This is a genomic window from Microbacterium sp. CnD16-F (assembly GCF_024124465.1).
GTDB classification, from domain to species: Bacteria; Actinomycetota; Actinomycetes; order Actinomycetales; family Microbacteriaceae; genus Microbacterium; species Microbacterium gawkjiense.
In genome coordinates, this window is the sequence record NZ_JAMXSA010000017.1 from 1 (window position 1) to 52,449 (window position 52,449).

At 70.7% G+C, this 52,449-nt stretch carries 48 protein-coding genes, 1 rRNA gene and 3 pseudogenes; 11 read left to right on the forward strand and 41 right to left on the reverse strand.

The window, feature by feature from the left end; translation table 11 throughout:
* From NH287_RS06645 to NH287_RS06700, 12 genes are all read right to left on the reverse strand, one after another.
* On the reverse strand, window positions 1-849 hold an 849-nt coding region (locus tag NH287_RS06645; RefSeq protein WP_253034948.1), incomplete at its 3' end, for an RDD family protein.
* Window positions 846-1,709, reverse strand: a complete 864-nt coding sequence (locus NH287_RS06650; protein ID WP_253034949.1) for a hypothetical protein — start codon at window positions 1,707-1,709, stop codon at window positions 846-848. The genes NH287_RS06645 and NH287_RS06650, both read right to left, overlap by 4 nt.
* A 48-nt stretch (window positions 1,710-1,757) precedes the next feature.
* The gene (locus tag NH287_RS06655; protein ID WP_253034950.1) at window positions 1,758-2,333 is read right to left on the reverse strand and encodes a hypothetical protein; all 576 of its coding nucleotides are present in this window, start codon (window positions 2,331-2,333) and stop codon (window positions 1,758-1,760) included.
* Window positions 2,330-3,028, reverse strand: coding sequence for a hypothetical protein (locus NH287_RS06660; RefSeq protein ID WP_253034951.1), 699 nt, complete (start codon window positions 3,026-3,028; stop codon window positions 2,330-2,332). The genes NH287_RS06655 and NH287_RS06660 overlap by 4 nt, the downstream gene beginning before the upstream one ends.
* A gap of 57 nt (window positions 3,029-3,085) precedes the next feature.
* Window positions 3,086-4,201, reverse strand: coding sequence for a hypothetical protein (locus NH287_RS06665; protein WP_253034952.1), 1,116 nt, complete (start codon window positions 4,199-4,201; stop codon window positions 3,086-3,088).
* On the reverse strand, window positions 4,198-4,848 hold the full coding sequence (locus NH287_RS06670) for a hypothetical protein (protein ID WP_253034953.1): 651 nt from the start codon (window positions 4,846-4,848) through the stop codon (window positions 4,198-4,200). The genes NH287_RS06665 and NH287_RS06670 overlap by 4 nt, the downstream gene beginning before the upstream one ends.
* A 69-nt stretch (window positions 4,849-4,917) precedes the next feature.
* Window positions 4,918-5,217 (reverse strand): hypothetical protein, encoded by a 300-nt coding sequence (locus NH287_RS06675; RefSeq protein ID WP_253034954.1) that lies wholly within the window; start codon window positions 5,215-5,217, stop codon window positions 4,918-4,920.
* A 2-nt stretch (window positions 5,218-5,219) separates the two neighbouring features.
* Entirely contained in the window at window positions 5,220-5,924 is a 705-nt protein-coding gene (locus tag NH287_RS06680; protein ID WP_253034955.1) for a hypothetical protein, read from the reverse strand.
* A 98-nt stretch (window positions 5,925-6,022) separates the two neighbouring features.
* Window positions 6,023-7,630, reverse strand: a complete 1,608-nt coding sequence (gene purH / locus NH287_RS06685; RefSeq protein ID WP_217531582.1) for a bifunctional phosphoribosylaminoimidazolecarboxamide formyltransferase/IMP cyclohydrolase — start codon at window positions 7,628-7,630, stop codon at window positions 6,023-6,025.
* 37 nt (window positions 7,631-7,667) lie between these two features.
* Complete coding sequence (gene purN, locus NH287_RS06690; RefSeq protein ID WP_064001268.1) at window positions 7,668-8,249, reverse strand: phosphoribosylglycinamide formyltransferase; 582 nt, start codon at window positions 8,247-8,249, stop codon at window positions 7,668-7,670.
* 4 nt (window positions 8,250-8,253) lie between these two features.
* Window positions 8,254-9,567 carry a DUF6350 family protein gene (locus NH287_RS06695; protein ID WP_253034956.1) on the reverse strand — a complete coding sequence of 438 codons (1,314 nt, stop codon included), beginning with the start codon at window positions 9,565-9,567 and terminating at the stop codon, window positions 8,254-8,256.
* A 65-nt stretch (window positions 9,568-9,632) separates the two neighbouring features.
* Window positions 9,633-9,974: a DUF2200 domain-containing protein gene (locus tag NH287_RS06700; protein ID WP_217531580.1), complete on the reverse strand. Its 342-nt coding sequence runs from the start codon at window positions 9,972-9,974 to the stop codon at window positions 9,633-9,635.
* A 55-nt stretch (window positions 9,975-10,029) separates the two neighbouring features.
* On the opposite strand from NH287_RS06700, the gene NH287_RS06705 reads away from it, so the two are divergent.
* A complete protein-coding gene (locus NH287_RS06705) occupies window positions 10,030-11,448 on the forward strand; it encodes an NCS2 family permease (protein ID WP_253034957.1) in 1,419 nt (472 codons plus the stop codon).
* Between the two features lie 86 nt (window positions 11,449-11,534).
* On the opposite strand, the gene sucD is transcribed toward NH287_RS06705, so the two are convergent.
* The 5 genes and pseudogenes from sucD to NH287_RS15350 form a co-directional block, all read right to left on the reverse strand.
* Complete coding sequence (gene sucD / locus NH287_RS06710) at window positions 11,535-12,437, reverse strand: succinate--CoA ligase subunit alpha (protein ID WP_064001264.1); 903 nt, start codon at window positions 12,435-12,437, stop codon at window positions 11,535-11,537.
* Between the two features lie 37 nt (window positions 12,438-12,474).
* Window positions 12,475-13,641 (reverse strand): ADP-forming succinate--CoA ligase subunit beta, encoded by a 1,167-nt coding sequence (gene sucC / locus NH287_RS06715; RefSeq protein WP_064001263.1) that lies wholly within the window; start codon window positions 13,639-13,641, stop codon window positions 12,475-12,477.
* A gap of 136 nt (window positions 13,642-13,777) precedes the next feature.
* Window positions 13,778-14,530: a phosphotransferase gene (locus NH287_RS06720; RefSeq protein ID WP_253034958.1), complete on the reverse strand. Its 753-nt coding sequence runs from the start codon at window positions 14,528-14,530 to the stop codon at window positions 13,778-13,780.
* Window positions 14,531-14,533: 3 nt separating this feature from the next.
* Window positions 14,534-14,884: pseudogene (locus NH287_RS06725) on the reverse strand (DNA-binding response regulator); the annotation flags it as partial.
* Window positions 14,885-15,263: 379 nt separating this feature from the next.
* Window positions 15,264-15,938, reverse strand: a pseudogene (locus NH287_RS15350) (histidine kinase); the annotation flags it as partial.
* A gap of 239 nt (window positions 15,939-16,177) precedes the next feature.
* Here NH287_RS15350 and NH287_RS06735 point away from each other — a divergent pair.
* Complete coding sequence (locus NH287_RS06735; RefSeq protein WP_064001259.1) at window positions 16,178-16,678, forward strand: hypothetical protein; 501 nt, start codon at window positions 16,178-16,180, stop codon at window positions 16,676-16,678.
* Window position 16,679: 1 nt separating this feature from the next.
* On the opposite strand, the gene NH287_RS06740 is transcribed toward NH287_RS06735, so the two are convergent.
* On the reverse strand, window positions 16,680-18,194 hold the full coding sequence (locus tag NH287_RS06740; protein WP_253034959.1) for an FAD-dependent oxidoreductase: 1,515 nt from the start codon (window positions 18,192-18,194) through the stop codon (window positions 16,680-16,682).
* A gap of 73 nt (window positions 18,195-18,267) precedes the next feature.
* On the opposite strand from NH287_RS06740, the gene NH287_RS06745 reads away from it, so the two are divergent.
* From NH287_RS06745 to NH287_RS06760, 4 genes are all read left to right on the forward strand, one after another.
* Window positions 18,268-18,930 (forward strand): TetR/AcrR family transcriptional regulator, encoded by a 663-nt coding sequence (locus tag NH287_RS06745; RefSeq protein ID WP_253034960.1) that lies wholly within the window; start codon window positions 18,268-18,270, stop codon window positions 18,928-18,930.
* A 68-nt stretch (window positions 18,931-18,998) separates the two neighbouring features.
* Window positions 18,999-20,225: an acyl-CoA dehydrogenase family protein gene (locus NH287_RS06750; protein ID WP_253034961.1), complete on the forward strand. Its 1,227-nt coding sequence runs from the start codon at window positions 18,999-19,001 to the stop codon at window positions 20,223-20,225.
* A 54-nt stretch (window positions 20,226-20,279) separates the two neighbouring features.
* Complete coding sequence (locus tag NH287_RS06755; RefSeq protein ID WP_253034962.1) at window positions 20,280-21,320, forward strand: ATP-dependent DNA ligase; 1,041 nt, start codon at window positions 20,280-20,282, stop codon at window positions 21,318-21,320.
* 44 nt (window positions 21,321-21,364) lie between these two features.
* Window positions 21,365-22,561, forward strand: coding sequence for an AI-2E family transporter (locus tag NH287_RS06760; protein ID WP_253034963.1), 1,197 nt, complete (start codon window positions 21,365-21,367; stop codon window positions 22,559-22,561).
* 3 nt (window positions 22,562-22,564) lie between these two features.
* On the opposite strand, the gene ligD is transcribed toward NH287_RS06760, so the two are convergent.
* Genes ligD through NH287_RS06800 form a run of 8 tightly spaced genes read right to left on the reverse strand, consistent with a single transcriptional unit; the run spans window position 22,565 to window position 32,272 of the window.
* Window positions 22,565-23,578, reverse strand: a complete 1,014-nt coding sequence (ligD, locus tag NH287_RS06765) for a non-homologous end-joining DNA ligase (protein ID WP_253034964.1) — start codon at window positions 23,576-23,578, stop codon at window positions 22,565-22,567.
* 45 nt (window positions 23,579-23,623) lie between these two features.
* Window positions 23,624-24,706, reverse strand: coding sequence for an SseB family protein (locus NH287_RS06770; protein WP_253034965.1), 1,083 nt, complete (start codon window positions 24,704-24,706; stop codon window positions 23,624-23,626).
* Window positions 24,707-24,745: 39 nt separating this feature from the next.
* Entirely contained in the window at window positions 24,746-27,190 is a 2,445-nt protein-coding gene (locus tag NH287_RS06775; RefSeq protein ID WP_253034966.1) for an ATP-dependent helicase, read from the reverse strand.
* Window positions 27,191-27,233: 43 nt separating this feature from the next.
* Complete coding sequence (locus tag NH287_RS06780; protein ID WP_253034967.1) at window positions 27,234-27,653, reverse strand: ATP-binding protein; 420 nt, start codon at window positions 27,651-27,653, stop codon at window positions 27,234-27,236.
* Window positions 27,643-27,975 carry an STAS domain-containing protein gene (locus tag NH287_RS06785; RefSeq protein WP_253034968.1) on the reverse strand — a complete coding sequence of 111 codons (333 nt, stop codon included), beginning with the start codon at window positions 27,973-27,975 and terminating at the stop codon, window positions 27,643-27,645. Before NH287_RS06785 ends, NH287_RS06780 begins: the two co-directional genes overlap by 11 nt.
* Complete coding sequence (locus tag NH287_RS06790) at window positions 27,960-29,954, reverse strand: glycosyltransferase (protein WP_253034969.1); 1,995 nt, start codon at window positions 29,952-29,954, stop codon at window positions 27,960-27,962. The genes NH287_RS06785 and NH287_RS06790 overlap by 16 nt, the downstream gene beginning before the upstream one ends.
* Window positions 29,951-31,126, reverse strand: coding sequence for a PP2C family protein-serine/threonine phosphatase (locus NH287_RS06795; RefSeq protein WP_253034970.1), 1,176 nt, complete (start codon window positions 31,124-31,126; stop codon window positions 29,951-29,953). Before NH287_RS06795 ends, NH287_RS06790 begins: the two co-directional genes overlap by 4 nt.
* 42 nt (window positions 31,127-31,168) lie before the next feature.
* Window positions 31,169-32,272, reverse strand: coding sequence for an FUSC family protein (locus NH287_RS06800; protein WP_253034971.1), 1,104 nt, complete (start codon window positions 32,270-32,272; stop codon window positions 31,169-31,171).
* 211 nt (window positions 32,273-32,483) lie between these two features.
* Between NH287_RS06800 and NH287_RS06805 the strand changes: the two genes are divergently transcribed.
* Window positions 32,484-33,938 carry a serine/threonine-protein kinase gene (locus NH287_RS06805; RefSeq protein WP_253034972.1) on the forward strand — a complete coding sequence of 485 codons (1,455 nt, stop codon included), beginning with the start codon at window positions 32,484-32,486 and terminating at the stop codon, window positions 33,936-33,938.
* Between the two features lie 216 nt (window positions 33,939-34,154).
* Here the strand turns inward: NH287_RS06805 and NH287_RS06810 are convergent, their stop codons facing one another.
* Window positions 34,155-34,322, reverse strand: coding sequence for a hypothetical protein (locus NH287_RS06810; RefSeq protein WP_253034987.1), 168 nt, complete (start codon window positions 34,320-34,322; stop codon window positions 34,155-34,157).
* Here NH287_RS06810 and NH287_RS06815 point away from each other — a divergent pair.
* Window positions 34,257-34,535: an aldo/keto reductase gene (locus NH287_RS06815; protein WP_253034973.1), complete on the forward strand. Its 279-nt coding sequence runs from the start codon at window positions 34,257-34,259 to the stop codon at window positions 34,533-34,535. The two genes, NH287_RS06810 and NH287_RS06815, sit on opposite strands and share 66 nt — an antisense overlap.
* On the opposite strand, the gene NH287_RS06820 is transcribed toward NH287_RS06815, so the two are convergent.
* Window positions 34,427-35,056: a DUF1684 domain-containing protein gene (locus NH287_RS06820; RefSeq protein ID WP_253034974.1), complete on the reverse strand. Its 630-nt coding sequence runs from the start codon at window positions 35,054-35,056 to the stop codon at window positions 34,427-34,429. The two genes, NH287_RS06815 and NH287_RS06820, sit on opposite strands and share 109 nt — an antisense overlap.
* Window positions 35,057-35,124: 68 nt before the next feature.
* On the opposite strand from NH287_RS06820, the gene NH287_RS06825 reads away from it, so the two are divergent.
* The gene (locus NH287_RS06825) at window positions 35,125-35,553 is read left to right on the forward strand and encodes a hypothetical protein (protein WP_253034975.1); all 429 of its coding nucleotides are present in this window, start codon (window positions 35,125-35,127) and stop codon (window positions 35,551-35,553) included.
* Window positions 35,554-35,614: 61 nt separating this feature from the next.
* Here the strand turns inward: NH287_RS06825 and NH287_RS06830 are convergent, their stop codons facing one another.
* From NH287_RS06830 to NH287_RS06850, 5 genes are all read right to left on the reverse strand, one after another.
* A complete protein-coding gene (locus NH287_RS06830) occupies window positions 35,615-38,728 on the reverse strand; it encodes a S8 family serine peptidase (RefSeq protein WP_253034976.1) in 3,114 nt (1,037 codons plus the stop codon).
* A 154-nt stretch (window positions 38,729-38,882) separates the two neighbouring features.
* Complete coding sequence (locus tag NH287_RS06835) at window positions 38,883-39,956, reverse strand: ABC transporter permease (RefSeq protein WP_253034977.1); 1,074 nt, start codon at window positions 39,954-39,956, stop codon at window positions 38,883-38,885.
* Window positions 39,953-40,885, reverse strand: a complete 933-nt coding sequence (locus NH287_RS06840) for an ABC transporter ATP-binding protein (protein ID WP_253034978.1) — start codon at window positions 40,883-40,885, stop codon at window positions 39,953-39,955. Before NH287_RS06840 ends, NH287_RS06835 begins: the two co-directional genes overlap by 4 nt.
* A gap of 10 nt (window positions 40,886-40,895) precedes the next feature.
* Window positions 40,896-42,167 (reverse strand): MFS transporter, encoded by a 1,272-nt coding sequence (locus NH287_RS06845; RefSeq protein ID WP_253034979.1) that lies wholly within the window; start codon window positions 42,165-42,167, stop codon window positions 40,896-40,898.
* Between the two features lie 93 nt (window positions 42,168-42,260).
* A complete protein-coding gene (locus tag NH287_RS06850) occupies window positions 42,261-43,256 on the reverse strand; it encodes a glycerophosphodiester phosphodiesterase family protein (RefSeq protein ID WP_253034980.1) in 996 nt (331 codons plus the stop codon).
* 163 nt (window positions 43,257-43,419) lie between these two features.
* On the opposite strand from NH287_RS06850, the gene NH287_RS06855 reads away from it, so the two are divergent.
* Window positions 43,420-44,328 carry a Bax inhibitor-1/YccA family protein gene (locus tag NH287_RS06855; RefSeq protein ID WP_064001235.1) on the forward strand — a complete coding sequence of 303 codons (909 nt, stop codon included), beginning with the start codon at window positions 43,420-43,422 and terminating at the stop codon, window positions 44,326-44,328.
* Between the two features lie 70 nt (window positions 44,329-44,398).
* Here NH287_RS06855 and NH287_RS06860 read toward each other — a convergent pair whose 3' ends face one another.
* The 6 genes from NH287_RS06860 to NH287_RS06885 all read right to left on the reverse strand — a co-directional run bounded on the left by NH287_RS06860 (window position 44,399) and on the right by NH287_RS06885 (window position 50,741).
* Window positions 44,399-45,991: a sensor histidine kinase gene (locus NH287_RS06860; RefSeq protein WP_253034981.1), complete on the reverse strand. Its 1,593-nt coding sequence runs from the start codon at window positions 45,989-45,991 to the stop codon at window positions 44,399-44,401.
* 124 nt (window positions 45,992-46,115) lie between these two features.
* On the reverse strand, window positions 46,116-47,696 hold the full coding sequence (gene guaA / locus NH287_RS06865; RefSeq protein WP_253034982.1) for a glutamine-hydrolyzing GMP synthase: 1,581 nt from the start codon (window positions 47,694-47,696) through the stop codon (window positions 46,116-46,118).
* Window positions 47,693-48,211 (reverse strand): DUF3817 domain-containing protein, encoded by a 519-nt coding sequence (locus NH287_RS06870; protein WP_253034983.1) that lies wholly within the window; start codon window positions 48,209-48,211, stop codon window positions 47,693-47,695. The genes guaA and NH287_RS06870 overlap by 4 nt, the downstream gene beginning before the upstream one ends.
* Window positions 48,212-48,221: 10 nt before the next feature.
* A complete protein-coding gene (locus tag NH287_RS06875) occupies window positions 48,222-49,079 on the reverse strand; it encodes an SURF1 family protein (RefSeq protein WP_253034984.1) in 858 nt (285 codons plus the stop codon).
* Complete coding sequence (locus NH287_RS06880) at window positions 49,079-50,200, reverse strand: GuaB3 family IMP dehydrogenase-related protein (RefSeq protein WP_064001230.1); 1,122 nt, start codon at window positions 50,198-50,200, stop codon at window positions 49,079-49,081. The genes NH287_RS06875 and NH287_RS06880 overlap by 1 nt, the downstream gene beginning before the upstream one ends.
* Before the next feature lie 229 nt (window positions 50,201-50,429).
* Window positions 50,430-50,741: a putative quinol monooxygenase gene (locus tag NH287_RS06885; RefSeq protein ID WP_253034985.1), complete on the reverse strand. Its 312-nt coding sequence runs from the start codon at window positions 50,739-50,741 to the stop codon at window positions 50,430-50,432.
* Between the two features lie 107 nt (window positions 50,742-50,848).
* On the opposite strand from NH287_RS06885, the gene NH287_RS06890 reads away from it, so the two are divergent.
* Window positions 50,849-51,790: a GlxA family transcriptional regulator gene (locus NH287_RS06890; protein ID WP_253034986.1), complete on the forward strand. Its 942-nt coding sequence runs from the start codon at window positions 50,849-50,851 to the stop codon at window positions 51,788-51,790.
* Between the two features lie 186 nt (window positions 51,791-51,976).
* On the opposite strand, the pseudogene NH287_RS06895 reads toward NH287_RS06890, so the two are convergent.
* Together NH287_RS06895 and rrf are read right to left on the reverse strand one after the other, a co-directional pair.
* Window positions 51,977-52,147 (reverse strand): annotated as a pseudogene (locus NH287_RS06895) (ABC transporter ATP-binding protein); the annotation flags it as partial.
* A gap of 183 nt (window positions 52,148-52,330) precedes the next feature.
* A 5S ribosomal RNA gene (gene rrf, locus NH287_RS06900) occupies window positions 52,331-52,447 on the reverse strand.
* Between the last annotated feature and the right edge of the window lie 2 nt (window positions 52,448-52,449).

A 52,449-nucleotide genomic window follows, 5' to 3' on the forward strand; every position in this document is an offset into this window, starting at 1 on the left:
CGGTGCGGGCCCGACGCGGGGGGTCGCGAGGCCGGGGGCGGCGTCGATGACCCCGGGAGCGGCCGACGCCGCGGCATCCTCCGTCGCCGCAGGGCGGCCGTCGGATCCGCGGTTCACGCCGAGGACCCCCGCGCTGATGCGGTTGCCGGGACGGTAGTCCGGACGCGCGCCGGGCCGGGTGGGAGTGGCGAGCGACGGGCGCTCCGGGCGTTCGGGGACAGGCTCCGCCTTGACGGTCTTCCGGGCGATCCGCATCCGCTTCTCGTCATACGGGTTCAGGCCGCGGCGGATGTCGACCAACCACATCCGCGCGGCACGGTCGTGCAGCCCGCGGCCCCGCTCCTGCGGGTCGAAGGTGGGTGAAGCGAGGATGACCGCGGTGCCGATGACCGGGATGACGCCGGCGAGGCCGACGATGAGCGCACGGAGCAGGACGGCTCCGGCGCCGGGCTTCTCGAGCGTGCGGACGCTGATGCTCCGGAGCCCCGTGAACCCCTTGCCGATCGTCAGTCCGCGCCGCGCCTGCAGGACCCACTGCACGATGAGGAAGGCGAGCGAGAGCGCCACGGTGATGCTCGCCATCACGGTGGCCAGCACGAAGCCGGGGTGGTTGACGAGTCCATAGGGCGAGATCGCCCCGGTCGCGAGCTTCAGGAGCAGCGGGACGGCCCCGAGCCACAGCGGCAGCTGCAGGAAGGCCCAGATGAGGATGTCGAGGAGGAAGGCGAGGGATCGACGACCGAACGGTGCACGGACGAGGCCCAGGGCGGCCGCGTACGCGGGGTCGGGCCGACCCATCGCGTCGACGCCGTCCGGCCGGTCCTCCGGCTGATCGATCTCCCAGATCATGCCGTCGGTGCTGCGGGCTGATCGCCGGGCACGAAGTAGCGCGCGGGTGAGAGCCCGGTGCGCACGACCGCGTCACCGGCGGCGTCGAGGAACTGGGTCAGCGTCGCGACGCTGAGGGTCCCCGACGGGTCGGCGATGATGACGTTGTCGACCACCGGCAGGAGCGTCGCGGTGCCCCGCGGCCACGTCGCGAACGTCGTCGTCACTCCCGACTCCAGCACCCGGATCTTCGCGGGCGCGATGTGCACGTCGGGGCGCAGGAGTGCGACGGTCTGCACGTCGTACGCGCGCACCGAGAACAACCGCAGCACGCGCTCGAACCGCATCGCCAGCTCCGGCACTCGCTCCCGCCACGGGAACGGCGCCCACCCCTCGTCGGCCCGCACCATCGGGTGCGCGCTCACCAGGGGCCGGTCCGCGTCGAACAGCTCCTCCGCGACGTCCAGCGTCCGCGCGATGGCGGCCTGATCCTCCGCACCCACGATGACCACTCGATCACGGGCGTACGGGAACACCACCGGGTCGCCGGAGAGCTCGAGCCCCGCCACCCGCGACGGGTCGAGCAGCACCGCAGCGCCGAGCGCCTCGTCCTCGATGACCACCGTCCCCTCCACCGCGGAGGGGGGCTCACCGACGAGCGATACCGCAGCGCGCAGGGCGTCCCGGAACCCGGCATCCGCCCCCTCCGTCTCCCCCTGCGTGACGGCGGAGCCCCGATCACGGTGATCGAGCCCGACGAAGACCTCACCGCCGACGTACTCGACCCGCGGGTGCGCGGGCCCCGGAGCCGTCTGCGCGAGCACTCCCAGCTCGCTCGCACCATAGATACGCACGGTCACATCCGTCGCGATCGCACTCATCGGTTCAGCCCTCTCATCAGCGTTCTCACAGACTAAGTCCTCGGTCCCTCACCGGTCCGTCGCCGGCGACCACGTCAGGTCCACGGGCGGGATCCTGCGCGTCGGCCGAGTCGTCGACAGCCATCCGAGGGGCACGATGTGGACGGCACTGGCCGACGCGGGCGCCGGGAGCGGCTCGCCGTGCACGACGAGGACGATCGCCCTGTCGCCGGAGCCCCACCAGTCGGCGCGGCGGACCCCGTGGCGCTCCAACGCCCGCACATACGCGTTGGAGGGCGCGTCGCCCTGCTCCACGGCCAGGGCGGCGCCGTGACGGTACTCGCAAGCGCTGCGGATGCTCCGCCACAGTTCGCTGGCGCGCTCGCGCACGGCCGCGCGGATCTCGTCGCTCGCCGGGGGCTCCCACGAGAGCGGCACGATCGACACGTCGCCGCGGCGGAGGAGCGGCGTCCCCGGGATCAGCTCGCCGTCAGGCTCGTCGACGAGCCGCGCTTCGATCTCGTCCACGATGCGGCCGCCTCTGACGAGGGCGCCCTCGCCGTCGTCCGAGCGGACGACGGCCGCGTCGATCACGTGACCCGTGAGCCAGGGCTCTCCCGACACGGTGGCGTCGGGCTGAGTCATGAGTTCAGGTCCAACCTCTGCGCCCTGCCCGGCCACAAGCCCGGGTTGTAGTCGCCGTCGAGGTCGCGCCCCACGCCCGTCGCCGAGGAGGGAATGTCGATGACCGCTTCAGGGATGCCGGTGGGCAGATACCCGCCGGGGATCCAGTGCTCGTTCGCGCCCGCCTCGTTGCCGGACGGCATCCGGAGGTTCGTCAACTCAGAGGCGTTGAAATGGCGCACTTCGAGGGGCAGCGGATTGCCGTTGTCGTCGAAGAACCAGCTGCGCTCCATGCCGAGCTGATCGGCGATGATGTTCACGTCGCCGTCGGCGTTGCGGATGATCTCGTCGAGCTCGGACGTCGGGAAGACGAAGGTCGAGCCGTCCCGTTGCCCGGGGCCGTACGTGTGCAGCGTGTCGGAGAAGTAGATCCTGCTGGCACCGTCGTCGAAACGCGCCAGGTGCTGGGAGATGTAGTCGGCGTCGAGATAGTCGCCGGGGTCGGGCGCGTCGCCCTTCCAGCTCACGACGGCGTCCGGCGTCCAGTGCGTGTCGGTGCGCCACGCACCGCTCACGTTGTCGAGCGCATCGACCTGCGAGCGGTTCAGGTCCTGGCGCTGACTGTGCTTACGGAACATGTCCGCGAGTTGACGCACGTGGACGGGAACGCCGTCCAGCGAGTTCTTCAACGGTCTGATGACCTCACCGATGCCCATGATCCCCCTCTCCGGTCAGGGTAGCCACGACGATCGCCGGCGACCCAGGTCTTGCATTCACGCCGTCCATGGTTCAACGTCCGCCCTCGACCACCGCAGGTCTGCGGGTGCACGCCCGGACGTCGTCGCACTGCGCCCCGACACCCAGCGCGCCGGCACGAGGTGCACCGCGAGCGCCAGATCGCCCGCCTCCGGATCTCCGGAACGGACGAGGACGACGCCGGTCTCGTTCAGGACCCACCATCGCGCGTCCCGAACGCCGACTGCGCGCAGCGCCGCCGCGTAGGCGGCCACCGGTCCGTCGCCGCGTCCGTCGAGCGGCAGATCGATCGGTCGCCCGGCGGCGTACTCGAAGGCGCCGGCGAGCCCCGCCGCACGATCGTCGACGCGTCGACGCTCCTCCGCGGCATCCCGCCCGGATGCGCGCGGCGCGGTGCCCTGCAGCATCACCGGCACGATCCTGGCCGCGTCCCGCTCGATCACCGGCACCGCCGAGGGCACCGGCTCGAAACGGGTGAGCGCTGTGACCGCGTCGAGGACGGTGGTATCGGATGCCGGCAGAATCCAGCCGCCTTGCTCGGAGGCGGAACCACCGGCGGCGATCTCCGCACGCGCGTACGCCTCGGCCGCGTCGATCGCATCCAGGTCGAACCGGGCGAACTCGGGCGGAGCGGATGCCGCGGTGACCGGCCCCCAGTCGCCGAAGGCCGGGACGTCGAGCCACCGCAGTTCCTGCGGCGCGCTGATCTCGGTGACGAGGTCCTCATCGATCGGAGAGGAGCGCTCGATGTGGACGACGCCGTCCGCGTACCAGCGGTGCTCGACTCGCAGCAACTGGGAGTACGGTACGCGCCGCCCCGGATCGCCCTCGGGATAGAACAGATCGACCGCACTCCGACGCAGCAGGCGCCCGTCGGTCTCCTCCCACCCGACCCGGCGGATCGGCGTCTTCGTCGGTGCGTAGAACGTGACCGAGAACCGGTGGCGGCGTACAGACACATCGAGGAACCACGTCGGCGGGGTCGACGCCGCGACCACGCTCAGTCCCTTGCCGTCCTCGTACCGGCGGCGGGCATCGTCGTCGGTCAGATACGGGTTCTCGCCGAGGGCCTCGAGCCGGTGGATCTCGAATCGCTCCGGGTATCGGACCGCGCCCGCGTCGCCGAGGGTCACAGTCGGAAGGGCGTGTACGAGCCCCACGTCCCGCCGGCCGACGGGTCACCGCGACCGGCATCGGGATGCGTGTTCAGCACGGCCTCGGGGATCCCTTCGGGCAGATAGCCGCCGGGGATCCACGCCTCGTTCGCGCCGGCTTCGTTACCCCGCGGCATCCGGAGGTTCCCGTTGACGATCTCCTCGTAGCTGAAGTCGGCCCGCGTGATGTCGACGGCGTTGCCGTTGGCATCGACGAAGAAGTTCTCCCCCAAGCCGAGCATGACGCCGAGCTTCTTCGGGTCACCGTCGGCCTGCTGGATGATGTTGTCGATCTCGGAGGTCGGAAACACGAACGTCGTGCCCTGATTGCCGGGCCCGTAACGGTCCAGGCTCTCGCTGCGGTAGAACCGAGTCGCGCCACCTTCGAACCGCTGCAGGTGCTGCTGGATGTAGTCGGCGTCGAGGTATTCCGCCGGGTAGGGCCGATTCGGCTTCCCCGATCCGACGACGCGGTCCGGCGTGTGCCAGGAGTCCTTCTTCCAGCCGTCGCGGAGGGGCTGGGGCACGTCTGTCGCGTCGAGGTCCGTCACCCGGTTCGTGCTCTGATTCTGCTTCTGCCCGTGCTTGCGGAACATCTGCGCGAGTTGACGGACGTGGACAGGCATCCCCTCGAGCGAATTCATCATGGGTCGAACGACCTCGCTACCGATCCTCATGACTCACCTCACTCCCTTTCATCGCCAGTTGTACGTGTAGGCCCAGGCCAGCGCATCCAGGGCGCCCGACGAGAGTTCCGGATGCCGCGCCGCCAGCTCCGCCCGCGCTCTGCGACCCGCCGTGGGGAGATCGTCGCGGGTCCAATCGGGCGCGATGGCGAGACACTCGGTCACTGCCGCCTGGGCGCGCTCCTCGAGGGGCGAGGCCCCGCCCGGGGTCTCCTGCACGCGAGAGCGAGGGTGCGATGACGTCCCCCACCCCAGCAGAGCGATAATGGCGGCGCTCAGGTCGTCGTCGGCGACCACGGCGTCCCGCATGGTCAGTCGCCCCCGATGTTCAGGCCGGCGAGGTCGGACATGAGCCTCTCCGTGAGGGTTTCGACGTCAGCGGCGTGCTGTTCCATCTCGCCCTGCGCCTGCTCGAGAGCCTGCAGGTCGGCGTAGAACTCGTCGGGGTCGCCCGCGACAGCCTCGACGATGGGCGAGTCGAGGGCGGCCATGATGACACCGGGCAGCTCGTTCGCGAGCGGTTCGATGACCATGGGGAGGACCTGGTTCAGCACCTGCTCGACAGCCATGTCGACGGCAGCGTTGAGCAGCTTCTTCTTGATGATGAGCATCGGGCCGGCCCCGGCGGCGGTGATCGGGTTCGTCAGCATCGCGACGAGCGCGATCATCGTCGAGGTGACGTCGGCGATGACCTTGATCTTGAGCGCGGTGACGGCACCGGCGGCGATGTCCACCCCGGTCGGCACGGGCCCGAGGATGTCGAGCAGCTTCTGCAGGTTCTGGGCGCGGTTCGCGTTCCAGGCCCCGACGTACGCCGGGCCCGCCTGGCCGCGCAGCGCCACGGCGAGCTCGGTGTTGACCTTGCGGTCCATCGCCTGCAGCTTGCCCTCGAGCTCCGTGCGGAACACCTCGATGATCTGGCCGCCGCGGCGGAGTTCGTCCTCATCGACGTCAGGCCAGTCGAAGCCGAGCTTCTCCATCACCCAGATGAGCTCGTTCGGCAGCATCATTCCCATGGCGGAACCTCCCGCGACGACATTAGGCGAACGACGGGACCGATTTCGATGGGGAGAACTCCCCCGGCTCCGACCCGCTAGTATCCGCCGCCACCTGTTCAGTGGAAGAAGTGACGCTCCCCGGTGAAGTACATCGTGACCCCGGCGGCCTGGGCGGCGTCGATGACCTCCTGGTCGCGCACGGACCCGCCCGGCTGGATGATCGTCGTGATCCCGGCATCCAGCAGCACCTGCGGTCCGTCGGCGAACGGGAAGAACGCATCGGATGCCGCGACCGAGCCCGCAGCACGGTCACCCGCCCGCTCGACGGCGAGGCGGCACGAGTCGACGCGGTTGACCTGCCCCATGCCGATGCCGACCGTCGCGGAGTTCTTCGCCAGGACGATCGCGTTGGACTTCACGGCGCGGCAGCTCTTCCACGCGAACGACAGATTCTCGAGCTGGTCGTCGGCGGGGCGCTCGCCCGATACGAGCTGCCACGAGTCGACGAGCGACTCGATCTCGTTCGGGAACCGGTCGGCGTCCTGCAGGAGGAGGCCGCCGGAGACCAGGCGCACGTCCATGGGCTCCTGACGCCAGTCGGCGGGCAGCTGCAGGACGCGCAGGTTCTTCTTCAGCTTGAAGACCTCGAGGGCCTCGGGCTCGAAGTCGGGGGCGACGATGACCTCGGTGAAGATGTCGCGCAGGTTCTCGGCCATCTTGAGCGTCACGGTGCGGTTGGCGGCGATGACGCCGCCGAAGGCCGAGACCGGGTCGCACTCGTGGGCGCGCAGATGCGCCGACGCGATCGGGTCGAGCGCCTGCGGGGCGCCGATCGCGATGCCGCACGGGTTCGCGTGCTTGATGATGGCGACGGCCGGCTTGATCAGGTCGAACGCGGCGCGGAGCGCGGCATCGGCGTCGACGTAGTTGTTGTAGGACATCTCCTTGCCCTGCAGCTGCGTCGCCTGCGCGATGCCGTGCCCGCCGACACGGGTGTAGATCGCCGCGCGCTGGTGCGAGTTCTCGCCGTAACGCAGCGTCGCGAGACGCTCCGCCTTGATCGTGAGGTGCTGCGGCAGGTCGCCCTCGCCCTCGAGGGTCTCCTCCGCGAACCAGGTCGCGACGGCGCGGTCGTAGGCGGCGGTGTGCGCGAAGGCGCGGGCGGCGAGCTCCCGCCGCTGCGCGAGGGTCGTCCCGCCCTGCCCGAGCGCGTCGATGATCGCCGGGTAGGACTCCGGCGAGACCGCGATCGCGACGTTGGCGAAGTTCTTGGCCGAGGCGCGCACCATGGCCGGTCCGCCGATGTCGATCTGCTCGACGACCGCGTCGCCCTCCGCCCCGGAGGCGACGGTCTCGACGAACGGGTACAGATTCACGACGACGAGCTCGAAGGGAAGGATGCCGAGTTCGCCCAGCTGGGTCTCGTGGTCCTCCAGCCGCAGGTCGGCGAGGAGGCCTGCGTGCACGCTCGGGTGCAGCGTCTTCACGCGTCCGCCGAGCGACTCGGGGAAGCCGGTGATCTCGGACACGTCCTTCACGGAGATGCCGTTCTCGCGCAGCAGCGCGGCGGATCCGCCGGTCGAGACGATCTCGACGTCGGCGGCGGCGAGGGCCTGCGCGAGCTCGAGGAGCCCTGTTTTGTCGCTCACCGACACGAGCGCCCGGCGCACCGGCACGACGTCGCGGTCGCGGTAGAGGGAGGGATCGATCTGCGGTCCGGCCATGCGGGAACTCCTCGGGTCGGGGGCGTTCGGGTGCGGTTCAGGAAGTGAGGTCGAGCTCGCCCGTCGCGATGCGACGCACGACGTCGATGAGCAGCCGGCGCTCGACCGGCTTGATGCGCTCGTGAAGGGTGTGCTCGGTGTCGTCGGGGAGCACCGGCACGCGCTCCTGCGCCAGGATCGGCCCGGTGTCGACGCCGTCGTCGACGACGATGACGCTCGCACCGGTCTCGGTGACACCGGCGGCGAGCGCGTCCCGCACACCGTGAGCGCCGGGGAACTCTGGCAGATAGGCCGGGTGCGTGTTGATCAGGCGCGGCGCCCACGCCGCCACGACGGCGGCGGGCAGCAGGCGCATGAGCCCGCTCAGCACGACGAGGTCGGGCTCCCAGACGTCCAGGTGCGCCAGGAGCTCCTCGCCCCAGGCCTCACGACTGTCGAACTCCTGGAACGGGACCATGAAGGTCGGGATGCCGTACGCCTCCGCATGAGCGAAGCCGTCGGCCTGCCGGTCGGCCCCCACCACGATGATGCGCGCGGGGAAGTCGGGCTCGCTCGCGGCGTCGAGAAGGGCACGCAGATTGGATCCCGTGCCCGAGATGAGGACGGCGACCGTGAGCACCGGCTCAGTCTAGCGGGGTGGTGGGGAACTCATCGGGCGAGACCGCGGCGGCCGGCGCCGGACGGGACTCGGCGGTCGGGGTCGTCGCCGGCGTCTCGCGCACGAGGGGCTGCTCGGTGTCCTCACCGCGCGGTGAGAGGAGGACGACGGCGGCACCGACGGCCACCTCGGCCGCCGCCACGAGGGCGACGAGCCAGGGCTCGGGCCCGACGTGGATGAGGCGGCCCGGGCCGATCGACCCTTGCGCCGCCCACGCGAGGACGGCGACCACGGCCCCGGTGCCGACGACGAGGACGGCGAGGGCGACCAGGCGCGGGCGGAGCGGCTCGGCATCCGCCCCCGGTCCCACCAGCAGGGCGCTGCGCGTCGCGGCGCCGGCCAGCGCGCCGAAGCCGACCACCACGAGTCCGAGCAGCAGCAGCCACCCCGACGTCGAGTCGGGGATGACGCCGAAGACAGGGATGCCGGGGACGACACCCAGGCTCGTCCCCGCCGGGGAGACGGCCGTCCCGGTGCCGACGGCGAAGCCGGGGCCGACCGCGAAGCCGGCGAACCACATCACCAGGGTGGGCAGGTAGAGGATGCTGCCGAGGGCGAGCACGACGACGCCGAGGAGATCGGCCTGCGCGGCCTGCGTCAACGCGATGACCTCGCCGCCGCGGGCGAAGAACAGGATGGCGAGGACGACGGCACCGACCGCCACGATCCCGGCGACGCAGATCGCGACGCCGCGGGCACCGGCATCCACCGCTTCCTGCACGTCGTCGGGGAGCCGCTCGGAGAGCGCATCGATGATGCCGTCGTCGCCGTCGTTCCAGGCGCGGATGACGGCGCTGACGAGGGCGGGAACGGCGAACACGAGCGTCGGGCCGACGACGGCGGGCAGCAGGTCGACCGCGGCGATCGAGGCGCGACCGGACAAGGCGATGAGGGTGGACACGACGGCGACCGCGACGGTGCCGCCGGCCACGCCCGTCACCCACGCGCCCGCCCGCGCCGCGCGCGCGCCGGAGCGCCACGCCGAGATCGCGGTGAACGCCGCGAGGGCGGTGGGGGCGAGCGACAGGGTGAACTGCGCACCGCCCGACGGCAGACCGCCCGAGACGACGAGCTCGGCGGGCAGGGAGACGGCGACCGGCGCGAAGTGGCCGAGCTGCCAGATCGTCGCGGCCGCGGGCCATAACGCCGCCCAGTCCGCGTCGCCGCCGATCCCGAAGATCCAGACGAGGGTCACGGGCGCGAGCACGACACCGACACCGACCGCGACGGCCAGGAGGGCGTCGACGGCGGCGAGGAGGGAGACGAGCAGGCGATTCACAACAGACCGACCCTACCCGCGCGCAGGCCTCCCGCCGGGCTCCCGCTCCGGCGCGGACCGACGCATCAGACGCGCAGGACCTTTTCGAGCGCCTTGCCCCGGGCGAGTTCGTCGACGAGCTTGTCGAGGTAGCGGATGCGGCGCATCAACGGGTCCTCGATCTCCTCGACGCGCACCCCGCAGACGACCCCGGTGATCCGCGTCACGGCGGGATTCAGCTCGGCGGCGGCGAAGAACTGCTCGAACGTGGCCTCACTCTCGATCTGCCGGGCGAGGGCGGCGTCGTCGAAGCCGGTGAGCCACTCCACGACCGCATCGAGCTCGGCCTTGGTACGCCCCTTGCGCTCCACCTTCGCGAGGTAGAGCGGGTAGACCGCGGCGAACGGCGTGCCGAAGATGCGGTGCATGCGGTGAGGATACGCCCGCCCCGCGAGGCCCGCCAGGACGCACTACCCTCGGAGGGTGAACAGCACCACATCCCGCTCGTCCCGCGGGGCCGCAGCCCCGGCATCCGCGTCGTTCCTCGACCGCTACTTCGAGATCAGCCACCGCGGCTCCACCGTCGGCACCGAGATCCGCGGCGGCGTCGTCACGTTCGTGACGATGGCCTACATCGTCATCCTGAACCCGGCCATCCTTTCGTCGACGCCCGATGTTGAGGGCGTCACCCTTGATCCGTCCGCCCTCGCCGCGTCGACCGCCCTCACTGCCGGTGTCATGACGATCCTGTTCGGTCTCGTCACGCGGCTCCCGTTCGCCTTCGCTGCCGGCCTCGGCATCAACGCGTTCGTGGCCTTCTCGGTGGCCGGCCAGGTGTCCTGGGGCGAGGCGATGGCCCTCGTCGTCATCAACGGTCTGATCATCGTGCTCCTCGCGGCGACGGGCCTGCGGAAGCTCATCTTCGATGCGGTGCCGGTGCAGCTGAAACTCGCGATCACCGTCGGCATCGGCCTCTTCATTGCCTTCATCGGTTTCGTGAAGGCCGGGTTCGTGAACCCCGCCGAGGGGACACCGCTCGAGCTCGGCGTCGGCGGCTCGATCACCTCGCCCGCGACCCTGCTGTTCATTGCGACCCTGCTGATCGGCGGCATCCTCATGGCGCTGCGCGTGAAGGGCGCGATCCTCATCGCCCTCGTCGCCGGCACGATCCTCGCCGCGATCGTGAACATTTTCACGCCGGTCGCGGACTTCGGCCTCTCCGGTAGCATCGTCGCCGCGCCGAACCTCAGCCTCGTGGGCGCCGTCGACTTCGGGTTCGACCTCGGACGGGTGGGTGTGCTCGCGCTCGTCATGTTCGTGTTCACCCTCGTCTTCACGAACTTCTTCGACGCCATGGGCACGATGACCGGCCTCGCGCGCGAGGCGGGACTCGCCGACGAGCGCGGCAACTTCCCGCGCATCAAGTCGGCGCTCATCGTCGAGGGTGTCGGCGCCGTCGTCGGCGGTGGCACCTCGTCATCCTCCGCGACGGTCTTCGTCGAGTCCGGCTCGGGCATCGGCGAGGGAGCCCGCACCGGTCTCGCCAACGTCGTCACCGGCGTGCTGTTTTTGCTCGCGATGTTCATCACGCCCGTGACGGGCCTCGTGCCCGGCTTCGTCGCCGCCGCCGCGCTCGTTCTCGTCGGCGCGCTCATGCTCACGCAGATCAAGAACATCGACCTGTCGGACTTCAACGTCCTGCTGCCCGTGTTCCTGACCGCCACGGTCATGCCGCTCACGTACTCGATCGCGAACGGCATCGGCGCCGGCTTCATCAGCTGGGTCGTGCTCAACACGTTCTCGGGCAAGGCGAAGCAGGTCCACTGGCTGCTCTGGATCGTCGCGGCCGGCTTCGTCCTGTACTTCGCCCGCGGCCCCATCGAAGCCGCCTTCGGGGTCTGACCGCCCCCACGTCGAGGTCGTTCACGGGCATTCCGGGAACGACGAAGGGGCGGATGCCGCAGCATCCGCCCCTTCGTTCGAGTGGCTTAGAGCGCCTCGATGATGGCGCGCATCAGGTCGGCGGTCTCGGACGGGGTCTTCCCGACCTTGACGCCGGCGGCCTCGAGGGCCTCCTTCTTGGCCTGCGCGGTGCCCGCCGAGCCCGAGACGATGGCGCCGGCGTGGCCCATGGTCTTGCCCTCGGGAGCGGTGAAGCCGGCGACGTAACCCACGACGGGCTTCGTCACGTGCGCCTTGATGTAGTCGGCCGCGCGCTCCTCGGCGTCGCCGCCGATCTCGCCGATCATGACGATGGCCTTGGTCTCGGGGTCGGCCTCGAACGCCTCGAGGGCGTCGATGTGCGTCGTGCCGATGACCGGGTCGCCGCCGATGCCGATGGCCGTCGAGAAGCCGAGGTCACGGAGCTCGAACATCATCTGGTATGTCAGCGTGCCCGACTTCGACACGAGGCCGATGGGGCCCTTGCCGGTGATGTTCGCGGGCGTGATGCCGACGAGCGCCTCGCCGGGCGTGATGATGCCGGGGCAGTTCGGACCGATGATGCGGGTCTTGTTGCCCTTGCTCTTCGCGTAGGCCCACGCCTCGGCGGTGTCGCCGACGGGCACACCCTCGGTGATGACGACGAGCAGCGGGATCTCGGCGTCGATCGCCTCGATCATGGCATCCTTCGTGAAGGCGGGCGGCACGAACGCGATGGAGACGTCCGCGCCGGTCTTCTCGATGGCCTCGGCGACCGAGCCGAAGACGGGGAGGTCGACCTCGCCCTCGTGCGGCTTCTCGTGAGTGACGGTCGTGCCGGCCTTGCGGGCGTTGACGCCGCCGACGACGTTCGTCCCGGCCTTCAGCATGAGGGCGGTGTGCTTGGTGCCCTCACCGCCGGTGATGCCCTGGACGATGACCTTGGAGTCCTTGTTGAGGTAGATAGACATGTCTGTTGTCCCTGTGTCTCGGTAGTCTCGGCGCGTCTCAGGCGTTCGCCAGCTCGGCGGCCTTGTCGGCGCCCTCGTCCATACCCGAGGCGAGCGTGACGAGCGGGTGGTTGGCCTCTGCGAGGATCGCACGACCCTCCTCGACCTGGTTGCCGTCGAGGCGGACGACGAGCGGCTTGGTGGCCGCGTCGCCCAGGATCTCCAGGGCCTTCACGATGCCCTCGGCGACGGCGACGCACGACGTGATGCCGCCGAAGACGTTGACGAAGACGCTCTTGACCTGCTCGTCACCGAGGATGACGTCGAGACCCGAGGCCATGACCTGCGCGTTCGCGCCGCCGCCGATGTCGAGGAAGTTGGCGGGCTTGACGCCGCCGTGGTTCTCGCCGGCGTAAGCGACGACGTCGAGGGTCGACATGACCAGGCCCGCGCCGTTGCCGATGATGCCGACCTGACCGTCGAGCTTGACGTAGTTGAGGCCGGATGCCTTCGCCTTCGCCTCGAGCGGGTCGGCGGCGCCCTTGTCCTCGAGCTCTTCGTGCTCGGGGTGGCGCACCTCGCTGGCGTTGTCGTCGAGCGACACCTTGCCGTCGAGGGCGACGATGTCGCCGGCGCCGGTGCGGACGAGCGGGTTGACCTCGACGAGCGTCGCGCCCTCGCCCTTGTAGACGTCGTAGAGCTTCACGAACACGTCCGAGACCTTCTCGACGAGGTCCTCAGGGAAGTTCGCGGCCTTCGCGATCTCGACGGCCTTGGCCTTGTCGATGCCCTGCAGCGGGTCGACCTCGATGCGCGCGAGCGCCTCGGGGCGCTCAACGGCGAGCTCCTCGATCTCCATGCCGCCCTCGACCGAGCAGAGGCTCAGGTAGGAGCGGTTCGAGCGGTCGAGCAGCACCGAGAAGTAGAACTCCTCGGCGATGTCGGCGCCCTGGGCGACCATCACGCGCTGGACGACGTGGCCCTTGATGTCGAGGCCGAGGATGGCCTCGGCTGCCGCGTAGGCCTCGTCGGGGGTCTTGGCGACCTTGACGCCGCCGGCCTTGCCGCGACCTCCGGTCTTGACCTGAGCCTTGACGACGACGACACCGCCGATCTTCTCGGCAGCCGCCTTCGCCTCCTCAGGGGTGTCGGCGATGATGCCGGCGAGCACCGGCACCTCGTACTTCTCGAACAGGTCTCGTGCCTGGTACTCGTAAAGGTCCACTGCAATCCTTCGCTGGGCGACGGTGGGGGTGACGGGCGCCGAATTATCTCGATGTCGAGAGATCGCCCGGTCGAAAAGCCTACTACCCGCGCCTGAGTGCCCCGCGCGGGAGCACCCTCGTTCGGCGGGGGCGCGTTCAGCGCTCGAGTGCGGCGCGCCAGACCCGCCGGTGCCGCTCGACGTACGCCGTCACGTTCCGCCAGTGCGCGCCGTGCCCGTCCGCGAACATCGACGACCACGGCTCGGTGCCGCCCTCGTGCGATGTCCCGAGGAGGTCGTACATCGCGGCGGTCCGCTGCGCCATCGCCTCGGGCAGTTCGCGGCGGAGCCGAGCCTCGGCGCCGTAACCGTCGACGAAGGCGGCGAGTCCGCGCGCCGCCTCCGCGGCGACGACCGAGGTGTCGTTGAGCGTGAACGCCTGCGCGGCATAGGCGAGGTCCCACAGCCGTGTACTGGGGGCGGCCGCATCCCAGTCGATGAAGACCCACCGGTCTTCGCCGACGACGAGGTTCCACGGGGCGAGGTCGTTGTGGCACACGAGCTCGGCGCCGGGCGCCGGGATCGCGGTCTCCCAGACGGCGTCGGCGGGTACCGCATACGCGGCGCTCGCGTCGTGGATGGCCCGCACCATCGCGCCCACGCGCCGCAACTCGCCCGCCGACATCGGCCCGCGCCCGATCGCGAGCTCACCGGGGACGTACTCCAGGATCTGCCGCCCGGCATCGTCCCGCCCGCGCTGTTCGGGCGCGTCGACACCCGCCGCTCGCAGCGCCTGCACGTAGGCGATGACGCTCGGCGTCGACGCCGTCCACGGCTTGCGCACCGTGTCGCCGATGCGGACGACGGCCCCGCTCGCGTTGCCGCCCGCGAGGGGCTCTTCGTGCGGCATCCGTCAGATCCAGCCGCGTTCGCGCGCCGTGATCGCCGCCTGCTGGCGGGTCGCGAGGCCGAGCTTGCCGAGGATCGACGACACGTGGTTGCGGACGGTGCCGGCGGAGAGGTGGAGGGATGCCGCGATGTCGGCGATCGTCTCGCCGCGGGCGCCGGCCCGCAGCACGTCGAGCTCGCGGTCGGTGAGCGGGGAGCGTTCGTCGCTGAGGGCGTCGGCGGCGATCTCGGGGTCGACGTACCGGCGGCCGGCGGCGACCTCGCGGATGACGGCGGCGACGTCGCCTGCGGGCCGGGACTTCGGCACGAAGCCGTCGACCCCCGCGCCGAGCGCACGGCGCAGCACCCCCGGACGCACGGCGGGTGACGGCGTCGCCCCCGACGACGCCGACCCGGTGGCCGATGCCCTCGAGCCCCGCGCCCGCGCCGATGGTCGAGCCGGGCCCGGGGTCGTTCGCGGCGGTCAGCCGCCAGTACTGTCCCGCGCGCTCGAGACCGAGCCGCGCCCACCGGCCGCCGCCGTGCTTGAGCACGTTGGTCGTGCATTCGCGGACGACCGGCCCCAGCAGGTCGGCGGGAGCGGATGCCGCATCCGCGGCGACGTCGAGGGTGACCTCCAGACCGGCCGCACGCAGCAGGTCCGCCGCGTTGGCGAGTTCGTCGGGCAGCGGCACCCCGCGGAAGCGGCCGGCGAGCGACCGGGTGCCCTCGCGCGCCTCGTCGACGGACGCGCGCGCGAGCGCGATCCGGTGCGCGGCGGCATCCGGGTCGCGTCCGATCATGCGCTCGGCGAGTTCGAGCTGCAGCGCGATCACCTGCAGGTGGTGCCCCTGCAGGTCGTGCAGTTCGCCCGCCAGACGCAGGCGTTCCTGCATCGCGGCGAGCCGCGCCTCGGTCCGCCGCGCGCGGTCGAGTTCGAGGACGACGTCCCACGACCAGAGCGAGAGCGCCTGCATCGCGGGCAGGCTGAGCGCGAAGAACGCGGGCAGGAAGGCGTCGCTGCCCCCCGACGCCCGACTGAGTTCGACGACCCACAGGACGGCGAGGGCGACCTCGAGCAGCACGACACCGCGCCAGCGGATGCCGGGGGCCCACCGGACGAGGCAGAGGACCGTGCCGACGAGCGCCGCCCCCAGCAGCGCCGAGGCCGACACGAGGCCGACGCCGACTGATGCGAGCACCCCGGCGACGACGGGCAGCGACAGGAAGCGCCGACCGCCGGACGGACGGTCGGTGTCATCGAGGTCGCCGTCGCGGCGGTAGCGGGCGAGCAGCGCGATCGTCGTCACGACGACGACGGTCGACAAGCCGAGGAACCCCACGAGCGTGACGGGGTCGCGCCAGCCGCCGCGCGCGACGAGGACGATGACACCCCACACCAGCAGCGCACCGATGAGGAAGAACACCATCGAGGACGCGATGTACCACCCGGTCGCAGTGACCCCGCGGGCGAGGGAGACGGCGGTGCGCGTCGGGGTCGGGTCGGGGCTGGTCACGCGGCCACAGTACGACCATGACGAATGTCACCCCTCGGGTCATCGGATCTCCCGGCGCGAGGTGACGCCGCAGCACTGCCGCCGCCACCGCATCCTCGGTGGGATGGGAACACGGCGATACGAGATCCGGTCGCCGCATCCGAGAGGACATCATGTCGAACCCCGTCTCCGACCTCGTCGCCGGTTTCCAGGACCTCGTCGCGCAGGTGCCCGACCTCGTGCAGCCGCTCATCGTGGCCCTGGCGGGCGCCGTCCCCTTCATCGAGGGCGAGGGCGCAGCCGCGATCGGCATCATCGGCGGCATCCACCCCGTCGTCGCCGCGCTCGCCGGCGCCGCGGGCAACTTCCTCTGCGTCGCCATCGTCGTGCTCGCCACCGCCCGCGTGCGCACCGCCGTCACCACCCGTGCCGGAGCGTCCGAGAAGCCCGTGTCGGCGCGCTCCGAGAAGTTCCAGAAGGCGTACCACCGTTACGGCACACCCGGGGTGAGCCTGCTCGGCCCGCTCATCCTGCCCACCCAGTTCACCGCGGCCGCCCTCAAAGGCACCGGTGTGCCGACGCGCACCGTGCTCTTCTGGCAGGGCCTCGCGATCGTGCTGTGGACCACCCTCGTCACCCTCATCATCACCGGGGTGATCGCCGCGGCCGGCTGAGTCAGTCCACGCGTCGGAGGCCTCGCGATGCGGGGCCTTCGATGCGTTCCCCGGATGCCGTGAACCGCGACGCGTGCAGCGGACAGTCCCACGTGCACTCGAGGTCGTTCCACTCGAGGACCCCGCCGAGATGCGGGCACACGGCGCTCACCGCGCGGGTCTCGCCCCCGGTCGTCGAGATCCCGACGGGACGGCCGCCGCGCTGCGCGACCACGCCCTCCCCCTCGGCCGGCTGCGGCACCGGGACGGCCTCGGCCTCGGCGGCGGCCCATCCCTTCGCCGCCGCGAGCCCGACCTTCGCGTTCTCGACCGCGCCCTGTGCGATGTCGGCGGGCATCGTCAGACGCGTGCCGATCTGCGTCATCCACCGCGGCCGGTCACGCCAGCTCTCGCCACGCAGCTCGCTGACGATGCGCAGCGCCGCCGCGGGCGCGTTCGTCAGCCCCCACTTGGCATAGCCGGTCGCGAAACGGACGCGGCCGAGCGAGCGCGGCATCGCGCCGATGAACGGGATGCGGTTGTGCGAGACGTAGTCCTGCGCCGACCACCGGTGGGTCTCCTCCCCCACCGGCAGCGTCTGCTGCGCCCACTGCGACAGCTCATCGAGCATCGCGCGCTCCGACGCGGTGCGTCCGACGGGGTGGCCGGCTCCGCCGACCACGATCTGCGCGACGTCGGAGGGTCCGTCGCCGGGGAGGATCGTGCGCACCGAACGGGTCGGCTCGTCGGCGGAGAGGTACATGCCGTCGGGCAGCGGAGCGGTGAGGGTGAACGAGACGCAGGCCGACCGCATCCCGCTCACCTTCGCCCAGTAGAGGCCGCGGTCGAGGATCGGGATGCCGGTGGCCACCACGACCTGCGAGGCGAAGAGCGGCCCCCGGTCGGTCTCCACCCGCGGCTCGGGGAAGACCTTCACCCCGCGCACATGGACGCCGAGATGGAGGGTCCCGCCCGCGGCGACGAACGCGTCGGCGAGCGCCGCGAGCAGCTGCATCGGATCGACGGCGCGCTGGTCGTCGAGCGCGACCGCGGCCACCATCGGCACGGCCGCCTCGCGGAGCTCGGCGTCGTCGACGAGGCGCACCGCGAGGCCCGCCTCGCGCGCGGCGTCGTACTCCTTCACGACCGAGCGCCGGCCCTCGTCGCCCTGGGCGTAGGTGTAGGCGGTGCGTGAGGTGAGCGGCACGCCGAGACGGTCGGCGGTGTCCGTCATCCACGCGAAGCCGTCGCGGTTCGCTTCGGCGTAGGCCCGGACGAGGGATGCCGGGTGCCCCGACCGCAGCGACGAGAGCGTCGTCCCCTGCAGCAGCGACACCTTGCCGGTGTTCGACCCCGACGCGAGTTCGCCGACGCCGCCGCGCTCGACGAGGGCGACGTCGACGCCGGACCGCGCGAGCTCGTACGCGGTCGCGAGTCCCGTGAGTCCCGCACCGACGACGACCACCTCGTGGCGACTGCCGGGGGTGAAGGGGATGCCGGGGGACTCGGAGGGGTGCTGCTTCCACAGGGAGGACATGGGCCGAGTCAACGATGTCGCGTCGCCGACGGCACAGGCCTTGACAGACGGCCGCCGGACTAGGCTTCCCTCCATGGCCGACGACCTCCGTCCCACGGGCAGCACAGTGGTGGCCGCCGCGCTCGCGCTGTTCGCCGAGCACGGCTACGAGCAGACCTCGGTCGAGCAGATCGCCCAGTCGGCCGGCGTCTCGCGATCGACGTTCTTCCGGCAGTTCGGCGGCAAGGACGACGTCGTCTTCGCCGACCACGAGGTCCTGCTCGAGATGCTCCGCACGTATCTCGCCGAGACCCACGAGAACCCGTGGGCGGCGGTGTGCGAGGCATCGGTGCAGGTGTACCGCCACTTCGCCGCCGACCCCGAGGTCGCCCGGCGCCGCTACGCCGTCGTCCGTCAGGTACCGTCGCTTCGCGACCGCGAGATCGTGACCGTCTTCCGTTACGAGCGACTCTTCGACGACTACCTGCGACGCTCGGTCCCCGGGCTCGACCCCGTCGACGCCGTGGCCTTCGCCGCGGCGGTGACCGCCGTGCACAACCATGTGCTGCGTCGACTGCTGCGCGGATCGAAGCGGGTCCCCGCCGCCGTCCTCGAGTCCGCCTACGACGAGCTGCTCCGCCGCTTCGGTGTGCACCCCGACCCCGAGCCGCCGGCGGCGGACGACATCGTCGTCGCGACGTTCCCCCGACGGATGCCGCCCGCCGAGGTCGCACGTCGGCTCGGCTCCCTCCGGTGACACCGAGAGCCTGATACGCCGTTCCACTCTCGGTGGAACTGGATGCCAACCCGGCGTATCCTGGCGCGATGACCACTCCCCTGCCCGGCGGCGCCTCGGGCCGTTACGACGTGCTCGGCCCCCTCGACACCGACTACTACGCCGTCTTCGCCGACATCCCGGCCGCCGACCGGGACGTGTGGCAGCGGACGCGGGCCTTCGTCGACGAGGTCGGCGACCGGATGCGCGACGCGTGGGACACCGCCGAGTACCCGCTCGACATCGCCCGGCGCTTCGGCGAGCTCGACCTGCTGAACGACGGAATCGACCACCCGCGGCTCACCCGGTTCTCGCCCCTCGCCGCGGGGCTCGTCAACATGGAGATCTCGCGCGGCGACGGATCCCTCGGCACGGTCCTCGCCGTCCAGGGCGGGCTGGCGCTGCGCACCCTCGCCCTCTTCGGCAGCGACGAGCAGCAGGAGCGCTGGCTGACTCCCATCGCCCGCTTCGAGGTGCCCGCCGCCTTCGCCCTGACCGAACCCGACCACGGCTCCGACTCGGTGTCGCTCGAGACCGTCGCCCGCCGCGACGGCGACGAGTGGGTCATCCGCGGCGCGAAGAAGTGGATCGGCAACGGCGCCTCGGGCGGCATCACCTTCGTGTGGGCGCGGGTCGACGCCGAGGGCGACGAGCACCACGGCAACGTGCGCTGCTTCCTCGTGGAGCAGGACCGGCCCGGCTACACCGGCACCGTGATCGCGGGCAAGGCGTCGCTGCGCGGCATCCATCAGGCTCACATCGCTTTCGACGACGTGCGCGTGCCCGCGGACGCCGTCCTCCCCGGCACGAAGACGTTCAAGGATGCCTCGACCGTGCTGTACGCGACGCGGTCCGGCGTCGCGTGGTCGGCGCTCGGCCACGCGACGGCCTGCTACGAGACGGCGCTGCAGTACGCGCAGCAGCGGGTGCAGTTCGGCAAGCCCCTCGCCCGGTTCCAGATGGTGCAGGAGCGTCTCGCGCACATGCTCGAGGACCTCACCGCGATGCAGCTCTACTGCCGACGCCTCGCCGACCTCGAAACCGCCGGCGCGCTGCGCCCCACGCAGGCGTCGCTCGCGAAGTTCCACAACACGCGTGCCGCACGGCGGGTCGCCGCGACGGCACGCGACCTGCTGGGCGGCAACGGCATCCTGCTCGAGAACGGGGTCATGCAGCACATGGCCGACATCGAGGCGATCCACACGTACGAGGGCACCGAGTCGGTGCAGGCACTGCTGCTCGGTCGCGACATCACCGGCGTGAGCGCGTTCGCCTGACCCGTCGCCGCAACCCCGTTCCGGCACGGCGGCCGGGCGGGCAGGATGGGCCGCATGTACGAGATCCCCGCGCCGATGCTCGCGAAGTCCGTCCCCGGCATCCCCGATCCGGGAAAGACCGCCGGCGGCCTGCTGTACGAACCGAAATGGGACGGCTTCCGCGCCCTCATCGGCTGGGACGGGTCCGAGGTCGAGATCGGGTCGCGCGGCTCGAAGCCGCTCACCCGCTACTTCCCCGAGCTCGTCGACGCGATCTCCCGTCTCGTGCCCGAGCCGTGCCTGCTCGACGGCGAGATCGTCGTCGCCGACGGCGAGCCGGGCGCGCAGCGGCTGCAGTGGGAGCAGCTGTCGCAGCGCATCCACCCCGCTGCCTCGCGGGTCGCGATGCTGAGCGAGACCACCCCCGCCATGTTCGTCGCGTTCGACCTGCTCGCCCGCGGCGAGCGCGACCTGCGCGAGGAGCCGTTCGCCGAGCGGCGGGCGCAGCTCGAGGACCTGCTGGGCGAGGTGCCGCATCCGATCCACCTCACCCGCACGACGGACGACCCGACCGTCGCCGAGCGGTGGCTCGCGGAGTTCGAGGGCGCCGGACTCGACGGCGTCGTCGCAAAACCGCTCGCCCTCCCCTACACGCCGGGCAAACGCACGATGTTCAAGATCAAGCACGCGCGCACGGCCGACGTCGTCGCTGTGGGCTACCGCATCCACAAGAGCGGTCAGGGAGTGGGCTCGCTGCTCGTCGGGCTCTATGACGGCGACGGGCACCTGCATCAGGTGGGTGGCGTGGCGGCGTGGAGCAACGCCCGCCGGCTCGAACTGATCGACGAGCTCGCACCGCTGGTCGTCCGCGACGAGGACGGTGACGCGGTCACCGGCCAGTCCGACCGGTCGCGCTTCGCGGCATCCAAGGACACCTCCTTCGTGCGGCTGCGCCCCGAACGGGTGCTCGAAGTGGCCTACGACCAGCTCGAGGGCGACCGCTTCCGACACACCGTGCAGTTCCAGCGCTGGCGACCCGATCGCGACGCCCGGTCGTGCACGTTCGATCAGCTCGAGACCGTGACCGCGTACGACCTGGCCGACGTCCTCAGCTGAGTCAAGGGCCCTCACCGGAGACAGCCGGTCGATAGGGTCGCTGCATGGGCCTGTTCTTCTCCTCCTCCCGCACGGTGCGACCCGATGAGAACAAGCCATTGCTGGTGACCTCAGCCGGCAAGCCCGGCAGCATGTGGTCCGACGGCTTCGGCACCCTCGCGACCCGGTCGCTGCAGGTGATCATCGTCGGCGTGATCGCGACGGCGCTCATCCTCGGGATGCTGCAGCTCACCGTCGTGGTCATCCCGGTGCTCCTCGCCCTCATCGTCGCCTCGGCGGCGGCGCCTCTCATGGCCTGGCTGCGTCGCCGCGGCATCCCGTCGGTCTTCGCGACGATCCTCACGCTGCTCGCGTTCGTCGTCGTGCTCGGTGGGATCGGCTGGCTCGTCGTCAACGCCGTCCGCGATCAGTTCGATGAATTGTCGAGCAAAGCGCAGGACGGATTCCAGAGCGTCCTCGCCTGGGCCGAGACGCTGCCGTTCGACATCGACCAGAAGCAGATCGACGAATGGGTCGGCACGGCCACCGACTTCCTCACGAGCGCGCAGTTCGGCTCCGGTGCTCTCGCCGGCGTCAGCGCGGTCGCCAACTTCCTCACCGGGCTCGTCCTGATGATCGTGACGCTGTTCTTCTTCCTGAAGGACGGCCCGCAGCTCTGGGAGTTCCTCATCCGCCCCTTCCGCGGATCGGACTACGAGCGCGCCGTACGAGTCGGCCACAAGGCCGTGCAGACCTTCGGCGCCTACCTCCGGGGAACGGCGGCCGTTGCGGCGGTGGACGCGGTCGGCATCACGATCGGTCTCCTGGTCCTGCAGATCCCGCTCGCCCTCCCGCTCGGCGCACTCGTGTTCGTCCTCGCGTTCATTCCCATCGTGGGAGCGACGGTCGCCGGGATCCTGGCGGCGCTGGTCGCCCTCGTGACGAACGGCCTCATCGCAGCGATCTGGGTCGTTGTGATCGTCGTGGCGGTGAACCAGCTCGAAGGCAACTTCCTGCAGCCCTTCCTCATGGGACGGTCCATGAAGCTGCACGCCTTCGCGGTGCTCATCGCCCTGACGATCGGCACCGTGCTCGGCGGCATCGTCGGCGCGATCCTCGCCGTGCCGCTCACGGCGGCCGTGTGGGGCATCATCCAGGTGTGGGACGGGCCGAACACGCCCGCCCGGTGGGCACGACGCAAACAACCCATCGAGGAGAAGGCCGACACGGTCACGGCGGGCACGTCGCGGACCGCCGACTGAGCGTCAGTCCTTCTTCGCGCGCGACGGCTGCACCCGCGGCGGCTCGCCCGGCATCTTGGGGAACTCCGGCGGGAACGGCAGCTCGCCCAGGCCCGCCTCGAGATCGCGCTGCCACCACTCGAGCAGCGTGTCGATGCGTCCGGGCGAGTCCTGCAACCCCTCCCAGGGGTCCCCGCTGTCCGCCAGCCTCTCGGGCACGGTCCGCACGGTGAACGCGGTCGGGTCGACGCCGTCGGCGAGCTCATCCCACGTGATCGGGGTCGCGACCGTCGCGCCCGGCAGCGCGCGCGGACTGTAGGCGCCGGCCATCGTGCGGTCGCGGTTGGCCTGGTTGAAGTCGACGAAGATGCGCTCGCCGCGCTCCTCCTTCCACCAGTTCGTCGTGACCCGGTCCGGCATCCGCCGTTCCAGCTCGCGACCCGCGGCGATCACGGCGTGGCGGACGTCGAGGAACTCGTGCGTCGGCTCGATGGGACAGAAGACGTGGAGGCCGCGATTGCCGCTCGTCTTCAGCCAGGGCTCGAGCCCGGCCTCGCGCAGCACCTCGCGCAGCACGGGTGCGACGGCGGCGGCATCCGCGAAATCCGTCCCGGGTTGCGGGTCGAGATCGATGCGCAGTTCGACCGGGTTGTCGGTGTCGGACGCGAGGGAGGCCCACGGGTGGAAGACGACGGTGTTCATCTGCACGGCCCAGACGGCCGCGGCGATCTCTCCGAGTACCACCTGCGGGTGCCGGCGTCCGCTGTTGTAGGTGCACATCACCTGGTCGACGTAGTCCGGAGTCCCCTTCGGCGGGTTCTTCGAGAAGAAGCTGTCGCCGTCGACCGTGTCGGGGAACCGTTCGAGCGACACCGGGCGGTGCCCGTTCGCGCGCAGGAACGGGACCTCGACGGTGAGGAGGTACTCGGCGAGTTCGTGCTTCGTGATCCCCGCCTCGGGGAAGACGACCCGGTTGGGGCTCGAGAGCGAGAGCTCCCTGCCTCCGGGCAACTGCAGGGTGATCCGCTCCGACGCCATGCGCCCCACCCTAGGGGCGGACTCGGGGTCGGGACAGGGGCTTGCTCAGGCCTTGTCGCCGTCGGTGTCGGCAGCGGCGTCGACGGCTTCCGCCGCGTCGGCGATCGTGATGAGCGCGTCCAGCTCGGCGCGCTCGATGCGGATCCACGGGCCGGCGGGGTCGATGAGGAATCCGTCAAGGCCCGATTCGCTCTTGAGCGCGGCGCCCAACTGGGCGGCCGTGAGCGGCATGGGCTGGTCCTCGCGACGCAGGGTCAGCACCTCGAGGGGGTGCGAGAAGACCTGCAGGTAGCGGCCGCCCTCGGCCGAGCGGGCCTCCGCGACGCCCATCCCCTGACCGTCGGCTCGCGGGCCTGCCGCGATCCAGGCGCCGCGCGCGACGAGCGCGTCGACGACGGCGCGGGCGGTCTCGTCGGTACGCGGGCCGGCGAGGAGATTCTTGATCGTGAACTCGGGATCGGCCTGGTCGAGGCTGCGCTGGATGAGGCCCGTCGGCAGGACGATGCGGCGGCCGGGGCCGGCGTGGTCGAAGACGATGCCGTCGTACCCGGCGTCGATGACGTTGCGGAGCACACGCTGCGACGGCTGGGCCAGGATCGACGTGCTCTGGGCCTGGTCGCCGAGCCCCGCCTGCAGCGCGGCCGCCCCCGTGTAGGCGAGCAGGAACTTCTTGTCGTTCACGATCGAGATCGCGAGACGCAGCGGCTCACCGGCCGCTGCCTGGGCGCGGGCGTCACCGAGGATGCGCAGGTACAGGGTGCCCTGCAGCGCCTGGCGCATGACGGCGAGGATCGCGGCGTTGTCGACCTCTTCGGGGACTTCCTGCAGCACCGTGCCGAGCAGGGTGTTGTCGGGCATCCCGGGACGGCTCTCGCTCGAGGCGGGCGCGGTCTCGGGGGTCTTCGGCAGACGCTCCGGCTCGGGGGCCGGGCGCGGGACGGGCTTGCCGTAGGTCGAGACCGAGATCGGCACGTGGGGCACCGGCTCGGCATCCGTGTCTTCGGCCTGTTCGGCGGCGACGGCGGCGTTGACGTCCTGCTGGACCTCGTCGACGTCGGCCTGCGCGTCGACGGGGACCTCGCCCTTCGGGTCGGAGTCCTTCTTCGGGCGGCGGGAGAACAGGGCCATTGCTTCAGGGTACGCGGGATGCGGGTGGCCGGACGTTCCTCACAGCTTGGTGATGGGCGCGACCTTGATCAGCAGCTTCTTCGGACCCGCGGTGTCGAAGCGCACGTGCGCGACGCGCTTCGCGCCTTCGCCGGTGACCATGTCGACCTTGCCCTCGCCGAAATCGTCGTGACGGATGCGGTCGCCCGCCGCCAGCTCCATGTCGCCGTTGTCGCGGATCTTCGCCGGGATGCGATTGGCGAACTTCGCGAGCGCGTCGGACTTCTCACGGGGCGGCAGCGGCACGAGGTCGTCCCCGTAGCGGTTCGAGCCGCCGAATCGCGAGCCGGACCGACCGTTGAGCGCCCGTGACTGCGTCCCGCCGCGCGAGTTCACGTCGCCCGGCGACTGCCGCCAGTCGATGAGCTCGTGCGGGATCTCTCGCAGGAAGCGGCTCGGCATCGCCGCAGACACCTCGCCGAACTGCGCGCGGGTCATCGCCAACGAGAGGTGCAGACGCTTGCGGGCGCGGGTGAGCGCGACGTAGAACAACCGCCGCTCCTCCTGCGGCCCGCCGGGCTCCCCCGCCGAGATGCGGTGCGGGATGAGGTCCTCCTCGACACCGGTGACGAACACGGCGTCGAACTCGAGGCCCTTCGCTGTGTGCATCGTCATGAGCGAGACCGAACCACTGGCGTCGTCGAGGTCGTCGGCATCCGACACCAGGGTCACCTCGGTGAGGAAGTCGAGCAGCGTGCCGTCCGGGTTGTTGCGGGCGAACTCGCGCGTGACCGCGACAAGCTCGTCGAGGTTCTCGACGCGGGCCTCGTCCTGCGGATCCTTCGACATGCGCAGCGCGTCGTAGTAGCCGGACTTGTTCAGCAGGACGTGCAGCCCCTCGGTCACCGACGTCGACGGCGCGATCTCCCCCGAGCTCGGCAGCATGATCTCGGATGCCTCGGCGAGGACCGCGTCAAGGTCGGCGATCGCCTTCTGCACCTTCGCGCCGACGCCGAGTGCGGCGGAGTTCGCGAGCGCGTCGCGGAAAGTGATCCCCTCGGATGCCGCATAGCGGGCGATCGCGGTCTCGGTGACGTCGCCGATGCCGCGGCGGGGCTTGTTGAGGATGCGGCGCACCGCCATCTCGTCGGCGGGGTTCGCGACCGAGACGAGGTAGGCCAGCGCGTCCTTGATCTCGGCGCGCTCGTAGAACTTCGTGCCGCCCATGATCTTGTACGGGACGGCCGAGCGGATGAAGATCTCCTCGAGCGCACGGGACTGCGAGTTGGTGCGGTAGAACACCGCCATCTGCGCGTAATCGACGCCCTTGCGGTGCAGCGCTTCGATCTCGTCGGCCACGAACTGCGCCTCATCGTGCTGCGAGTAGCCGGTGAAGCCGATGATCGGGTCGCCGTCGCCGACGTCGGTCCACAGCTTCTTGTCCTTGCGGTCGAAGTTGTGGCCGATGACGGCGTTGGCGGCCGACAGGATGTTCTGCGTCGAGCGGTAGTTCTGCTCGAGGAGCACGACCTTCGCGCCGGGGAAGTCGCGCTCGAACTCGCTGATGTTGCGGATGTCCGCCCCGCGGAAGGCGTAGATCGACTGGTCGGAGTCGCCGACGACGGTGAGCGACGCTCGCTCGACCTCAGGCGCCTCATCGGGCTCGAAGATCATCATGCCGCCGCTGGAGAAGGCGTCACCGGCCTTGCCGACGACGGGCCGGGTCAGTTCGTGGATGAGCGCGTACTGGGCGTGGTTCGTGTCCTGGTATTCGTCGACGAGGATGTGCCGGAATCTCTTGCGGTAGACGTCGGCGACGTGCGGGAACGCGCGGAACAGGTAGACGGTCTGCGCGATCAGGTCGTCGAAGTCGAACGCGTTCGCCTTCTGCAGCGAGCGCTGGTAGTCGGCGAAGATGTCGACGAAGACGCGCTCGGCGGGGTCGCTCATGTTCGCCTGGCGCGCGTAGGACTCGGCATCCGCCAACTCGTTCTTGAGCTTGGAGATACGACCCTGAACGGCCGCGGGGGTGAAGCCGAACGAGTCGCCCTCGTGCTCTTTCACGAGGCGCTTGATGAGGGCGCGGGAGTCGCCCGAGTCGTAGATCGTGAAGCTCTTCGTGAAGCCGAATTGGTCGGCCTCGCGGCGCAGGATGCGCACGCAGGCGGAGTGGAACGTCGAGATCCACATGCCCTGGGCGCTCTCGCCGACGAGCTGCCGCACCCGCTCGCGCATCTCACCCGCGGCCTTGTTCGTGAAGGTGATGGCGAGGATCTGGCTGGGGTACGCCTCGCGTGTGCGCAGCAGCGACGCGATGCGCCGAGTCAAAACGCTCGTCTTGCCCGAGCCGGCGCCGGCGATGATCAGCAGCGCCGGACCGCGGTGGATGACGGCCTCGCGCTGCGGCGGGTTGAGCCCTGCCAGCAGGTCCTCGTCGGGGCGGGAATCGCCGGCGGGGCGGGACGCTCCGGCGCCGACGATCACGGGCTTGATGGAGTCGCTCATGTCCCCACGAGTCTACGTTCGTCCACCGACATCGATCCGCGGCTCACGCCGACGGGCGTCGCTCCCTGCGCAGGATCCAGACGTTGCCGTCGTCGGTCTCGTGACGCAGTTCGTCGAGGGCGGCGAGCGCGAGCGCCAGGCCCCGTCCCGATTCGGCGTCCGCGCCGGGCATGGTCACCTGATCGAGCCGGATCAGGGCGGGATCGGCGTCGTCGGACATGACGGCGACCAGCTCGGTGTCGTCGGCCGACAGCCGGATCGACACGGTCGGACGCTCGTCACCCGCGGCATGTTCGACGACGTTCGTCGCGACCTCGCTCACGGCGAGGGCGAACAGCATCCGGTCCTCGTCCGTGACGCCGGGGGCGTCCCGCCAGATCTGATCCAGGGCGTCGTGGACCGCATCGACCAGCGCCAGCTCAGCCGGGCCGGTGACCTCTCGGACGACCGGATCACTGCCCATCGAACGCGGCTTCCGCGTTCGGGTATGCCCGGAGGACCCGGTCGAGGTTCGTCAGTGTCAGGACGCGGGCCACGGCCGGGGGGACGTCCGCGATTCGGAGGTCCCCGTCGGCGAGCCGAGCCGCCTTCAACCCACCGATCAGGGCCCCGATGCCGGAGGAGTCGATGAACTCCGTGCGGGAGAGGTCGACGACGACCCGCGCCGAGCGGGCCGCGATCGCGTCGTCGACGGCGTCTCGGAAGCGGGCCACACCGGGCGCGGTGAGTCGCCCCTCGACCGCGACGACGGCGTACCCGTCGGCGGGTGTCACGGTGATGTCCACGGAGGCTCCTTCTGTTCGATGGATGCGGTGGGTTCCGCCGCGGCGACGGGCGGCTGAAAGCCCTGATACCGAGCGGCTTGGATGAGCACGCTGAGGACGACGAGGTCGTACCCGACCCAGATGGTGTTGACGAGGGTGCCGGTACCGTCGGCGGTGCCCGCGATGACGCGGCCGATCCCCACGATGGTCGCGATGGCGAGCAGGACCATCGCCGTCAGCTGCGGCCAGATCTCGCGCCAGGGCGGTCCACCGGCCGCACGACCGTCCTTGCGCGTCACGACGAAATCGAGGGACTTCCCGAGCACCACATTCGCGAACGCCGTGACGCACGCGGCGATCCACACCGGGAACAACGCGAGCGAATACTGCTGACCGCGCCACGTCTTGATCCCCTTGGCAACGACCACGAAGAGGATCTGGTTGATGATGAAGTACGGCAGGAACCGGGCGAAGAAGTCGACGGACCACGCGGTCACCGGCAGGACGCCGAGGAGCAGGTAGATGATCGGGGCGGCGAGGTAGATGACCGCGGCGAACCCGCTGAGGTAGCTCCACATCGTGCCGAAATACATGAGCCGCTGCCCGACCGAGAGACCCTTCTTGCGCAGCGGGTTGTCGCGCAGCAGGACCTGCATGGTGCCCTGCGCCCACCGCAGCCGCTGCTTCAGCATCGTGCGCAGGTCTTCAGGGGCGAGACCGTGGGCGAGGATCTCGTGGTGGTAGACGCTCTTCCAGCCGAGCGCGTGCAGCTGCATCGCCGTGGCCATGTCCTCGGTCACCGAGATGGTCGCGAGGGGTTGGATGGGCTGCGCCTCGCCGGGGCGATCGACGCGCACGGCTTCGACGAGGGCGTCGACGGCGGCGATCGTGGCAAGGGGCGACATCTCCCGCACCGACAGCGACTCGAGGGCGCTCTCGTCCACGACGAACGCGTCGAGCTCGGCATCGCGCTGAACCGCGAGCGCCGCGAGTTCGGCGACGTCCGCGCGGATGGCCGCCATGTCGGCGTCGACGAGGCGCCGCGATGCTGCCTGCACCTCCGCGTGGACGGCTGCGGTCACCTCCGCGATCGGACCGCCGAGGGCCAGCTCCGCCCGGGCCCGCTGCACCGCCTCGCCGAGCCGCCGGACCTCAGCGGTGACCTCCGGCGTCAGGGAGCGATCGGATGCCGCGCGTCGCAGCATCCGCTGGGACGCCTTCAGCGCAGTGACGACCGAGTCCTCGAGGTCGCGCACGTACCCGACGATGCCGAGCTGCATGAGCGCGTCGCGACGGAGGATCGCGTTGGACCCGCAGAAGAAGGCTGCGTTCCAGCCGTCCTTGCCCTGCTGGATCGGACCGTAGAACAGCGGCGCCTGACTCCCGAGGGGGTCCGCCTCGGCGACGTTGACGAACCACTGCGGCGTCTGCACGAGCGCGACCTGCGGGTCGTCGGCGAAGTAGCCGAGCGTGTTCTCGAGGATGAGCGGGTCGGGCACCTGGTCGGCATCCAGGATCAACAGGAACTCGCCGTCGGTCTGCAGGAGGGCGTTGTTCAGATTGCCGGCTTTGGCGTGGCGCGGTTTGTCCGCCCAGTCGGCCGACCGGGTGAGATAGCCGATGCCGGCCTCGCGGGCTGCCTGCGCCAGATCGTCTCGCGCGCCGTCGTCGAGGATCCAGGTGTGGTGCGGATAGGTGATGCGCTTCGCTGCGAGGGCCGTCGCCATCACCATCTCGATCGGCTCGTTATAGGTCGTGATGAAGACGTCGACCGTCCCCTGCGGGGGCGACGTGGGACGCGGACGCTCCTTCGCCCGCCACATCGTCGCCGCGAACAGGATCGTGTCGACGAGGCTGTACGTTTCCGCTACCACCAGCGGCACGGCGATCCACCAGGCTTCCCAATTGACCGACGCGAGCCATCGCCAGAGCACGTAGTTGAGCCCCAGGAGCACCGACAGCAGGGCCAGCACGCGGATGGCGAGGAAACGCCCGCTCATGCGTCCCGCCGGACGACCATGAGGGTGACGTCGTCGGGGGCCTTCCGCTCGCGTGCGAGCGCGATGCCCTCGGCGACCGCACCCGCCGGACCCCGCTGGCGGAGTGCGCGCAGCACCTGACCGAAGGGGTCGTCGACGTCGAGGATGTCGAGGACGCCGTCGCTGCAGCACAGCAGGGCGTCGCCCGGCTCCAACCGCAGGCGCGCGGACGTGCGGGCATCCTCGATCCCCATCCCGAGCGGCAGACCGGTCGAACGCACGGGATGCCACGTGTCATCGGCCCGGACCACGAACGAGAGGGAGTGCCCGGCGTCGACGAGCTCGACGTCGCCCGTCGCGCCATGGACATCGGCGACGACGGCGGTGACGAACATGTGCAGATCGGCGAGGTCGTCCGAGACCTGGCGATCGAGGTCTTCAACGGCGGCGATCAACGGACGATCACGGGCGGTGCGCAGCGAGGCGCGCACACCTGCGGCGATGAGTCCGGCGCCGATCCCCTTGCCCATCACGTCGGCGAGGGTCAGCCGCAGCCGTCCCTCGTGCAGGTACCAGTCGTAGAGATCGCCCATGATGGAGCCGGAGGCGACCGCGTCGGCGGCGAGAGTGAAGCCGGCCACCTCGGGCGCGCGCTTCGGCAGGAGCGCGCGCTGCACTTCGCCGGCACGGTCGAACTCGTGCTCCCGCGCGATCTCCGACTGCACCCAGAGCGCCATCTCGCGCAGGAGCTCGCGCTGGGGTTCCGTGAGCGTCCGGGGTTTCGTGTCCAGGATGCAGAGGGTGCCGATGTGTTCGCCGCCCGGCGCCTCGAGGGGCTGACCGGCATAGAAGCGCAGGTGCGGATCACCGACGACGAAGGGATTGCTCCGGAACTGCCCGTCGGATGCCGCGTCCTCGACGACGAGCATCGATCCCCGCTCGACCGTCGCGCCGCAGAAGGAGCCCTCGCGCGGGGCCTCGCGTTCCCCGTCGAACCCCTGCTCGGAGAGTCGCCACTGCCGGTCGTCGTCCAGCAGCGTGACGCTCACCATCGGCACGCCGAAGATCTCGCGGGCGAGCCGTGTGACGCGGTCGACACGCTCGTCCGTCGGGTGGTCGAGGATGTCGAGCTGCTCGAGAGCGCGCTGCCTCGCCGCTTCGCGCGCCGCCGCATCCACGTCCACCGTCGTCATTCCCCCACTCTCGTATGAGTCTCCCGTGCGTCGCAACCTGTGTCAGGGCAGGGCGTCCGAGACCCGTCTCGAGATGTCGGTCATCCGTCCCAGCGTCGCCGCCAGCCAGAGCCCCGGTTGGTCGTGCGTGTCGGTGGCCTCGTCGGGGGCGGGCAGCGACGCGCCGTAGGCGTCGATGTCGCGCCACGCGGCATCCGTCCGCGCACCCATCTCGGCGTCTCCCGGCGGCGTCGCGAGCAGGTCCGCGACGGACCTCATCGCCGTGGCGAGCGCCTGCGGATCGCCGTGCCGCTCGTCGAGCCGTTCGTGCTGCGCCAGGACGTCGAGCAGGTCGCGGGCGAGATACGTCGCGCGCTCGAGACCCCACCACCGCTGCGCGTTCTCGTCGTGCACCCCGCCGACACCGCGGGCGCGGATGTTGGCGCGCTCGGACCGGGACGCCTCGTCGACGTCGGCGGACACCGCGATCGACAGTTCGGCCAGCGCGTCGCCGTCCTCGCGCAGCACCCCGGCGTCGGGCCGGCCCTGGGTCACGGAGTCCGCCGCACGGTCGAGCGCGGTGGCGACGGCGGCGCGCAACTCGGACAACCGGTCGCGCGCCGACTGCAGGTACAGCGGCGGCACGAGCACGTAGTTCGCGACGACACCCACGAGCACCCCGAAAGCCATCGTGGCGAGGTACGAGGACGAGAAACCGTCGGGATCGTTCTTGCTGAGCAGGAGGACGAAGAGCCCGGCCAGCGCCACCCAGTCCCGGCCGACACCGAGGGCACGGATGCCGCCGACCGCCACGCCGACCAGCACCACCGCACCGACGGCGACGATCCCCGGAGCGCCCGAGGCGACGATCGCGAGACCTCCGAACCCGACCGCGATGCCGCAGGCCAGGCCGACGAGCGACTGGACGCCCGCGCGGGCGGAGTCCGCCACGGTCGGGTACATGCTGACGAGCACACCGAGGGGCGCGTAGTAGGAGTAGTCCGCGTCAGCGAACGGGACGAGGGGCGCGAAGAACCACGCCACCGCAGCCGCGACGGCGGTCTTCAGCGCGAGGATCAGTCGTCGCGGCGTGAACACGTCACCTCCGGCTCGCCGCACGCCGAGCGCGACCTGCGCCGCGGTGCGTCGAGGAAGCGAAGGGGCCATGCTGGAACCGTAGCCGCGCACACGCCACCCCCGCGGCCCCCTTGCGTCCACGGCGGCGGCGTCGTAGCCGTCGGCGTGCGGTGCATGCACTGATCGAGCCCGGAGTCAAGCCGCCGGACCCGAATCCGTAGAGGTCATACCGTCGGGATGTCGCGCCGCAGGCGACGTACCGACGGGCCCGCCGCAGCCCGGAACACCCGCAGGAGTGGCCGTGACCGAACCGCCCGCCGAACCGATCACCTCGGGGATGCTCGATGGGCGCTACGTCCTCGGGCGCTGCGTCGGTCAGGGCGGCATGGCGCGGGTGTACCGCGCCGAGGACGTCGTCCTGGGCCGTACCGTCGCGATCAAGATCATGCGCACCGAGGCGGAGCATCCCGCGATCCCGCCGCGCGCGCGCACCGAGATGTCCCTGCTCGCGTCCCTGAACCACCCGTCACTCGTCACGCTCTTCGACGCGAAGGTCGTCCCGGGCCAGCCCGAGTACCTCGTGATGGAGTTCGTCGAGGGCACGTCGCTTGCCGTCGCGCTGCAGGACGGCCCCCTGGATGCCGCCGAGACCGCCGGCATCGCGGCGGAGCTCGCCTCGGGTCTCGACACGGTGCACCGCGCGGGCATCGTCCACCGCGACGTGAAGCCGTCGAACGTGCTGCTCGCCGCCTCGACGACGCCGGGACGCAGATTCTGGCCGAAGCTCGCCGACTTCGGTGTCGCCTACCTCGCCGACAGCACACGGCATACGAGCCCCGGCACGGTCATCGGAACGGCCGCCTACCTCGCCCCCGAGCAGGTCCGCGGCGAACCCGCCGGTCCCCCCGCCGACGTCTACGCTCTCGGTCTGCTGCTGCTCGAGACGATCACGGGCGACCGGGCCTTCCCCGAGGCATCCGGGATCGGTCGTGTCATGGCCCGCCTCGTCGAGACCCCCGAGATCCCGGTGTGGCTCGGCCCTGAGTGGTCGGAGCTGATCGCGTCGATGATCGCGCGCGAGCCCGCCGACAGGCCGACCGCGGCGCAGGTGGCCTGCCGCGCCCGCTCACTCCCGCGCGACGTCGTCCGCCCGGCGCGGCCCGCCACCGTCACCCTCGACGAGGACACGCAGGCGTTCGACGCGATGGCTGCGGCACCCGCGGTCGTCGGCGCGGCGTCCGCGCCGACCGCCCTGCAGGATCACGTCCCCCGCACCCGCCGCGCCTCGCGACCGGCACGTCGCACGCGGCGGATGCGCGTCTGGCTTCTCACCGGGGCGGCGACCGTGATCGTCGCCGCCTACATCCTCGTCGGCGCTCTCTGGGCCGGCGGCGCGCCGGGTGAGGCGCCCGCGCCCGAGCAGACGCTGACCGAGCCGACGACACCGGCCCCCGCCGAGCTCGTCGCGGACGACGACAGCGACTCCGCCGTCGTCACCGTCGATCAGCCCGACGACCAGGCGTCGACGACGGATACCCCGACCCAGTCGGTCGCGCCCGCGAACACTCAAGACGCCGGTGACGAACCGAGCCAGCGGGCGCAGGACAGGGCGAACGAGAAGGCGAAGGAGCGCGCCGCGGAGAAGGCCGCCGTCCACGGTAAGACCCCGAACGTCGGCAAGGGTCAGGAGAACGCGAAGGACAAGGACAAGAACGGCAAGAACGACAACGGCAAAGGCAAGGGCGCGAAGGGATGAACCGCGTCACACGGGGACACCGGACGTCATCCCGGGTCATGACCCGACCGGAGGTCGGAGCCTCGGGTTAGCGTGAGGTCATCGCGACGGTCCGGGTGGTCCCGGGCACCGGGTCATACCGGATGTGAAGCGGGTTCGACTCCCGCCGTCGCGTCGGAGGTCTTATCGATCGAAGCGCGAGGTCGACCGACCTGGGCCTCGACCGGACAGCCTCTGTCAGTTCCCCTTCGTCAGATCCGGAGCGAGTCCTTCGGCGTCGAGTTCGACCCACAATTCATCGGGAATGTCCGTCGTGCGCCGGTCGATGCTGCTCTCGACGTGCGCCTGACCCGTCTGGGCACGGACCGGATCGACATCGTCTACCTCCACGATCCCGACGACCACGAGGAGCAGGCGACACGCGAGGCGCTGCCTGCCCTCCTCGATCTGCGCGCACAGGGTGTGATCCGTGCCGTCGGCGTCACGAAACAGCCGGCGCCCGGAGATGCTCAGGACGCGGCGTACCGCTCGCCGACCGGAACCTCCCGGGCCAGCACATTGCCCGGCTGCGCGAGGGGGCACGCCCAGGCCGGGTCGTACGCGCACGACGGGTTGTAGGCGAAGTTCAGGTCGAGCACGATCGTGCCGGCCGCGGCATCCGTCCCGAGGTCCGCGCCCTTGATCGTGTCGATCAGATAGCGTCCGCCACCGTACGTCCCCCTGGCGACGCCCGCGAGGCCGTCACGGAGCGGGATGAAGACCCCGCCGCCGTAGGTCGTCAACCGCCAGACGTCGAGACTGCCGACCTCCGGCAGGTCGACGACTGCGATGCGCTCGAACGGGACGACGCCGTCGGTGCCGGTCGAGAATTCGAATCCGCCGGGTTCCGCCTCGCGCAGCGGGACCTCGAAGCGCCAGGCCGGGTCGTACGGCGCGACGGGCAGCCCCGCGAAGCCGTCGCGGTCCTCGGGGAGGAGGGGGCTGGCGGGATGCCGCGCGAACAGGCCGTCGCGCTCCGCCCGCCACCGGTCGTGCGCGCGTCGCGGATCGTCGGCCGCCCGCACCTCCGCGTACAGGGCGAAGACGCGACGACGCCAGTCGGCGACCTCGAGGGCGGTACGTGCCGGAGCGCTGGTCATGGCTTCAGGCTATGCGGCCGGCACTGTCTCCGGGCCGGATCCCGGCGTAACCTCGCCGGAGGAGAATCATGCCCGCACCACGCGCCGCCCTCGCCGCGGCGATCCTGCTGTCGGCGCTCACCCTGGCCGCCTGCGCGACGGAAGGAACCTCGATGCCCTCCCCCGGCGACACGAGCGACACCAGCCCCTCCGCACGACCGCCGTTCCGGACGGCGAGCCCCGCCCCGCTCGGCCCGACCGGATCGCCGGCCGACCTCCCGCCGGCCAAGTGGGAGGCGATCGTCGCCGATCTCGTCACGCGCGGAGTGGCCGGCGAGCCCGTCCTCGTGTCGGCGGAACGGGTCGAGTTCTCGGACGGCTCGCTCGGGTGCCCCTCCCCCGGCATGTCCTACAGGCAGGCGATCGTCGACGGTTATCGCGTCGTCGTGCGGGCGGACGGCCGCACGTTCGACTACCGCTTCGGGTCGGGTGACGAGCCCCGCCTCTGCGAGCGCTGACGACGGATGCCGAAAGGGGCGGCGCGTCCGCTGACGCACCGCCCCTCCCGAGGGTCCGGCCTTACTTCACCGGGACGAGCAGCGCCTCGTCGGCGCCCGACTCGTTGTCGACGACGACCACCATCGCGCCGAGCGGCTTCTGCGCCGCGTAGGCGGAGGCGTCCGTGCGGACGGTCACGGAGGCCCGGCCGCCCTTCGGCACGACCTCGTACTGCCCGTTGGTGATCGCGGGATCGCCCGGGTTGTACGTCGCCGTCCCCGCGAACGCGTCGCTGCCATCGGTCGTGAGGCTGAACGACTGCACGGTGTAGTCGAACGGCCCGGTGATCTTCAGGTCGGCGAGGTTCACCGGCAGCAGGATCGTGCTGCTGTCGGTCGGCGCCTGCGCGAGGAACCCGCTCGCGGTGAGCGCGCCCGTCTTCACGTTCTGCACGAACACCTCGGCGACACCGTCGACCGAACCGCTGCGCACGGCCCCGGAGTCGTACGAGAACACGACCCAGTCGGGCGTGCCGTCGCGGTTCGTGTCGATGACGACGTCGAACTCGTTGCTCGCGGCGTTCGACCACCGCGAGTACGTGTTCACGGCGAAGACGGCCAGCTGGTCACCGCTCGCGGTCGCGAACGACTGCACACCCGCGGCGCGCAGGTCATAACCCGTGTCGGAGATCGCCTTCGGGGCATCCTTCTTGTCCGTCAGACCCCAGGTGTACACGTCCGCTGCCGCATCCAGCGCACCCTTGCGGTTGCGCAGGTCGAGGACGTGGTCGGCGTCGGCCACGCGGCCGCGCGAGCTGAGCGAGCCCTTCACCGTCACGTCGCTGTTCGAGCGCGGGACGAGCAGGTAGGGCACCCGCAGGGTCGACCCCGGCGCGGTGAAGACGACATCACCCGAGATCTCGGCGAACGAGAACTGGTCGTCCGCGCTCAGCGAGCCCGGCACCGAGGACGCCGGAGCGGACACCGTCACCCGGACGCTCTCCGTGCGACCCGGCTTCACGGTCACCTTCTTGGTGCTCGTCGTGACCTTGGCCTTCACCGACTGGGGCGAGGCCTGGGTCGAGACCGTGAAGGTCACGCTCTCCTTGCCGTCGTTGCGGACGGTGACCTTCTTCGTCCCGCCGAGCGTCGAGCTCGACTCGTCGAAGCCGAAGCTCAGCGCCGCCTCGCGCACACGACCGCTGTCGGTGCGGAAGCTGTCGCCCGTGGCGGTCACCGTCGTCCGCACCGCCTGCGCGGTGTCGACGAGGCCGACGCCGCCGCGGGTCGGGTTGATCCGCGCGACGCCGTCGGGGTCGGCGGTCGAGACGATCGCCGCCGAGATCCGCTCGGTGTCCCACGTCGGGTGCGCCTGCACCGTCAGCGCGGCGACGCCGGCGACGTGCGGGGCGGCCATCGAGGTGCCCGAGAGCACCGACGCGTCGCCGCCCGTGCCGACGGCGACCGATGAGATCGAGACGCCCGGCGCCGCGACGTCGGGGCTGATCGAGCTGTCGCCGCTGCGCGGACCGGACGAGCTGAACGAGGCGTAATCGCGGAACGCGGGGTTCGCGATCTGCGCCGCCTGGACGGTCACGACTGCCCCCGAGGTGAAGGCCGCACCGTCGGACGAGCGGACGCCGAAGAACGGGATCGTGACCTCGTACGGTGTGCCGTCGTCGGGGTTATCCGTGATGACGCCCTCGTACGGGGGCAGGTCGTTTGTGGAGTTCACCATGACGACCGCCTCGGCTCCGGCCTGCTGCCCGAAGATCGGCTTGGCCGCGCGGGCGCACGTGCCGCGTTCGACGACGGCGATCTGGCCGCCGCCCTGTGTGATCCCGGCACGGGTGTAGTCGGATGCCGCGCACCCGAGCGCCTCGTTGGCGGCGGTCGCGGGGTCGTCGGTCAGTCGCACGACCGTCAGCTGCCCGACGTCGTCGAGCGCGGCACCGTTCGCGTTGATCGCCTGAACCTTCTTGCCGCCGACCGTGAGGGTGGCGCCGGGGAAGGATGCCGTGCTGTCGACGGCCGACACCGCGATCACGCCGTCACCGCTGCCCGGCGAACCGGTGAGGTACGGGCTCGGTCCGGAGTTGCCGGCCGACGCCACGACGACCACGCCCGCCCCGACCGCGTTGGCGGCGGCGACGGCGCTTGGGTCGTCGCCGCGGCCGAAGGACGAGCCGAGCGACATGTTGATGACGTCCATGCCGTTGTCAACGGCCCAGTCGATGGCCTGGATGGTGACGTCGGTCGAGCCGTCGCAGCCGAACACGCGGACGGCGTACAGGTCGGCCTCGGGCGCGACACCGGGGCCGACCCGGAAGTCGACGGACGGCGTCGTCTCGTCGTACGGACCGGTGTAGGTCTTGCCGTCGGTGGTGACGCCCGATCCGCCGGTCGTGCCGGCGACGTGGGAGCCGTGGCCCTCGCAGTCGAGGGGGTTGTTGTCGGGCTTCGGGATCAGGGCGTCGCCGGTGCCGCCGGCGTCGTAGTCGTCACCGACGAGGTCGATGCCGCCCTTGACGCGCGGGGCGCTCGGCCCGAAGAGCTTCGGGTCGGCGGGCGCATCCGAGGCGGCCGCCGCCTTCTCGTAGGCCTCGACCGTGCCCGGGCCGCCGAAGCCGGCGTGGGTGTAGTCGATGCCGGTGTCGATGATCGCGACCTTGACGTCCCCACCGGTGTACCCGGTGCTCTGCCAGACCGAGGGGACCCCGAGGAACGGCACGGAGACGGCGTTGTCGAGTTCGTGCGTCACGACGGGGTGGACCGCGACGACACCGGGGAGCGCGGCGACGTCGTCGAGCTCGGCGGCGGGCACGATGGCCTGGATGCCGTTGTAGGCGGACTGCATCTGCGCGCGGATCTTGCCGCCGCGCTGGGTGATGTCGCCGCGGATGGCGTCCTGCGCGGCCTTCAGGTCCTTCTTCACGTCGGTCCGCTCGGTCTTGCTCAGCGAGCGGCCTTCCTCGGCCTCGACGACGGCGACGGGCTCGCCCTCCATCTCGATGACGACCGACACCTGCCGATCGGGGTCGATCGCGGCCGCCGAGATGTCGCTGTCGAGGGCGCCGGTCGACGTGCTGCGGTCGAACCGCGCGGTGGGGTCGTCGTCCGGCGTTGCGGCGAGGGCCGCGGTGGTGGGCAGTGAGAGCGCGAGGACGCCCGCAACCGCCAGGATGCGTCGGTGCAAGGGGAGGACCGCCTTTCCTTCTGGGAAGAGCGCTCGGCTGGCTTGGGCGGGATCCGATCGGATGCCGCGGCCGAGGCTGATAGGAGGCTATGCATCCCCTGACCGTTCCCCAAGAGGAAGATGCGCAGATGAGAGGATCCTCACCCGGCGGGCGTCACGCGATGCGGGTCCCCGGCGGAAGACGACGCGCCGGCGTGCGGGTTCGCACACCCGCCCACCACAGCAGGAGGCCCGCCGCGATCACCTGCACGCCGAGGCCGACGAACCAACTCGGCACCGTCGACGCGATGATCTCCTCCGGTGTCGGGCCGCTGTCCTGCACGACGCAGTCGCTGTACGAGCTGACCGGCTCGGGGGCGATCTGCGACTGCCGGACGGAGTACTTCGTCCATCCGAACAGGTCGTCGGGGTTCCCGTACTCGTTGAAGCTCGACGGTGTCGCGTCGGCGAGGATCACGAAGGGGTTCGCCGCCAGGATCCACCAGAAGTAGTCGAACCGCGGCACCTCGTAGGTGGTGCTCTCCCAGTCGCCGCAGACCCACTGCTCCGGATCGTTCGGGCAGCTCGAGGAGCCGTCCGCGCACACGGGCGCGCCGGTCTCGTCGTACTGCGCCGACTGATACCGGTCCACGCGCTCGGTGCGGACGCTCGACCCGAGCAAGCCGAACGCGATGACCGTCCCGACGGTGAGGGCCGCCACGACGAGGTAGGTCGTCGCGACGGAGAACAGCGGACGGGCGAGGATGCCGCTGAACGCCGTCCCGAGCGCCGCGACGACACCCGCTTCGACGACCAGCACGACGGCCGAGACCACGACGGCGAGCGGGTTGATGCCCCCGCCGAAGGTGGCGATGACGAGGAACGGCACGGCGACCACGGCGAACGCGAGCCCCGTCAGCCACGCGGCGAGGAACTTGCCGAGCACGATCTCGCGGGTCGTCGCCTGGGTGACCTGCAACGGGGCGAGGGTCGCGGCATCCCGGTCACCGTTGATGGAGTTGCCGCTGAGGGTCGGCGAGACGAGCACGACCAGCAGCAGCGTGACGAAGACGACGACCGAGTAGACGCCGGGACCGGAATCCTCCTGGCCCGAGAAGGAGAGGAAGGCGAGCGCGGTCGTCCCGACGAGGACGAGCGCGAAGACACCGAGCAGCACGTACCAGGACACCGTACGGATGCGCTGGGTCAGGTCGAGGCGGGCGATGGTCCACAGTCGCGAGAGGTTCATCGCGCACCTCCTTCGAGGTCGAGGAAGGTGTGTTCCAGGATGCCGCTGGCCGCGGAGAACTCCGCGACCGGCAGACCGGCCGCGACGAGCGCGGCGAGTCCCTGCGCCGCGGCCGCGTCGCCGGCGAAGCTCACGAGCAGGTCGCGTCGGTCGACGGGGAGGGTCGCGACGTCGAGCCCGAGGGCCCGTGCCACCGGGAGGGCGGCGGTCGCGGCATCCCGATCCGCGAGGCGGATCCGCCACGTCCGTGCACGACCGGCCGCCTCGGCGACGCGCTCGGAGCTCACGGTCTCGCCCTGCGTCATGAAGACGGCGTCGTCGACGACCTCCTCGAGTTCGGAGAGGATGTGGCTGGAGACCAGCACCGTGCGTCCCTCCGCCGCGAGCGAGCGCAGCAGCAGGCGCAGGTCGATGCGCGCCTGCGGGTCGAGACCCGAGGCGGGCTCGTCGAGCAGGAGCACCCGCGGGTCGTGGACGAGGGCGCGCGCGAGGCCGAGGCGCTGCTTCTGGCCGCGGGAGAGCACCCGGGCCGGAGCATCCCCGAGGGACTCGAGGCCGACGGTGGTGAGGAGTTCCGCGGCGCGTGCCGCGGCGGCCGTCCGGTCGAGGCCGGAGAGCCGGCCGGTGACAGCGATCGTCTCGCGGGCCGAGAGCGAGGGCCACGCGCCCAGGCTGTCCGGCATCCACCCGAGCTTCGCGCGCGCCGCCGCGGGGTCGGTTACGGGATCGATCCCGGCGATCCGGATGGTGCCGGCGTCGGGGGCCAGGAGCGAAGCGAGCATCAGCAGCAGCGTCGTCTTGCCCGCGCCGTTCGGGCCCACGAGGCCCGTGACCGCGCCCTCGGGCGCCTGGAAGGTGACGTCGCGGACGGCGTGGACGTTCCCGAAGGATCGTCGCACCCCCTGGGCGACGATGCCGGCAGCAGTCATACCGCTCACCCTAGGGGGCGGAGGTGTCCTCCTGGGGAACGCGCGGACGCACGCGCAGATTGAGCAGGCCGAAGGTCAGCAGCAGCGCGACCGCGACGACGGGTGCCGACAGGGCCACCGCGGCCCCGGCGGACTCGGCCAGCGCGCCGACCACCATGCTCGCGAAGGCCTGGCCGACGACGACCGCCGAACCGAGCACGGCCATGACCGTCGCCTCGCGTCCGCGCGGCGAACGAGCGGCGGCGAGCGCGTAGATCGTCGCGAGCGTCGGGCCGATGCCGCAGCCGGCGACCGCGAGAGCCCACCCCATCGAGATCGCTCCCGTTGCCCCGGCGGCGAGAACCGCACCGATCAGCAGGACGGCGGTGAAGCCGATCCAGCGCCACGGCAACGCGAAGCGTCGCGGCAACAGGCCCACCCCGAGCGCGAGGATCGCCGAGCCGATGCCCATGATCCCGTAGAGGATGCCGGTCTGCTCGGGGAACCCGCCCTCGTCCGCGAAGGCGGTGAGCGAAGTCAGCATCGCTCCGAAGAACAGTCCGGTCGCGAAGGTGCCGGCGGCGGCGACGAGGATGCCGGGGCGCAGCACGGCCCGCGCCGGCTCACGCCCCGCACCCTGGTCGGCGTGGCCCGCGGTGCGCGCGGTCGGGTGCAGCGCGAACGCGGTGACGAAGACGACGGTGAGGGCGGCGGCGGCGAGCACCGGAGCGGCGGGGCTCGCCGCGATCGCGACGACGCCGACGAGGACCGGCCCGAAGACGAAGACGATCTCATCGACGGCCGACTCGTAGCCCATCGTCGACTCCTGGAGTCGGCCGCGGGCGACGCGGTCGAGCCGCATCCGGCCGATGGAACCGACCAGTCGGGCGCGCGACATCGGCGAGACCTGCGGGGCGGTCGCCCCGGCGAGCACCGAGACGGCCAGGAGCACACCGTCCGGGGTGTCGCCATAGGCGACGGCGACGAGGGTCACCAGGACGGCGCTCTGGACGAGCGTCGCGAGCAGCAGCACCGGTCGCTGACCCCAGCGGTCGGCGGCCGCGCCGATGAGGGGGCCGGTCGCGATGGTGCCGAGGCCGACCATCGCCGAGGTGAACCCGCCGACGGCGAGCGATCCGCGAGCGTCGACGACCATCGTGAGGACGCCGACGACGATCATCGCGTACGGCAGTCGCGCAATCAGGGCGATGGCGAAGTATCCGATACCCACAGAAGCGGCGAGCGTCCGGAGGGGGCTGTCGCGTTCGGGGGCGCGCACCGGTGTCGAGTCGGTGAGGGGCATGTGTCATGACCTCCGTGCAGCTGAGGCGTCGTGCCGCCTTGACTCTCCACGGATCAGGTAGTTACACGGGGTGCTGGCGCACCGGCATCCATTCTACCGCGCGTCACCTGAGCGTCCCGGGTGGGCGAAGAAGGCGACGCCGAGGTCGGGGTGGTCGACGAAGACGCCGTCGACGCCGGTCTCCGCGATCCGGCGCCACTCCCCCTCCCAGTCGCCGAACGTCGCGTCGTCGCCGGGTCCGCGGAAGAGCGGGTCGAGGAACGCGTTCTCCGGTCGGCACGTCCACACGTAGACCTCGAGCCCGCGACCGTGCGCGTCCGCCACGACGGACGGATGCTCGAGCACGATCCGCTTGTCGAGACTGATCCCATTCACCTCGCCCGCGAGCCGGTCGAGCCCCTCCGGGGTGAGCTGGTCGGCGTAGGTGACCGCGTCGTCGCCGTCCGCCGCTCGAAGGTCCCACGCGGACCCCTCCGCCTCGAGCAGGTAGACGTAGCGGGCACGGAGGCCGCGACCCCGCAGCTCCTGCAGGATCCGCTGCTCGAACGATTCGATCACCAGCGGCCGCTCCCCGACATCCCATCCGGCGCTGCGCAGTTCGTCGGCGAGCAGCCCCGCGACGTCGTACCCGATCGATCCGAAGTACGTCGCGTGCTTCACCTCCAGCACGACGCCGGCTCCCGCCGGGGCGGCAGCCACGAGGTCGAGGAGCTCGCGCAGCCGCAGGATCGGCTGACCGCGGTCGCTCGCCGCGCTCCCCGGCCGAAGGTGCGGCAGCCGTTCCCGGCACCGCAGCGTGGCCAGCTCGTCCCACGTGAAGTCCTCGGTGAACCATCCGGTCAGGTCCGCGCCGTCGACGACCTTCGTCGTCCGACGCGACGCGAACTCGGGATGGTCGGCCACGTCGGTCGTCGACCCGATCTCGTTCTCGTGCCGGACCACGGCGATGCGGTCCGCGGTGAAGACGACGTCCGGTTCGACGGCGTCCACCCCGGCGGCGAGAGCGAGGTCGTAGGAGGCGCGCGAATGCTCGGGCAGGTACCCCGGCGCGCCGCGGTGACCGATGACGAGCGGGCGGTTCACGGACATGCGGTCAGGGTACCCAGCTCGGGTGACGCGATCCGCCGCAGGAGCGCGGCCAGAGGGGCCTCATAGTCCTCTCACAGCGGGGGCCCGCACCCGCGGAAACACGGTCCGATACGCTGGATCGACAGCACAGCGCTGTGAGTCGACTTTTGGAGTGAGACACACAATGGCAGCGTCCGGCAATTTCGCCTTCAACAATCCGGTGTTCCAGGAGGATCAGCGCCGTCCCGGCCTGACTCCCCCTGCCGCGCCGACGAACTACTCGGCCGCCTCGCACCAGGCCGCCGACCTCGCCGCGAGCGCTCAGCTCGAGGGCATGTACGCGGCCCCCACCGCATCCTCCGCCAACACCGGCCGGATGACGGTCGAGGACACCGTCGTCAAGACGGCGGGCCTGTTCGGCATCCTGCTCGTGACCGCACTCGTGGGCTGGTTCTGGACCCTCGGCGGGTCGCTCATGCCTACGCAGGTGGAGCCGGCCGACCTGACGATCATGCCCTGGATCATCGGCGCGCTCGTGGGCTTCGTCCTCGCGCTCGTCATCAGCTTCACGTCCCGCAAGAAGGTCCGCCCGGCTCTGGTCTGGGCGTACGCGGCGGCTGAGGGTCTGTTCGTCGGTGGAATCTCGGCGTACTTCGAGTTCATCTGGCCGGGCGTCGTCCTGCAGGCGACCATCGCGACCCTCGTGGTGGTCGGCGTGACCCTCGCCCTCTTCGCGAGCGGCAAGGTCCGTGTCAGCAAGAAGGCCAACAAGATCTTCATGATCGCGATGGTCAGCTACCTGGTGTTCGGCCTCGTCAACCTGGTCCTCATGTGGACGGGCGTCACCCAGGGCACCTTCGGCCTCTACAGCCAGGAGGTCTTCGGCATCCCGCTCGGCCTCATCATCGGCCTGCTGGTCGTCCTCATGGCGTCGTACTCGCTCGTCCAGGACTTCGACCTCGTGCAGCAGGGTGCCCGCAACGGCGCTCCCCGCGAGTTCGGCTGGATCGGCGCCTTCGGCATCATGGTCACGGTCGTCTGGCTCTACGTCGAGATCCTCCGCATCATCGCCATCCTGCGGGGCAACGACTGACCCCCGCCTCACACGACGAAGGCCGTCCGGGAAACCGGGCGGCCTTCGTCGTTGCGGGCGATCCGCGTGCTCAGGAAGGGAGCCGCAGGACGGCGACCGTGCCGCGCGGGGCGTGCGACTCGAGCGCCACGGTTGCCCCGTAGGCCTCGGCGAGCGACGCGGCGTTGGAGAGCCCGATGCCGGTGCCGGGGATGGCGGCATCGTGTGCGTACGGAGCGCGGTAGAACCGGTCGAAGGCGTGCGTGCGCTCCTGCTCGGTCATCCCGACACCCTGGTCCGCGACGGTGACGACGATCTCGCGTCCCTCCTCGTAGGCCGAGACCACGACGTCGCCGCCTCCCACGGGGGTGAACTCGACGGCGTTGCGGAGGAGCTCCTCCAGGATCGACGCGAGATCGCGGACGGCGATGCGGGCGGCCCGGTCGGGCATCGCGCCCATCTGGATGTGGATACGGCGGTCCCGCGCGCGGGCCGCGACCTCCGAGATCGCGTGTTTGACGACGGGACCGACGTGGGAGGCTCCCGAGCGCGCCTCGACGTCGCGTGTCGACTGTCCGGCCGCGATGAGGCGCTCGACGAGCCGCAGCAGGCGCTCCGCTGACCGCTCGACTGCTTCCCACCGTTCGGTCTCGGCCGACTCGTTCATGAGGGCGATGTCGGTGTGCCCGAGGATCACCGTGAGGGGCGTGCGGAATTCGTGACCGACGGTGCTGAGGAACCGATCGCGGACTTCGACGGCACCCACGAGCTCGGTGACGTCCTGACCGACGATCACGATCCCGACCTCCTCGCCGCCGGCGACGACGGGACGCACGATGACCTGCAGCACGCGCCGCGGGTCGCCGCCGAACTCCACCGTCCGCGGCGCGGCGAAGTCCCCCGAGCGCACGCGCTCGACGAAGTCGGCCGAGGTGGCCTCGGCGGGCATCGAGCTGTCCGCGCGCCAGATGACCGAGAGGAATCCGTCCCGGTCGATCTCGTCGATCCCGGATCGTCCGCTGATCTCGGCGGCGACGGCGTTGAGCAGGATCGGGCGTCCATCCGGTCCGAAGACGGCGACGGCGTTGTCGGTCGCGTCGAGCGTGGCGCGCAGCATGGCGGTGTCGCGGCCCGACAGCCGCAGCGCGTGATCGAGTTCGTCCGACACGGCCTCGGTGTGCGCCCGCATCCGCCCGAGGTCCCGGGCAATGAGGGCGACGGTCCCCGCGATGAGCCCCGCGATAATGGGCAGGGCGACGACCGAGACGACGTCGGCGGCGTCGCGGAATCCGCCGGTCCGGATGACCTGGATGAGCGGTCCGAGAGCGGTCAGCAGCACCCCGGCCACGACGGTGGCGGGCGGGAAGGCGAAGGCGAGCCAGCCCAGCGGGAAGAGCATCAGCAGGCCCGCCGCGGGCAGGACCTCCACACCGGCGTCCCGCAGGGGAACGCACGCGAGGATCTGCACGAGCGGGATGGCCGCCAGCCACTCCGTGTGCGTGGTCGGCTGGATGAGCCAGACGGCGGTCATGGCCGCCGTGCTCAGAACGATGACACCGAAGCCGGCGAGCAGCAGCGGGGTGATGCGGGCGCTGTCGATCGTCCCGAGGATCAGCACGACGATGAGGGCCGAGATGGCCAGGACGAACTGCGCGTACGGCTGTGTACGCGGACGCTCGATCAACGCCTCACCCCCTCCTCAGACGGCGGTGCAGACCGGGGCAGGAGCCCGGGCTCACTCTGGCCGTGCCGGATACGCCGTGTCAAGGGCTGGCGACGCAGCTCGTCACGGGGGTTCCCCCCGCGATTCACTCCCATTCGATGGTCCCCGGGGGCTTCGACGTGACGTCGAGCACCACCCGGTTGACCTCGCGCACCTCGTTCGTGATGCGGTTGCTGATCTTCGAGAGCACGTCGTACGGCAGGCGGGTCCAGTCCGCCGTCATCGCGTCCTCGCTCGAGACGGGGCGCAGGACGATCGGATGCCCGTAGGTCCGCCCGTCCCCCTGCACACCCACCGAGCGGACGTCGGCGAGCAGCACCACGGGGCACTGCCAGATCTCGCCGTCCAGTCCCGCCTTCGTCAGCTCCGCACGGGCGATGGCGTCGGCGTCACGCAGGATCTCGAGGCGGTCAGCGGTGACCTCACCCACGATCCGGATGCCGAGGCCGGGCCCCGGAAAGGGCTGGCGCCCGACGATGGCCTCCGGCAGACCCAGCTCGCGACCGATCGCGCGGACCTCGTCCTTGAACAGGGTGCGCAACGGCTCGACGAGCTCGAACTGCAGGTCCTCGGGGAGCCCCCCGACGTTGTGGTGGCTCTTGATGTTGGCCGTGCCGGCACCGCCGCCGGACTCGACCACATCCGGGTACAGGGTGCCCTGCACGAGGAACCGGATCGGGTCGCCCTCCGCGGCGGCCTCGGCGATGAGGTCCGACTGGACCTTCTCGAAGGCGCGGATGAACTCCCGGCCGATGATCTTGCGCTTCTGTTCGGGATCGCTCACGCCGGCGAGGGCGTCGAGGAAGGTCTCCCGTGCGTCGACGGTGATCAGGCGCACCCCGGTCGAGGCGACGTAGTCGTTCTCGACCTGCTCGCGCTCGCCCTTGCGGAGCAGACCGTGGTCGATGAAGACGGCGGTGAGCTGGTCGCCGACAGCCTTGTGCACGAGGGCGGTGGACACCGCCGAGTCGACGCCTCCCGACAACGCCGAGATGACCCGGCCCGTCCCGACCTGCGCGCGGATCTTCTCGACCTGCTCGGCGATGACGTTGTCGCTGTTCCAGTCGGCGGGCAGTCCCGCCGCCTTGTGCAGGAAGTTCTCCAGCACGCGCTGGCCGTGGTCGGAGTGCTTGACCTCGGGATGCCACTGCACGCCGTAGAGTTTACGGGCGTCGTTCGCGAAGGCGGCGACGGGGGTGGCCGCGGTCCGCGCGAGGACCGCGAAGCCGTCGGGAGCGGCGCTGACCTGGTCGCCGTGGCTCATCCACACGTTCTGGTCCACGGGCTGTCCGTCGAGCAGCACGTTGTCGGTGACGATCGTCGCATCCGTCGCCCCGTACTCGCGGAGGCCGGTGTTCGCGACCTCGCCGCCGAGGGTCTTGGCCATCACCTGGAAGCCGTAGCAGATGCCGAGCGTCGGGACACCGAGGTCGAAGACACCGGCATCCAGCTGCGGCGCTCCCTCCTCGTAGACCGACGAGGGACCGCCCGAGAGGATGATCCCGACAGGGTTCTTCTCGGCGATCTCCGCAGCCGTCGCGGTGTGCGGCACCAGTTCGCTGTACACGCCGGCCTCGCGGACGCGACGGGCGATCAGTTGCGCGTACTGGGCGCCGAAGTCGACGACCAGCACGGGTCGCTGGGAGGTTTCGGTCTGCTCTGTCACCGGGTCTCCGTGGGGGTTTCGAGGGGGACGGATGCGGCGGCCTCCCGTTCGGCCAGGTACTCCCTGACCTCGCGGGCGACCTTCGCCTCCATGAAGAAGGACAGGAGGGGCACGATGCCGCCGAGCGCGAGCACGACGAAACGCGGGAAGCGCCACCGCATGAGGCTCCACACCCGGAAGCACGCGAAGAGGTAGACGACGTAGAACCACCCGTGCACGACGAGGATCGCGAGCGAGATGTTGACGCCGTCTCCGGTGGAGACGATGTCGCACGTGTTCGTCATCGGCGCGAACAGCGAGTACCACTGGCAGTCGGGGCCGGGGATCGCCGTCGCGAACCACAGCAGCCCACCGGAGCCGCCGGCGAAGAGCTCGACGTGGAGCGGCGTGTACTTCAGGATCATCTCGGCGACCAGCAGAAGCAGGCCGACACCGGTGACGATCGATGCGATCTGGTAGAACCGCAGGGCGCCGCGGATCGCCGGGAACGTGGCGAGTTTGGGCTGGACGGGCATGGCTTCCAGTCTACGGGCGCGGCAGGGGCTGCTCGGCGCCCTCGCCGTCGTCGGAGAGCGCTTCGACTTCCTTCTCCCACGCGTCGCGCGCCAGTCGGTACCACATGTAGAAGGCGAAGCCCGCGAACACCGCCCACTCGATGGCGTAGAAGATGTTGAGCCAGTTCACCGACGACAGCTCGGTCGGGGCCGGCGCATGGATCTGCTGCAGCGCGCCGAAGGCCTCCGCGGAGACGAGGTAGGGACGGTAGACGTCGAGCCCCTCGATGTCGCTCCACTGCGAGAGCAGCGCGGCCGGAGACATCGCGGTGATCTCGAGAGGGTCGGCGTCCCGCGGCGGCTCCTTCGCGCCCTCGTCGGAGATGAGCCGTCCCGTCAGCGTGACGTCCTGCGGCGGCGCGTCGCTCAGAGCGGATGCCGCGGCATCCGCGTTCTCCCGGTCAGGCGTGAACCCGACCGCCACTGCGAGGGAGGTCGGACCGTCCACCCCGGCGGTCGTCGGGTCGACGCGGAATTGTCCCGCCACCCAGTATCCGGGCGTGCCGTCGTCGTAGCGGGAGGTGACGACGCGGAAGTCGCCGGCCACGAAGGAACCCTTCACCTCGACCCGTTGGCCCACGAGCGGCTCCGGCAGGTAAGCGCCGGGAGCCACGACCTCACCCAGCGGACGCACCTGCTCGGTCATGCCCGCGGGCGGCGGATCGGTGTCGATGGCGTTCCCCAGCTGCCATTGCCCGAGCCACGCGAAGATCCCGGCCACGAGCAGGGCGAGGCCCAGCATCCCGATCCAGAACGGACGGGTCATGACCTCCCGCAGCGTCGGCGGGAAGACGTCGGGAAGATCGTCGACGGCGGGGGTTCCGGTCATCAGTGGGACGAGGCGTACGGCGCGACGACGACCTCGACGCGCTGGAACTCCTTGAGATCCGAGTAGCCGGTCGTCGCCATCGACTTCCGCAGCGCACCGATGAGGTTCGCCGTGCCGTCGGCGACGGGGGCCGGGCCGTAGAGGATCTCTTCCAACGGCGAGACCTGACCGACCTCGACGCGGGTGCCGCGCGGCAGCTTGGCGTGGTGCGCCTCGGGTCCCCAGTGGAAGCCGCGGCCGGGGGCGTCGGTCGCGCGCGCGAGCGCGACGCCGAGCATGACGGCGTCGGCGCCCATGGCGAGGGCCTTGACGATGTCTCCCGACGTGCCGACACCGCCGTCGGCGATGACGTGCACGTAGCGCCCGCCCGACTCGTCGAGGTAGTCGCGGCGCGCGCCGGCGACGTCGGCGACCGCGGTGGCCATCGGCGCGTGCAGGCCGAGGGTGGCGCGAGTGGTGGATGCCGCTCCCCCGCCGAACCCGACGAGGACGCCGGCGGCGCCGGTCCGCATGAGGTGGAGCGCGGCCGTGTAGGTCGCCGCACCGCCCACGATGACCGGGACGTCGAGGTCGTAGATGAACTTCTTGAGGTTGAGTGGCTCGTCGACGCTGGACACGTGCTCGGCCGAGACCGTGGTGCCGCGGATGACGAACAGGTCGACGCCGGCGGCGACGACGGTCTCGTACAGATCCTGCGTGCGCTGCGGGGTGAGCGCGCCGGCCACCGTCACGCCGGCGGCGCGGATCTCGGCGAGGCGGTCGCGGACCAGCTCGGGCTTGATCGGCGCGGAGTAGAGCTCCTGCATCCGACGGGTCGCGCCGTCCGCGGGGAGCGCGGCGATCTCGGCGAGCAGCGGCTCCGGGTCGTCGTACCGGGTCCACAGCCCTTCGAGGTCGAGCACACCGAGGCCGCCGAGCTGACCGAGCATGATCGCCGTGCGCGGGCTCATCACCGAGTCCATCGGCGCCCCGAGGACCGGGATGCCGAAGCTGTAGGCATCGATCGACCAGGTGGTCGAGACGTCCTCGGGGTTGCGCGTGCGCCGCGAGGGCACGACGGCGATGTCGTCGAAGGCGTACGCGCGACGCGCGCGCTTGGCGCGGCCGAGCTCGATTTCCATGGTCACCGTCCCAGCCTACCGTCGGGGCCCGACGCGCGCCCCGCCTGCTCAGCGGGCACGGCGTCGCTCTCCTCCGTGACGGGACCTTCGCCGGCTGAGCGCTCGCGGCCGGCATCCTGTCCGTGTGCCGGTAGGCCTCGCACCGCTCCGCAACGCGGCGGGGCGTTGTGTCGCGACCTGGTCGGGTCCGACGGCTCGGCGGGGCGCGATCGGATCGTGCGTTGGCGGACTACGGGAGCTTGGACGCGAGGACGTCGGCCGCCAGGATCTCGGGTGCTGCGCCGAGGAGGTGCTTGTTGGCCATCAGGGCTGCGACGATGGCGCCGTTGGCGTGGGCATCGCGAGCGGCCTCGTCGGGGAATGCATCGAAGATCCAGAAGGTGTCGGCGTGGGTCCTGACCGCGAACCAGACAACCGTTCCTACTTCTTCGTTGGCGAGTGCGACAGCGCCGGCGAGCAGATCGGCGACCGCGTCGTGCTGTCCATCCGCCGCGACGATCTTGGCGACGAAGGCATACGGAAGTGATGCGGGTGTGGACATGAGGGACTCTCCTTGCAGTCGGGGTTCTTCGTGGGACGAGTTCAGCGTATGACGGGCAAGGGCCGGCCGGCAGTGGCGTATACGGCAGGATTGCTACTGTTTACGTCATGAGTATCGGACTGATCGCGATCGACGGCTGCTTCGGTTCGGCCATCGCGTCGATCATCGACATCGTGCGGGTGGCCGATGGAGCTCGCGGCGATGTCGACCCGCGGATCGACCCGATCGAACTCGCCATCCTCGGACCGAAACGGCGAGTGACCACGACGGCATCGATGACCCTGTCGGTGGACCAACCGCTGTCGGAGTCCGGAGAGTTCGACGTGGTCGTCGTACCTGCGCTTGGAACCCTTACGGCTGCCGCTACCAACGACGTCCTGCAGAGCCGAGATGCTCGTTCGGTCATCGCCTCGCTCGGGCGCCTCGACGAGGCGACCACCCGGATCGCCGCGGCGTGCACCGGCGTGTTCGCCGTCGCCGAGACCGGACGGATGCATCATCGGCGGGCGACGACCAGCTGGTTCCTGGGGCCGGAGTTCCTGAAGCGCTATCCGACCGTCGCCCTCGATCTCGACACCATGGTCGTGGCCGACGGGAACCTCGTCACCGCCGGCGCCGCCTTCGCCCACATCGACCTCGCGCTCTCACTCGTGCGATCGATCAGCCCCGACCTGGCCCGACATGTCGCCAAGCTCCTCATCATCGACGAGCGCCCGTCGCAGGCGGCCTTCGTCGCCTACGATCATCTCCGGCACGAGGACCCGATCATCGTCGAGTTCGAACGCTTCGTGCGCGCCCGCCTGGACGAACCGTTCAACGTCGCCTTCGTCGCGCAGTCGCTCGGCACCAGCCGGCGCACCCTCGAACGACGAGTCCGTGCGGCGCTCAACCTCACTCCGCTCGGCTTCGTCCAACGGCTTCGCATCGAACGAGCTCGGCACCTCTCAGCAACCACGGACCTCACCTCCGCCGAGATCGCGCTACGGGTCGGCTACGCGAACGCCGAGACTCTGCGCTCCCTCCTGCGCAGGGAGCGACGCCGTTCCTGACCGATCGCCATGCCTGAGAACCACCTCTCAGCACGTCGCGTCGGCGCTCCTGCGTCGCCCCGGGACGACCCACTCGACATGCCCGCAGCACAGGCCATGCGACGTGCCCCGGCTTCCCGGGCGGTCGGTTGGGTGGCTGCGATGTCGCTGCGTTCTCATCGACAGGATCAGCAGACCCGACCAGGGTGGATTGGGAAGGGCCGCCGTCGTGCAGGTGTCCCACACGGTCTCGTATTCGTACCCGCCGGCATCCGCGTAATCGGCGATCGCCTCGGCGTAGCGCATCTGCCCATCGAGATCGTCGGACTCGCTGAGCGCGTTCTCGGCGTCCTCGAACTCTCGCGCCGCGGCCTCGAGAAGCGGGGTCCCGTCGAGGAGGGTGAACGAGACGTTCTGCACGTCGATCTGAGCCACGATGGGCGGTCCTTCCGCCCCGAGAGCGGTGCCGACCAGCTCATCGGAGAACGCAGGTTCTCACGAATATGCCCGGAAACCACGAAAGCCCCGACCAGCATTGGTCGGGGCTTTCGATCGAAAGAAGTCCGGCGGTGTCCTACTCTCCCACAGGGTCCCCCCTGCAGTACCATCGGCGCTGTGAGGCTTAGCTTCCGGGTTCGGAATGTGACCGGGCGTTTCCCTCACGCTATGGCCGCCGAAAC

Coding starts and splice junctions, on each gene's coding strand:
- NH287_RS06650 (WP_253034949.1), bottom strand. CDS start 1,709: ATGAGTGCGATCGCGACGGATGTGACCGTGCGTATCTATGGTGCGAGC.
- NH287_RS06655 (WP_253034950.1), bottom strand. CDS start 2,333: ATGACTCAGCCCGACGCCACCGTGTCGGGAGAGCCCTGGCTCACGGGT.
- NH287_RS06660 (WP_253034951.1), bottom strand. CDS start 3,028: ATGGGCATCGGTGAGGTCATCAGACCGTTGAAGAACTCGCTGGACGGC.
- NH287_RS06670 (WP_253034953.1), bottom strand. CDS start 4,848: ATGCCTGTCCACGTCCGTCAACTCGCGCAGATGTTCCGCAAGCACGGG.
- NH287_RS06675 (WP_253034954.1), bottom strand. CDS start 5,217: ATGCGGGACGCCGTGGTCGCCGACGACGACCTGAGCGCCGCCATTATC.
- NH287_RS06680 (WP_253034955.1), bottom strand. CDS start 5,924: ATGGGAATGATGCTGCCGAACGAGCTCATCTGGGTGATGGAGAAGCTC.
- purH (WP_217531582.1), bottom strand. CDS start 7,630: ATGGCCGGACCGCAGATCGATCCCTCCCTCTACCGCGACCGCGACGTC.
- NH287_RS06700 (WP_217531580.1), bottom strand. CDS start 9,974: ATGCACCGCATCTTCGGCACGCCGTTCGCCGCGGTCTACCCGCTCTAC.
- sucD (WP_064001264.1), bottom strand. CDS start 12,437: ATGTCTATCTACCTCAACAAGGACTCCAAGGTCATCGTCCAGGGCATC.
- NH287_RS06720 (WP_253034958.1), bottom strand. CDS start 14,530: ATGCCGCACGAAGAGCCCCTCGCGGGCGGCAACGCGAGCGGGGCCGTC.
- NH287_RS06735 (WP_064001259.1), top strand. CDS start 16,178: ATGTCGAACCCCGTCTCCGACCTCGTCGCCGGTTTCCAGGACCTCGTC.
- NH287_RS06740 (WP_253034959.1), bottom strand. CDS start 18,194: ATGTCCTCCCTGTGGAAGCAGCACCCCTCCGAGTCCCCCGGCATCCCC.
- NH287_RS06745 (WP_253034960.1), top strand. CDS start 18,268: ATGGCCGACGACCTCCGTCCCACGGGCAGCACAGTGGTGGCCGCCGCG.
- NH287_RS06750 (WP_253034961.1), top strand. CDS start 18,999: ATGACCACTCCCCTGCCCGGCGGCGCCTCGGGCCGTTACGACGTGCTC.
- NH287_RS06755 (WP_253034962.1), top strand. CDS start 20,280: ATGTACGAGATCCCCGCGCCGATGCTCGCGAAGTCCGTCCCCGGCATC.
- NH287_RS06760 (WP_253034963.1), top strand. CDS start 21,365: ATGGGCCTGTTCTTCTCCTCCTCCCGCACGGTGCGACCCGATGAGAAC.
- ligD (WP_253034964.1), bottom strand. CDS start 23,578: ATGGCGTCGGAGCGGATCACCCTGCAGTTGCCCGGAGGCAGGGAGCTC.
- NH287_RS06770 (WP_253034965.1), bottom strand. CDS start 24,706: ATGGCCCTGTTCTCCCGCCGCCCGAAGAAGGACTCCGACCCGAAGGGC.
- NH287_RS06775 (WP_253034966.1), bottom strand. CDS start 27,190: ATGAGCGACTCCATCAAGCCCGTGATCGTCGGCGCCGGAGCGTCCCGC.
- NH287_RS06780 (WP_253034967.1), bottom strand. CDS start 27,653: ATGGGCAGTGATCCGGTCGTCCGAGAGGTCACCGGCCCGGCTGAGCTG.
- NH287_RS06790 (WP_253034969.1), bottom strand. CDS start 29,954: ATGAGCGGGCGTTTCCTCGCCATCCGCGTGCTGGCCCTGCTGTCGGTG.
- NH287_RS06795 (WP_253034970.1), bottom strand. CDS start 31,126: ATGACGACGGTGGACGTGGATGCGGCGGCGCGCGAAGCGGCGAGGCAG.
- NH287_RS06800 (WP_253034971.1), bottom strand. CDS start 32,272: ATGGCCCCTTCGCTTCCTCGACGCACCGCGGCGCAGGTCGCGCTCGGC.
- NH287_RS06820 (WP_253034974.1), bottom strand. CDS start 35,056: ATGACCAGCGCTCCGGCACGTACCGCCCTCGAGGTCGCCGACTGGCGT.
- NH287_RS06825 (WP_253034975.1), top strand. CDS start 35,125: ATGCCCGCACCACGCGCCGCCCTCGCCGCGGCGATCCTGCTGTCGGCG.
- NH287_RS06835 (WP_253034977.1), bottom strand. CDS start 39,956: ATGAACCTCTCGCGACTGTGGACCATCGCCCGCCTCGACCTGACCCAG.
- NH287_RS06840 (WP_253034978.1), bottom strand. CDS start 40,885: ATGACTGCTGCCGGCATCGTCGCCCAGGGGGTGCGACGATCCTTCGGG.
- NH287_RS06845 (WP_253034979.1), bottom strand. CDS start 42,167: ATGCCCCTCACCGACTCGACACCGGTGCGCGCCCCCGAACGCGACAGC.
- NH287_RS06850 (WP_253034980.1), bottom strand. CDS start 43,256: ATGTCCGTGAACCGCCCGCTCGTCATCGGTCACCGCGGCGCGCCGGGG.
- NH287_RS06855 (WP_064001235.1), top strand. CDS start 43,420: ATGGCAGCGTCCGGCAATTTCGCCTTCAACAATCCGGTGTTCCAGGAG.
- NH287_RS06870 (WP_253034983.1), bottom strand. CDS start 48,211: ATGCCCGTCCAGCCCAAACTCGCCACGTTCCCGGCGATCCGCGGCGCC.
- NH287_RS06875 (WP_253034984.1), bottom strand. CDS start 49,079: ATGACCGGAACCCCCGCCGTCGACGATCTTCCCGACGTCTTCCCGCCG.
- NH287_RS06880 (WP_064001230.1), bottom strand. CDS start 50,200: ATGGAAATCGAGCTCGGCCGCGCCAAGCGCGCGCGTCGCGCGTACGCC.
- NH287_RS06885 (WP_253034985.1), bottom strand. CDS start 50,741: ATGTCCACACCCGCATCACTTCCGTATGCCTTCGTCGCCAAGATCGTC.
- NH287_RS06890 (WP_253034986.1), top strand. CDS start 50,849: ATGAGTATCGGACTGATCGCGATCGACGGCTGCTTCGGTTCGGCCATC.